The organism is Thiohalophilus sp., from assembly GCF_034521165.1.
In the GTDB taxonomy this organism is placed as follows: domain Bacteria; phylum Pseudomonadota; class Gammaproteobacteria; order UBA6429; family Thiohalophilaceae; genus Thiohalophilus.
Map to the genome: position 1 here is coordinate 56,149 of NZ_JAXHMV010000016.1, position 56,125 is coordinate 112,273.

Below are 56,125 nucleotides of genomic sequence, written 5' to 3' on the forward strand. Positions count from 1 at the left end.
ATGTTGACGTCCTCGTGCCGATGTCGCCACAACAGATACAGACAAAGGCTGTTGGCCAGCAGGGCAAGCAGACTGAAGGCGCCCATCAACTCGAATACCGGCACGCCGGGCTCAATCAACCGGTAAATAATCTGGCCCGCTACCGCGCAGGCCGCCAGCAGGATCAGAACCCCCTTGAATAGGGCCACCCGGGCCTTGGCCGTGGCACCACGCGATACGGCATACAGACTCAGCGCGTAAGTCAGCGCATCGCCGAGATTATCCAGACTGTCCGCCAGCAAGGCACTGGAGCGGGCATACAGGGCCGCTATCACAATGACCGCGAACATCACCGCATTGATCGCCAGTACCGCCCACAGGGTAGTACGCTGGCGCTGCTGCACCGGTTGTACCGCGCAATCGCTGTCACAACATCCGCTCATGAATACTCCGTTCCTTTAAGATCGTTCTCATCGAGCCACTGCGGTAAAACCCCGAACTTTCAATCACATTGAACTGCCTGAATTTTACCGGCCGAATTCGCGGCTGTCGCGATGTGACAACCCCGGTTTTATGTAGTAAATTTAATACCACATACACACCACGGCGAAGTAGTGTCATGCACCTGAAACGGTTTACCGATTTTGCCCTGCGCGTATTGATTTATCTGGCCCTGCACCCTGGCCGGACCATTTCCATCAACGAGATCGCCCGCGCTTTTGACATGTCGCGCAATCACCTGTTGAAAGTGATCAATGAACTGGTCGCCAGTGAAATGATTATCACCTACCGGGGTAAAACCGGCGGCATCCGGCTGGCGCGCGATCCGGCCGCGATCAATGTTGGTGCGCTGGTCCGACGTCTGGAAGGTCAGGCCCCCCTGATTAATTGTGCCGAACCACTGTGTCCGATTCTGCCAGCCTGTACCCTGAAGCAGGTGCTGAACGAGGCCCAGCACGCGTTTTTTGAGCAGCTCGAACGTTATACCCTGGCGGACCTGATTGGAACCAAGCAGGAGAAGCTGGTCAATCTGCTGACCAATCACGTTGCCGGAGGTAACGCATGAGTAAAACTGCACACCGGGATCTGCGGCGCGAGGACTTTCAACAAGCCCTCAAGGAGTTCGATACCTATATCGACATTACCCTGGAGGACCTGATGCAACTGGATAAAATCGCCGAAAAACATGCCCGCCTGCGTGAATCCGGACAGCTGACCGTCCGCGAGATCATGGCACCGGATATCATTACTGTCGCGCCCGATACAGCCCTTTCTGATGCAGCGCGGATACTGGTGGAAAAACGCATCAGCGGACTGCCGGTCACTGCTGGTGACGGCAAGCTGGTCGGGGTGGTGACCGAGGCGGATTTTCTCTGCGCCATGGGGATCCCCTGTCATCATCCCACGCACAGTGTCTGGCAGACCCTGGAAAACATGTTCCGGCATCCGCCGCGTACCACCGATATGCCTTCAAAGGTGGGGGATATCATGATTGAGCAAGTGGTCAGCATTAATGAGAACAAAACCCTGCAAGACATTATCGAACAGATGAAAAAACATCACATCAAGCGGATTATCGTCACCGACGATCAGGATCGGGTCAGCGGTATTGTTACGCGTTCCAATCTGGTCCAGGTCCTGTTCCAGCAGATCTTGTAGGCTTTTAACCGCTGTTTTGCAAAGCGGGCCTTACTGGCCCGCCTTCAACGCCGCGATGCGCTCGACCAGCGGGGGATGAGACATAAACAGGCGTTTAAAGCCCTGCCCGATCCGGCCGGAGATTTCGAACGCCGCCAGCTGATCCGGCAGATGGGGTCGATCCGCGCTGCGCTGCAGCGCTTCCAGCGCGCGAATCATCTTCTGCCGCCCGGCCAGTTGCGCCCCGCCGGCATCGGCGCGGAACTCGCGCCGGCGACTGAACCACATGACGATCATACTGACCAGAATCCCCAGGATGATCTCGGCCACAATCGCCGTGATCCAGAAGGCCGGACCGTGACCCCGCTTCACCTTGAAGATTACCCGATCGACGAAATGGCCGATGACGCGGGAGAGGAAAATCACACCAGAAACAGCCCAATTCGCTTCACGTTCTTCCCCTCTCGTTAAACAAGCATTATGTCGCCGGATTGGACCCTCGGGCGACAAAAAGGTTTTCGGTATCGGGGATATAATAGTGGCGCCGCAATCGCTTTCAAATCACGGCAAGCGTGTCTGTCAAAGCGGACTCCGGCGTTGTTTTGGCCAAAGTGAAACGAGGGATGTTACTTGTGATGCAGGGAGTCCCAGAACTTGCCGACCCAGGAACGCTTTTCATAACTTTGCTGGACACCCCGGGCAAGAAAATGGGAGGTGTATTGCCGATCCTCTTCCATAATATGTTTGGTCAGCCACATTTTCAGAAAATGCAGCAACTCGAAGTTGACGGATTTCTTGCCCGCCTCCAGCTTCTGGCTCAGCTCCTGCACTTCATTGATCAACAGTTCATGATGATGTTTGTGTTCTTCATAATCGGGATAACCCAGGATTCGCATCAGGCTCTCTTCCACCGCAAAATGAATACGGGTATATTCCAGCAACTCGGCCAGTATTCGGTGCGCCGCTTCCGAGCCGCGATGCTCGACGATGGCACGATGCAATTCGTTTAACAGATCCACCAGGATGCGGTGCTGATTATCGATTTCCTCGATACCGACGCTCAATTCATCGGACCATTGAACGAGGTCCTCTGTTGTATGTGCGGCAAGCTGGGACATAAACGACCTCCGGAAAAATGCCACGCCTCACGGCGTGGCAACAGGCTTGGATAACTTGATTTGGCTAACACGGGCGATCATACCGACACCCCTTGGCCAGATTCTGATCCAGATCAAACCTGTCGCAATCATGCCAATGACATACAGACACAAAAAAAGGGGTCCGAGGACCCCTTTTTTTGCAGGAAGCGTGCCTGGCTTACTTGGCGTTGCGTTCCTTGGCTTCCTTGATCACTTCTTCCGCCACATTGGCCGGGCACGGCATGTAGTGGGAGAACTCCATGGAGAACTGGCCACGACCGGAAGTCATGGTGCGCAGATCGCCGATGTAGCCGAACATTTCGCTCAGCGGGCAATCGGCCTTGACGCGCACGCCGGTCGGACCCGGTTCCTGGGACTTGATCATGCCACGACGGCGGTTGAGATCGCCGATCACATCACCGACGTTATCTTCCGGTGAAAACACGTCAACCTTCATCACCGGTTCCATCAGCTGCGGCCCGGCCTTGGGCATGGACTGACGATAGGCTGCTGCCGCCGCCAGTTCATAGGCCACCGCGGAGGAGTCCACCGGATGGTAGCCACCGTCGACCAGGGTCACCTTGAAGTCCAGGCAGGGGTATCCGGCCAACACACCTTTATCCAGGCTCTTTTGGAAGCCCTTTTGCACGGCGGGCCAGAATTCACGCGGCACGTTACCGCCGGTCACGATGGATTCGAACTCGAACCCGCTGCCCGGTTCGCCCGGCTCGATGGTGTAATCGATCTTGGCGAACTGACCGGAACCGCCGGTCTGTTTCTTGTGCGTGTAGGTATCTTCGATCTTCTTGGTAATGGTTTCGCGATAGGCCACCTGCGGCTTGCCGACCACGACTTCCACGTTATGCGTTCGCTTGAGGATGTCGACCTTGATATCCAGATGCAGCTCGCCCATGCCCTTGAGGATGGTCTCGCCGCTGTCCTCGTCGGTTTCGACGCGGAACGAGGGATCCTCGGCCACCATCTTACCGATGGCGATACCCATCTTCTCGGCGGCCGCCTTGTCCTTGGGCGCGACCGCAAGTGAAATCACCGGATCCGGGAACACCATCGGTTCCAGGGTCGCCGGCTTGTTGGGATCGCACAGGGTATGACCGGTCTGGGTGTGCTTGAGACCGATCAAGGCGACGATGTCGCCGGCCTGGGCGGAATCGCGTTCTTCACGGTCATCGGCACTCATTTCCACGATACGGCCAATACGCTCGGTCTTGCCCGTGGCAGTATTGAGCACGCTATCGCCTTTTTTCAGCTGGCCCGAATAGATACGGGTAAAGGTGAGAGCGCCGTAACGGTCGTCCATGATCTTGAAGGCCAGCGCGCGCAGCGGCTTGTTGGGATCGACAATCGCAGACTCGCCGGTTTCGTGCCCTTCCAGATCGACTTCCGGCTGCGACGGGACCTGGGTCGGATCGGGCAGGTAATCCACGACCGCGTCCAGCACCAGCTGCATGCCTTTGTTCTTGAAGGCCGAACCGCAATAGGTGGGGAAAAAGTCCAGGGCGATGGTGCCCTTGCGGATACAACGCTTGATGTCCTCAACCGACGGCTCCTCGCCATCCAGGTATTTTTCCATCAGCTCGTCGTCCTGCTCGACGGCGGTTTCGATCATCTTTTCACGCCACTCTTCGACCTGATCGACCATGTCGGCCGGCACGTCCTGGATTTCATAATTTTCCGGCAACCCGGTGTCATCCCACACCCAGGCTTTGCGGGTGAGCAGATCCACCACGCCGGAGAACTGATCCTCGATACCGATAGGCAGCACCATCACCAGCGGCGTGGCGGCCAGGATTTTCTCGACCTGGGCGACCACCCGATAGAAATCGGCGCCCACGCGATCCAGCTTGTTGACGAATATCAGTCGCGAGACGGCCGAGTCGTTGGCATAGCGCCAGTTGGTTTCAGACTGGGGTTCGACGCCGCCGGAGCCACAGAACACACCGATACCGCCGTCCAGCACTTTCAGGGAACGGTAGACCTCGATGGTGAAATCCACGTGCCCGGGCGTATCGATGATGTTAAGACGATGATCTTTCCAGGCACAGCTGGTGGCCGCGGACTGGATGGTAATCCCGCGCTCGGATTCCTGGTCCATGAAGTCCATGGTGGATTCGCCGTCATGCACCTCACCCAGCTTGTGGATCTTGCCGCTCAGCTTGAGTATCCGTTCGGTGGTGGTGGTCTTGCCGGCATCCACGTGCGCAAAAATGCCGATGTTTCTGTATTTGCTCAAATCAATCATGTTTCTACCTGCAATTCATTCAATTGCCCGTCACTGAGCCGGGCCGGTTTGTGAGATGGTAATAAGCCTGGACCACCACCAGGAGACTGCCTGTGCGGCGCTGGCGCCAAAATAAGCCGCGCATTATACCCAAAGTGACAAAAAATGTGCATGACAATCGGGTGCCGGAGGGTCGATTTTACGGAAAATCGGTCGGGCGCAGGCCTGTTTGGCGCTGTCGAGCCGATATGGGGCCGGATTTGCCCGCTTCAAGCGGACCAGAGAATATATAAATTGGAATCCTTGCCTGTGCCGGGCGGGCGCGAATCAGCGCAAATAGTGGCGATATTCCCGTACAAGAGGGTGTTCCTCACCCAGCAGATTGAAAATGCGTCGCATGGCCCGGGCGGCGTACCCCTCTTCAAAGTCAGGGGACTGCTCGAAAATAATCCCCAATTCCTGCAGCGCCGGGGCGTAGTCTTCGCTTACTACGTGGTGAGCCACCAGCTGCCGGCGTATTTCCAGCGCGCCCGGCGCCTCGCTCAGCTGCGCTTGCAGGCTGGCACGGTCCTGATCGGGATCGCGCTCGGCAAAAAATGTCAGCTGATCGTGCAGGCGGCGAATTTCGGGGTGTTCGGCGTGATAATCGGGCAGGCTGTCCAGAACCTTCAGTGCCTCCGCGTAGCGTTGCTCATGCTTGAGCAGTTTGCACAGAGTCAACGGCAGGCGCGGGTTGTCGTGATCGGCCGCCACCGCTTCGGCAATCATCTCGTAAGCGGCCTGTTGCTCACCACGGGCATACAGATCGACCGCGTCGGCCAGCGCCAGATCCGACTCCCGGGCCACGTAGTGATCCAGCAGCCGGCGCACGGCCTGCTCCGACTGGTAGCCGTGACGGCTGACCACCACCTCGCCGCGGCGAAACAGTTTCAGGGTCGGCACGCTGATAACGCCGTAACGGCGGGCCAGCGCCGGTTCGGCATCCACATCGATGGTGACCAGCAGGGCACGGCCCTCGTACTGCTGAACCACCTTCTCCAGCACCGGCGACAGATCGGTACAGACGGTTGCGCCGGGCGAGCAGAAGTTGACCAGCACCGGTCCCTGATGGGAGTTTTCCAGCACGCGCGCGGCAAAATTCTCGCCATCGGCGCTCAGGATATAGGGGGAATCAGGCGTCTCGCTCATCGTCTGTGACACCGGCTTTGCAGGAATTGGGCCATCTACTGAAACACATCCCCCTCTGCGGTTCAATTCGGGCGGCGGCGGCGCTGGCCGGAATTAAATTTTTTGTTGTTGTGTGGCGTTGAAACGGGGTATGATGGCCCTACTTCGTGAGAAGTCATGGTTCCGAAAGGCACCGTGTTACTAACTGCATATTATTAAGGTTCTTCAAGAAATACCGGCGCGACCTCAGTTGTACCTTCCCGATTTTTCCTGAATTCTGCCTCAAATGATTTGCACGACCATTATTTACATATAGAAAGATTGAGGTATTTTCCATGACTAACGGTACCGTTAAGTGGTTTAACGAATCCAAGGGTTTCGGCTTTATCACCCCGGAAGACGGTGGCAAAGACGTCTTTGTCCATTTCTCCGCCATTGTCGGTGATGGCTTCCGGACTCTGGCTGAAGGCCAGCAGGTCAGCTTTGAAGTCGAACAGGGCCCCAAAGGTCCGCAGGCAGCCCGCGTTACCGCCGCCTGAGCCGGATTTCTACAATCCGCACATCGAAACGGCAGCCCCAGGGCTGCCGTTTCTTTTTTTAGTCCCGCCAGAATAGTCCGCCCTTGTATCCTCCCGGGGCGAAAATCGCGCCTCGCCAGCGGCGTGCTATCTTTAGCTGACCACCTCACAAACAGGACAGCCCGCCATGCGCCTGATCCACGCCCCCGGTTTCTTTGTCGGACTCGTGCTGATCCTGCTCGGCCAGCTTGCGCTTTCACTGGCGGCACAGGCACAACCGCTTCGGGTCACCCTGGGCACCGCCACGCCCGGCGGCGGCTTTCAGCTGTTCGGCCAGCACCTGATCGAGGTCATCAATACCCACAGCACGACGATTCAACTCGAGGAACAGTCCACCCGGGGAAGCCGCCAGAACCTGACATTACTGGAAAAAGGGACCCTCGATCTCGGCCAGGTGGAGGGCAATGCAGCCCGCGTGGCCCTGGAAGGCCTCGGTCGCGAGAAGGCCAATCTTAAGGTGCTGTCGGTCATGTATCCCAATCCCGGCATGTTCGTGGTGCGGGCCGATTCGCCCTATCAGCGTATCGCGGATCTCGAGGGCCGGCCGATCGCTTTTGGCACCCGGGCCTCGGGGTTGCGGATTCTGGCGGCCGACGTCCTTGACGGCCTCGGCCTCAGCCCCGAACAGGATTTCGAACCCATCATTCTGGACAGGGCCGCTGACGGACCGGTGCTGGTACTGGAACAAAACGCCGCCGCACTGTGGGGCGCGGGAATCGGCTGGCCGGGGTTTGTCAAAGTCGCCGACAGTCCAGTCGGGGCACGCTTCATCGCCCCGGATGCCGAACAGATCGCCCGCATACGCCAGCAACACCCGCATCTCGCACCGATGTCGGTGCCCGCCAACACCTACCGGGGTCAAAACGAGGCGATCGACTCCGTCGGACTCTGGTCGCTGATTCTTATCCGCCCGGATCTCGATGAGGAAACCGTCTATCAACTGGCGCGCGCCCTGCACCAGAGTGAATCGGCCCTGGCCGGGCAACTGGCCCAGGCCCGTTACACCACGACCAAAAACACCGTGGAACAGGTCCCGCCGCAACGCTTGCACACCGGTGCCGCGCGCTATTATCGCGAGATCGGGTTGCTGCCATAACCCGTAACGGAACGGTCCGTGCGGTAATCACTGTGCCCGGACAGTACTCATGTATATCGCGGACACGTTGTCCGGATAAGACATGCTTCTCGAACAACTCGCCACAATGTTACAGACTTGTTGCAATGTTGCCCGACAAACGACATAGCCCGCAAATAACTCACCGAACCGCTTCACGACAAGCGCCTGCCTGATAGAATGAAATCCATTCACGTTTTGAAGGATGCAAACGCCATGTTCCGACGCCTTGTGTGCGGTATATTCAGCCTGACTATTTTACTGGCGACGAGCGCAGCGGCCGCGTCCGAGATCACTATGCAACCGCAACAGGTTGCCGACGGTATCTACGCCGTTATCCCGCCGACCCGGGAGTTACCCAATCCGCAAAATCGTGGCTGGAATTCGAACAGCGCCTTTGTTGTTACCGGCAACGGCGTACTGGTGGTGGATACCGGCAGTTCCACCGAGATCGGTAATGCCTTGAAAACGGCGATTGCCGGGGTAACCGATCAGCCGGTGCGCTGGATTCTCAACACCCACGCCCACGGCGATCACTGGCTGGGCAACGCGGCCTTCGAAGACACGGTCGAGCAAATCTATGCGACCCCATCGGTCATCGATCAGATCAAATCACAGGGAGAAAACTGGGTTGCCAACTTCAAGCGCCTGACCGACGGCGCGACCGGTGATTCCAGAATTGTCCCACCCGACACGCCCATTGACTCACGCCAGGAACGACAACCAGGTAACAAACGAATCGTGCTGTTTCCTTCCGGTGACAGCCACTCGCCGGGCGATCTGCTGCTCTGGCTGCCGGATGACAGGGTGCTGATCAGCGGCGATGTCATCTACGCCGATCGCATGCCCTCGACCAACAATTCAAACCTGCAGCAATGGATCACCCTGCTGCCCGAGCTGGAACAATTGCAGCCCGACGTGGTCATACCGGGACACGGTAGCGTCACGGATGTTCGTGGCATTAAACGGCTGTATGAACTGCTCAGCGCGCTGTGGCAGGCCGTGGAAGAAGGGGTTAATAACGGCCTGGCCGCCTATGAGACCGTACCGCTGGTACGCGAGCGCCTGGCCGACTTTGCCGGAGCCTACCCCGGCATGAACAAGAAACTGCCACGGGATGTGCCACGGGTCTATTTACAGGTTGAGGCCGCCACCTTCTAAATAACTGTTTCTAAAAGCTGCGCAGAGGTGCAGGTCAGATTGCACACCGCGCTATCTGACATTTTAGCGACAAGGCCGGGGCATGAAACCCGAACCACGAAGGCTCGAAGTCACGAAGAGTCGTTGTCACTATGCAGACGGCGTAATTGCGGCTCAAGGCAAAACGCCATACTGCGTTCCTTCGTGTCTTCGTGTCTTCGTGGTGAAACTTAACCCGGGATATCATTGTCGCACGCATGCATGATTCAACCACCGATGTCCCCTATCCAATCGACAGGAGCTCTATAGATTTATGCACCTGGGTAACACGACAAGCGGTTACGGTCCGGTGGCCATTATTCTCCACTGGCTGACGGCACTGGCCGTCATCGGCCTGTTTGCACTGGGGCTGTGGATGGTGGAGCTGACCTACTACGACAGCTGGTATACCACGGCCCCGGCGATCCACAAGTCGGTGGGGTTGCTGTTGTTTGTGCTGGTTCTGCTGCGGCTGGTATGGCGACTGGGCAATCCCCATCCCGAGCCGATCGGCCCACCGCTGGAAAAACGTCTGGCTGTCGTCATGCACTGGCTGCTCTACCTGTTTTTGTTGGCGGGGCTGATCAGCGGTTATCTGATTTCCACCGCCAAGGGCAAGCCGATCGAGGTGTTTGACTGGTTTGCCGTGCCGGCCACCGTGCACGATTTGCCCGACCAGGAAGACATTGCCGGGCTGATTCATCTGTGGCTGGCCTGGGGGCTGATTGTCCTGAGCAGCGGCCATACCCTGGCGGCACTCAAACACCACTTTTTCGACCGCGACGCTACCCTGCGTCGCATGTTACGTTCTATCCATAATGACTAACAAGGAGTTCACTATGTCACGAACACGCCTCACCGCATTCATGCTTGGTATGTTGTTGATGATTTCCGGCCCGCTCATGGCCGCCGAGCAATACAAATTCGATACCAAAGGCCAGCACGCTTTCATCGAGTTTCGTATTCAGCACCTGGGCTACAGCTGGCTGTATGGCCGCTTCAACGATTTTGATGGCAGCTTCACTTATGATAAAGCTAACCCGGGCAAGTCGAAGGTCAACGTCACCATCGACATGAGCAGTATCGACTCCAATCATGCCGAACGGGACAAGCACCTGCGCGAGGAAGATTTCTTCCACGTCAGCAAATACCCCGAGGCCCGTTTTGTCAGCACCTCCTTCGAAGAACATGGTGACGGTACCGCCACCCTCAAGGGGGATCTGACCATCAAGGATGCGACCCGCAATGTAAGCATCGACGTAGAACACATCGGTCACGGTGAAGATCCCTGGGGCGGCTATCGTCGTGGCTTTCAGGGCACCACCACCATCAAGCTGAAGGATTTCAATATCGATTACGATCTGGGCCCGGCCTCGACCTACGCCGAGCTGGAGCTGTCGATCGAAGGCATTCGTCAGTAACATTCCACGCATAACCGTGAAATCGGGTCGGTAACAAACGAGAAGGATTTTCATTAGGGTTTGTCACCGACCCATTCCTGGATGCTGGTAAATACATCGAGAAATGTTATGACCCATAATGAAACGCATAAATCGAATCGTGTGGGCTGGTTACGCGCCGCTGTTTTAGGCGCGAATGACGGAATTGTGTCTACAGCCAGTCTTATCATTGGTGTTGCTGCTGGAAGTGCGACACATGAAAACATTCTTCTTGCGGGTACTGCTGGACTGGTGGCCGGGGCCATGTCAATGGCGGCTGGTGAGTATGTGTCCGTCAGTTCTCAGTCTGACACAGAAAAAGCGGATCTAGCCCTCGAAAAAACTTCATTAGAGAATGATATAGAGTCCGAAAAAGTTGAGCTTGCCAATATATACCAAAACAGGGGTGTTGAGCCTGTTTTAGCAAAACAAGTTGCTGAACAACTAATGGCCAACAATGCTCTGGATGCGCATGCTCGAGATGAAATAGGTATATCTGAGACTGTTAGTGCCCGGCCTGTTCAAGCGGCATTCTCTTCAGCGGGTACATTTACAATCGGTGCCGCACTTCCTTTAATTGTGACATGGGCCACCCCCGGCACCTATCTAATATCTGCTGTTGGAATCTCATCTCTATTATTTTTAGCACTTCTTGGTGGACTGGCTGCGCGAACTGGTGGTGCACCAATTACTATCGGCGCTATCAGAGTGACCTTTTGGGGCGCACTCGCTATGGGTCTAACTTCCGTTGTAGGTCGTATATTTGGCGTGGGTGGCTGATAGGGCATTAATAAGTTGAGTACGCATAACTAATGACAGCTAACAATCACATGCACTCGGACAGCAAAAAAGCGGCGCGGCTTACGCTACGCGCCTGCCACAGCGCTTTTTTACTGCTAGTGATGTGAAGCGTTAACGCTTGATTAATGAGAAGGAAAACGCCCAACGGGGTCAGGTCTTGCCTTTTGCCTTTCAAGAAGCAAAACGCATGACCCGCCCCCAGGAATTGGTCGTTATGCGAAAATGTCGTTGACATACCATAATTGGTATATATACTAAACATAGTATGTGGGCGATATATGAACACAGGCGCGTTTCCAAACAACTCAATTCAATTCCAACCGACGTACTGAAACGGTACGAGAAGTGGAAGGATATCGTGACCCTGTCTGGTCCTCATGGATTGCGTAAAATCAAAGGGTTACGTGATGAATCGTTAAGTGGGGAGTGGAAGGGGCACAGGTCATCCCGCTTAAATCAGCAATATAGAGTTATTTATAAGGTCGAGAAGGATAGAATTCTCATAGAAGTTGTAAGTGTAACGCCTCACGATTATCGGAGGAAATAGTATGAAAGATTATTCCAAAGCCAAACCACGTATTGATGTCTCCGTAGGAGAATCTGTCAGAATCCTGCGTGAGTTGCAGGAACTCAGCCAAAACGAGCTGGCCGAATTAACAGGCATTCCACAGTCAACAATTTCCGCGATAGAAAATGATCGTGTTCAACTCGGAGTCGAAAGAGCAAAAGTATTGGCACGAGCACTGAATTGCCATCCGGCTGTACTGGTATTTCCTGGCTGGGATATTGAGCGCGAATCAGCCGCATAATAATCGGTGCCTCGCGACCGGCTTCCCCGGCGCGTGAACCCGAACGTTAACGCTTAATTAATGAGAAGAAAATGATCACTGTTTCGATCACCCCGGAACTGTCCAGGCAGCCACGGACGCCGTTCAATCACTAAGCTGACGCTCCCGCTGATGCACAAAAGTATAGATCACCGGAATCAATACCAGGGTGATCAGGGTGGAGGCGGTCAGGCCGCCGATGACCGCGCGGGCCATCGGTGCCTGGGCATCCGCGCCCTCGCCGATCCCCAGTGCCAGCGGCAACAGGGCGAGAATGGTGGTCAGGGTCGTCATCAGGATCGGGCGCAGGCGGCGGCGCCCGGCCTCGATCACCGCCGGCTGCAGTTCGAACCCTTCACGGCACAGGCGGGTGGTTTGATCCACCAGCAGAATCGCGTTATTGACCACGATCCCGCCGAGCATGATACAGCCAATATAGGATTGCAGGTTCAACGTGGTGCCAGTGACAAACAACATCACGATCACCCCGATGGCGGCAAGCGGGACCGATATCATCACGATCAGCGGATCGCGGAACGATTCATACTGTGACGCCAGCACCATGTAAACCAGTAAGACCGCCAGCAGTAAGGAGATCAGCAATTGCTGAAATGCTTCCTGCTGCTCCTCGAACTTGCCGACGATCAGCAGCTCATAGCCACGCGGCCGCGGGATCTGATCCAGCCGGGTCTGGATAGCCGCCGCCACCGAGCCCAGATCCCGGCCGGCGATATTGCCGGTGACGGTGATCAGTCGTTCCTGATCCTTGCGTTCGATGATCACCGGCCCCTGACTAAAATCGATCGTCACCAGATTGCGCAAAGTGACCTGCTCGTCGCGCGGAGTACTCAGTGCCAGATTCAGCACTTCCTCGATATCGCGCTGCTCGACGTCCTCGATCTGGACCAGAATGCGATAGGAATCCCCTTCAGTACGGTATTCACCGGCCTGCGATCCGGCCACGGCCGTCTCGAAGACCTCGGCCACGTCGCGCGGGCTCAGGCCCAGATCCGCTGCCTTGTTACGATCGATGTCGATCGCCAGTTGCGGAATGCCGGCACGACGGCTGATTTCCACATCGGTAATGCCCTCGACTTCGGCCATCGTCACGGCTACCCGTTTCGATAGCTGGTCGATCGTATCGAAATCGAAACCGCGAACTTCCACACTGATGCCCTCTCCCCCGGCCAGCAAACGCTCCAGCAGAAACTGTCCCTGTGGCGCGCGGGTGCGGATTTGCATGCCCGCGATCTTGCCCTCCAGCCGCTGGCGCAAATCCTGTGCGATCTCGGTATTGGAACGCTCACGTTCGGTGGCGGGGACCAGTGACAGGCGGATCTCGCCGCGCGAGGCACCGCCAGCCCGCCGGCTGGCGGTCACCACGCTGGCGACCGAGGAGACCATCTCGGGCACCGCCGCATACACAATGGATTCCATCTTGCGGGTCTGGCGATCCACCAGATCCAGCCGGGTCCCGACTTCCATTTCCCCGCTGATCCGAACTTCGCCTTCGTCACTGGGCGGCAGAAACTCGGTGCCGATAAACGGCAATAACAACAGGCTGCCCAGCAACAGACCGACCGCGCTCAGAATACTGCGGCGCCGATAACGCAGAGCCAGAGACAATATCTGCTGATAGCGGCTCGCCAGTTTATCCAGTCCCTTGCCGCTGGCGTCAATCAGCCGGTTCAAACCGGCATAGCGGCTACGATACGTCCAGGAAGCGGACTGCCCCGCAAGCAACCGCCCCGCCATCATCGGCACCAGGCTCAGGGAAACCAGCAGGGCACACAACAGGGAAAATACCACCACCAGGCCCAGATCCTGAAACAGAATACCGGTCACCCCTTCGACGAAGACCAGCGGCAAAAAGATCACCAGCGTGGTGATAGTACTGGCAATGATGGCCGTGCCGACTTCGCGTGTGCCTTCCACGGCGGCCACCGGCGTAGGCTCGTTGAGTTCCTGGCGACGTCGAAAGACGTTTTCCATCACCACCACCGAGCTGTCGACCATCATGCCGACCCCCAGCGCCAGTCCCGCCAGGGTCATGAGATTGATGGTCAGCCCGGCGAAATACAACAGGGCAAAGGTGGCAATCACCGAAATGGGAATCGCCACCGAGATAACTGCAGTACTGCGGATGTTACGCAGGAAAAACAGCAGCACCAGAATCGCCAGCGCCCCGCCATAGAGCACCGAGCGGGACACATTGGTAATCGAGCGTTCGATAAAGTTACCCTGGTTAATCACGGGCACGATCTTCAATTGCGGGTAAGCGCGATTGACCGATTCGATCTCCTGCAAGATCCGGCGCGAGACCTCCACGGTATTGGCGCCCGACTGTTTACGCACCGCCAGGCGCACGCCCTGTTTGCCGTTGATCCGGATGATCCGATCCTGTTTCTCGTAGGTATCCACCACCCGTGCAATCTGGCCGATAGTGACAAAACCGTCCTCGCGTCGAACAATGACCGTATCGCGGATCTGATCCAGGCTGGCAAACTCGGCCGGGGCCCGCAATGTCATCTGGTAACGACCCTGATCCAGATTGCCGGCCGGCAGATCGAGGTTGGCATCGCGCAGGGCGTCCAGGATCTGGTTCATCGGCAGTTGCAGGGCATTGATACGATCAGGATCCAGCTCGACGCGAACTTCACGATTGAAGCCGCCCCAGGGATCCACCTGCGCCACCCCGGGGATCCGGGTAAAGCGATGGCGGATATGGTCTTCGATGATCTGGGTCAGCTCGACCGGGTCGATATCGCTCGACACCCCCATCAAGACGACCGGGAAGCTGTCGATGTCGTACTTGCGCACCCGCAGCCCGGTCACCTCGTCCGGCAATTCACTGCGCTCGTCATCGAGCCGGGCGCGCATGTCGGATGCCGCCACATCGATGTCCGTATCCCAGGAAAAACTGACCCGCACGTTGGCCGTGCCTTCGGACGATTGAGAAACGATTTCCTCGACGCCGGGCACCGTGGCCACGATCTCCTCGAGGATCTGGGTAACCATCCGCTCCATGACCTCGGGGCTGGCGTTTTCATACTGGGCGCGGACATTCAGGGTGGGCAGTTCGACACTGGGCAGCAGATCGATCTGCAGCCGGGTCATCGATACCAGGCCGATAATGATGATCGCCAGCGCCACCATGCTGGTGAACACCGGTCGTCTGACGCTGGCGTCGGCAAGAATCATTCGTGCCTACTCAACGACCCTGACAGCGGCACCGTCATCGAGAAACTGCTGGCCCAGGGTAACGACCCGACCACGCAGATCCGCCGGTTCGAGAATGCGCCGCCAGTCGTCCTGACGAAAGTCCGCGGTCACCGGCTGCCAGCGCACCTGCTGTGCCTGCTCGTTGAGCACGAAGACGCCCTGCTCACCCTCGCGCACGGTCAGCGCCAGTTCGGGGACACTGATGGCCTGATTAAATTCCTGCAGGGCAATAGTGGTGCGAATAAACATGCCCGGCTTGAGTTTGTGATCCGGGTTTTCCACGCGCAGCTCCACCCGGGCCTGGCGCGTGGCTTCACTGAACACCGGGGCGATGCGTTCGATACGCGCCGCGAACGATTCGCCCGGGTAGGCGGCGGTGGTCAGGGTGGCCGGTTGCCCGGCTTGCAGATGGGCATAGCCGCCCTCGGTGACCTGAATCACCGCCAGCAACGGCGCCGGCTCGACCACGCGCAACAAGGCCGCATTGGCCGAGACGGTATCGCCCTCATCAACATAGCGTTCGCCCACCACCCGCAGCTCCTGACCCTCGCTCCATTCCGCCCTGACCCGGGTATAACCCAGCTGGATACGACTGGTTTCCAGCACCGATTCGGCCTTGCGCAGATTGGCACGGGCTACCTCCACTTCCGCCTGCTTGGCCAGCTGATTGGCCTTGGCGACATCGTACTGGGTGTCGGTGGTCAGCCCCTGCTTGCGCAGTTGATCCACCCGGGCCAGTTCCCGCCGGGCGATTTCCAGCGCGCTTTTGGCGGCTTCGAGATTGGCACGGGCGACCTCGAGCTCCGCTTCAGCCCGGGCCACGGCCTGCTGGTACTCTTCATCGTCCAGTTCCGCCACCACCTGGCCGCGGGTGATCGAATCGGCCAGGTCCACATAGAGTTTCTTGACCCGGCCGCTGATCTTGGGCGCCACCACAAACTGGGCGCGGGCCTGCAGTGTCCCGCTGAAGGTCCGCTGCATCTGCATGGGGCCCCGGCGCACTTCGGCAACTTCAACAGGCAGGGCCCGGTCGGACTCCCTGCCCTGCTGCCGGGGTGCTTCATTAATGTTGGTGTACAGCAACCAGCCGGCCGCAATCAGCACTGGCAGCAATAACAGCAGCCAGGTTTTTCGCTTACGCCAGATCATAGCCATTCAATTCACTCGGTTACGGGAAACGGGGCATCCCGGGATGACGCCAGTATCACGGCCAGGCTGTATGGCCGGATGGCAAGATTCTGATCATAGAGTTTGAGTTCCGGCTGGCGTCGGGGTTCCATTCTATCACTGTCAATACACCGCAGCGCCTGTCGGGCCGATCGGGCAGGCAGGGCAACAGGCCGATGAATCGCGTCATCGGCACCAGTATTTCCGGGGGGCATTTCCGTGGGGTCAGAGAAACTTTGTCCGGGCAGCCAGCGCCTCCTGGCTCAGTGTCACATCACGCAGTCCCGAGCCGTCTTCTTCGGCGCCCATCACCACGCCGTTGCCGGAGACGGGAATCAGGCTGTCGATCTGAAAGCGTCCTTCGCTGCCGCGCAGGAAACACTCTTCATCAAAAAATAGCCGATCACCGCTGGCGTCGACCTCGTCGATGGCGATGGTCTCATAACCGATGAGTTTAACGATGTCCTCGAAACGGCCGATCTCGATGGGCTCAATCGATCGGGATTGTGGGCGAATCAACAAAGCTTTCATTGGTCTGCTCCTTTTATATATAAAGACAGGACGTCAGTTGACACCCAGCTCCAGCACCGACGGCAAGACCAGTGTAATAAAGCCGGTAATCAGAACGGCACCGATGAGATTCAATAACACACCGACCCGTGCCATCTGTGGAATCGTCACCTGACGACTGGCGAACACAATCGCATTGGGCGGGGTGGCAACCGGCAGCATAAATGCAAAGGAGGCGGCCAGGGCCGCGGAGGCCATCAACGCCAGCGGGGCAATTTCCGCCGCCAGGGCAAAGCCGGACATCACCGGTAATAACAGTGAGGCGGTCGCGGTGTTGGAGGTAACTTCCGTCATGAAGATCACCAGCAAGACCACCGCGCCCACCAGGACAACCATGTTCGCACCCTGTAACAGGGTCAATTGCTGCCCCAGCCACTCGGTGAGGCCGCTGGCGGCAAAGCCGCTGGCCAGGGCAAAACCGCCACCGAACAGGATGATGATATCCCACGGAATGCGCACGGCGGTTTTCCAGTCGAGCAGAAACTGCCCTTTTTTAATATCCGCCGGGATCACAAACAACAACAGCGCGCCGAGGATCGCCACACTGGAGTCGGTGATCTCACTCAGCGCCGGGATTTCGTTTATCAGGCCCCGAAACAACCAGACCAGCGCCACGAAACCAAACACGATCAACACCCGCTTTTCCTGCTTGCTCATCGGCCCGAGTTCATCCAGTTGCTGGCGGATAACACGACGTCCCCCACTTAATCCCTCGGCCATGGTCTGGCGAAACGCCACCCGGGTCAGGAACCACCAGGTAATAAACAGCATTACCACCGACAAGGGCGCGGCGAACAGCATCCACTCGGCAAAACCGATGCTGTAGCCGTACTGTTTTTCCACCACGCCGGCGAGAATCGCATTGGGCGGTGTCCCGATCAGGGTGGCGATCCCGCCGATGGAGGCGGCATAGGCAATGCCCAGCATCAGGGAAATGCCAAACCAGGTCGGTGTCAGGGCTTCATCCTCCGCCGGCTGTTCCGGCGATAACTGGCGCAATACCGCCATGCCGATGGTCACCATCAACATGGCGGTGGCGGTATTGCTGATCCAGCAGGACAAAAAGGCCGTCGCGAGCATAAAGCCCAGCAATACCCGGCTGGGCGTGGTGCCAACCAGGCAAATAGTCTGCAAGGCAATACGTTTGTGCAGTCCCCAGCGCTCGATCGCCATGGCGATCAGAAAACCGCCCATGAACAGATAAATCAGATGGTTGGCATAGGAGGCCGTGACCTTCGCCGTGGGCATCACGCCCAGCAACGGAAATAATGCGATCGGGATCAGGGCCGTCGCCGGAATCGGGATGGCTTCGGTAATCCACAGGGTCGCCATCAGCAGGGTGACCGCCGCGGCCTTCTGGCCTTCCGGCGACATGCCTTCCGGCGTCGGGATCAAGAGCATAAGGACAAACAACAGCGGGCCAAGTGCCAGGCCGATCAATTGCCGTCGGCTAAAGCCGACTTCCTTCAGTTGCATGTTATCCCCCTGTTTCGACCGGTACCAGCCCGGCTAAGCCATTACGACTACCATACTTAAACGCCCCCGGGCCGGCAATCATCCCGTCTGCGCGGACAAAAAAACCCGCATCCAGGCACGGATGCGGGTGGGTTACCACCAATGGCAGAGGAGTTATTGGAGGAGTTTAAAAGTCGTGCTTGAGGCCGAGCATGAAGGTGCGCGGCTTGCCGGGACGCAACCCGGCCGGACGCCGGGCCACCGCATAGGTCTCATCCAGCAGGTTCTCGACGGTCAGATACACCTTGCTGTTCTCGGCGAAGCGATAATCACCGCCAAGATCGACCACCAGGTGGGAGTCGACCTTCTCATCCGCCGGGATGCCGCCCTGACCGGCTACGGTCCGCATTTCATCCTTATACTTGGCGGCCAGATCCACACGCCAGTTGCTGTATTCCACACCGATTCCGGCCGATAACTGATGCTGCGGCAGATAGGGCAGTTCATCGCCCGGTTCCACGGTGCCCCACTCGCCGAAGCTGCTGGAGAAGCCGTTGTCGAAGGTGGCATCGGTATAGGTATAGCTCAGGCGTACCGGCAAACCATAAGCCTTGCCACTGTCGGCGGCCAGATCCCAGCTGAGAGAAGCTTCCAGTCCCTGCACGGTCACTTCACCGGCCTGGAACTGATCGCCGATGGTGCAACCGCCGCCGCTGGATGCGGTGCAGGTGCCCAGCAGGTTGCTGTAGTCGTTGTAGAAGGCAATGGCCTCACCCTGCATGCTTCCATCGTTATAACGCAGACCGGCTTCGAGGTTGACGCTCTTCTCCTCGTCCGCATCGGAGCCTGGTGACGGCGGCGTAAAGCCGCGATGAATGCCGGCCAGCAAGCGAACCCGATCATTGAGCTGATAGGTTGCACCGAAACCGGGGATCCAGACATCAATCGAGTGCTCGGTGACAGTCAGACTGCTACCGGTGCGGCCGGGATCGCTGGTGCCGTAATCCTTGCGTTCGGTGTCGATGGACTCATAACGCAGACCTGGCTGCAGGGTCCATTTGTCAAATTGAATGGTATCCTGCACAAAGGCGGCCAGAGCCGTTGCGCTGGAGACCCGGTTACTTTCGGAGCCCGGTGCACCGGCGGTGGTCAGCACCATGGTACCATTATCCATCTTGTATTGATCGACATGCTGGAAACGGTCGATCTCGTCCTCGTGATAACGCAGGCCGTACTCGATATCGTGCCGTGCGCCGCCCTTGTCGAATGACATGGCCAGCACCGACTGGACACCCTGTGAATAGTATCCACGGTTATTGGCCTTGACCGACAGATAATCATCCGCGCTGTCCCCACCCTTGATGACCGCCATTTCTGCCGAGAAGGTCGAGGGATCATCCAGGATGGAACTGATACCGTTACCGTTGACCTTGTCCAGCTTGTACCAGTTACGCGCGAAATCCTGGCGATACAGGGTCGTTGTCACATCCGCCTTCGGAGACAACTCGGCAAAGTGACGCAGGCTATACTGTTGCTGATCCGCATTCATTTGATCGCGCTGCGAGGCGGCGTAACGCCGAAGAGGTGTCGCATTGAAGTCGTCCTGAGTCAAACCCAGATAGGTTTCGTTGGAGACCTCGTCATAGGCGCCCAGCTTGAGTTCGAGCTCCTGGTAGGTCTTCGCATCCGCGCCGGTAACAACACGGAACTTGGTCAGGTAATCCTCGGTATCGAAACCGGTATTACCGCCATTGTCCAGGTCCTTGAAACCGTCGGAGCTGTACTGGAAGGTTTCCGCCATCCAGCCAAACTGCTCACCACTGTCACCCACATGAACATGGGTGCGACGGGTGGTATCGCTGCCCTGACTGACATCGACCTGGCCACCAAACTGATTGGGAATGGAACGGCTGATCAGGTTCAGCGCGCCACCGGTGGTATTGGGGCCGTATTTAATGGAACTGGACCCCTTGCGCACTTCCACCGACTCCATGCGTCCGGCGCTGGGGAAATAATAGGCCGCCGGTGCCGAATAGGGCGCCGGCGCGGCCAGTACACCGTCTTCCATCAGCGTGATACGCGCACTGCGATCCACGCCCGTGCCCCGCATGCCGATGTTGGGCCGCAGGCCATAACCATCTTCTTCCTGCAGATTCACGCCCGGTACTTCACGCAGAATACGATTGATATCGCTGTACTCGTGTTTTTCCAGCTCTTCCTCGCTGATGAAATGCGCGGAACCGGCGATCGCCTGGGCACCTTGCTGACTGCCGACCACGGTAACCCGCTCCAGTACCCGGGATTTCGAGGTTTTGCCTTCGTCGGCATACAGCACCGGCGAGGTCAGCGCAAAAGCGACCGCAGCAGCCAAAGGCGCCAGGCGACATGATGTAGTAGTGGTCTTACAGGTTTTTTGTTTGCTGTGCATGACAGTCTCCCATTGATTGAACGACATTTCTGGGCTGGCTGACCGGCATCAATGGATGCACAGCTGGCTGGCAGTAAATTAATGTTGAATGTTGAGTTTTGAATTTTGAATTCGTTACTTGGTTAATATCAGTTTGCCGCTGCGGGTTCGCCGCAGCATGTAAATCTCGCCCCGGTGTTCGATATGCAAGGGCCGGCCGTCCGGCAGCAAGGCCTCGCTACTGATCAGGTGCATACCGGATTCGGATGTATTGCGATTCCGGGGTTCCGGATTTGACGATCGTTTTTCACTCATCGCGCTACTGTTTCTCCGGTTCGGTGACAAAACCGATACGTTCTATGCCATGGCGCCGGGCGGCCGCCATCACTTTGGCAATCGACTCGTAGTTCGCGGCCCGATCCGCTTCCAGATGCAGCTCCTGTTCCGGTTTGTTGACGCTCTGCAGGCGTGAGGTGAATTGCTCCCACGACAGAGCATCGCCGTCCCACAACAATCCCCCGTCGGCCTCGATACCGATCACGATGGTCTGTTCATCCTGTTCGCTGGGACTGGATGAAGCCGCCGGCAGATCCACCTTGACCGCATGGGTGATCACCGGCGCGGTAATAATGAACACCACCAGCAATACCAGCATTACATCCACCAGCGGAATCATGTTGATCTCCGCCATCGGTTGTTCCGCCGACTGTCCGAAACCGCCGAAGGCCATTACGCCCCCTCCGCCGCCACGCGCAGCGACGGTTTCACCGCATCGGATTGACGGGAGAGCCCGGCGCCGGTCATCAAAAAGGCGTGCAGATCGTGGGCGAAAGCATCCTGCTCATCCATCAGCACCCGGTTGGCCCGCACCCTCGCGTTGTAGGCGAGGACCGCCGGAATCGCCGCGGCCAGGCCGGCGGCGGTCGCGATCAATGCCTCGCCCAGCGGACCGGCCACCACTTCCATGCTGGCATTGCCCTGGGCGGCGATATCCAGCAGGGCGTGATAGATCCCCCAGACAGTGCCGAACAGGCCGACGAACGGGGCGGTACTGCCCACCGAGGCCAGCACGGTCAATCCGGACTGCAGGCGAGTGCTCTCGCTGTTCATTGCGTTGCGAATAGTACGCACCAGAAACTCGTCGGTACTGCAGGCATCCCCCAGTCGGGTATGTTGCCTATCCCGGTAATGGCGCAGACCGTTGATACCGGCCAGGGCAATGCGTCCCAGCGGACTGCCTGACTGTTGTACCACCTGCTCGGCTTCATCCAGATCATGGGCGTTCCAGAAACCGTCGAGAAAACGGCGGTTGGCTTTACGTTGCCCACGCACCAGCACGATGCCGGCCAGGATCAGGTACCAGGTGGCGACGGACATCAGCACCAGCGTGACAAATACGGCAATCAGCACTCCGTCGCCCTGCGCGAAAACGTAATCCAGTGACATAACGCTCAACTCTCCAGTTTGAATGTAATCGGCACGACCACCCAGGCTGCGATAGCCGAACCACCACGGCGCGCCGGCTCAAAACGCCAGCGCTTGACCGCCTGCAATGCAGCCCGATCCAGTCGCGTCGAGCCGCTGGAGCTGGCCAGTTCCACCTCCTGCGGATTGCCATCGGCGCCGACCCGTACCCGCAGTTGCACATCCCCTTCTTCGCCCAGGCGCAGTGATGCGCGGGGATAATCAGGTGGCCGGTTATTCAGGTACTCGTCCTCGAACAACGGCTGACTGGTGACCGGCTCCGGATCCCCCGTCTCCGTTGTCTCCGTCTCCTCGGGCGCCTGTTCCGCTTCGCGCGTCGGTTCCGGCTCGGGTTCCGGCTCCGGTTCTGGCTCCGGCTCGGGTTTTGGCTCCGGTTTTGGCTCCGGCTTTGGCTCCGGCTTTGGCTCCGGTTTTGGTTCGGGCTCCGCCTTGCGCTCCACCATGCTCACCTGGATGGTGCGCTGGGCGCTGACTCTGGGTGCCTGCGGGTCACTGACGCTGGCCATCCAGACCAGCGCTCCGCCGTGAGCGGCCAGACTGACCAGCAGCAGTGCCACTTTCAATGAGGGACACAGCAACTTGTCGCGACAGGCGCCTAACCAGCGACCGTTGCCTGCTGTCCCCATCGTCTCTGGCCTCCAGTAAAATCAGTCAGTTAGCACAGGGCCTCCACCGGATCCCTACAGAGCAGAAATAGTAATGGTAATGAGAATCGTTGTTAATTAGATTAATAAAATTTATCCCCGCAGGCCCCGACCCCGGGAAAAGATTTCGTTTTCCGGCCGATTAGAGGTAAAACAGGGAATCTGCCAGGAAACTGGACATGGACTACCGGGAGGAGCTCATATGAACAAGCTCGGCAAACTGCTGCTCGCCTGCCTGCTCTGTCTTGGCCTTGTTGTCGGCCTGGTCTGGCTGGTTCAGCCACTGACCCAGGCTGCAATGACGCGCCCTGAATACCGCGTACTGGAATCGACCAGGCCGACAACAAGGCCACAGTTATCTCCGCCGGAGCGCGCTGCAGGTTACGGCCAGGATAATAACCGGCAACAGGCATTATTAACTGCTATGTTTTTACAAAAGGCCGTTTTCTGAGGCTTGACGTCAATTGTCGCCCCGCCTTACGGGAAATCGCCTCGCATCGCGCTCTGCAGACACTGATGACAATCGCAGGCACACCGACACCATGCAGAAAGCCCATGCCGATAAAAAAAATTTCGTCTGACCAGCTTGAGATAGGCATGTATGTCTCCAATCTCGATCGCCCCTGGACTGAAACACCCTTTATGTTTCAGGGCTTCGAGTTGCATGATCAAAAGGAGATCGCTGAGCTGCAACGCCACACGCGTCATGTCTATGTCATCGTTCCGGATGAGGAGATCGAGCTAACCGCGCGAGCTTCCGATAAACCCTTCATGTCAACGAATAGCGAACTTCTGAATCAAACCAGCTACAGGAAGACGGTTCATATTGATAAAGAAATCCACAGGGCCAGACAAAATCACACCGCTTTCATTAAACTTTTCAATGAGCTCGAATCATATATTCGTACAAAAGGTACTATCCCGTTCGAAATTGTCCAACAACCTGCCAGAAAGCTGGTCAGTAGTGTCACCAGTAACCCCGATGCCTATGTCTGGCTTACCCGGCTACGAAAATTCGACTCCTTTTTATACAAAGATGCACTGACATCCGCCGTCTGGGCAACCGCCCTTGGACGCAAGCTGGGCATTGTCGAAGAACAGTTACAACATCTCGCTGTTGGTTGTCTGTTGATGGATATAGGCAAACTTTGCCTGCCAACGGAACTGCTATATAAAGACCAGCGTCTTGACGACACTGAATGGGAGAAAATGAAATCCCACGTTGAGCTTGGCATCAACCTGTTGCAGAAGAGCGCGGATTATCCGGACAGTGTGTTCGAGATCATTCGCACGCATCACGAACGTCTCAACGGTGGCGGCTATCCCTCTGGGCTACAGGGAAGTCAGATCCCCCTGTTTGGACAGATAGCCGGCCTTGTGGATCAGTATGTCGCCGTCACCAGTCCACGTCCTTATGCCGAGACGCTATCCCCCTCCAGGGCGGAAGAGATGTTGTACAAACAACGAGGCAGGCAGTTCGATGAAATGTTGGTGGAATACTTTATCCAGACGCTCAGCACCTATCCAACTGGGTCTCTGGTTGAACTAAGCTCAGGCGAGGTGGGTATCGTCAAGGCCCAGAAGAGCGGTCATAACCTGCGACCGGATGTCATCCTCCTGCTTGATCCGGACAAGCAACCTTACGGTTCTTACACTCTGGTCAGTCTGGATAATTACAGCAAAGACCGGCACCCGGTCAGCATCCGACGGACTTTGGCCGACGGGGAATATGGCATAGAGATACAAAAACTGTCCTTTTAAACAATCCGGAGCAAAGGAACCATCAACCGCAACGATATACGCCGGATAATTATCTTATAACATGTCGATATGAGGCAGTGTACTGAGACCACCCATTGCCTGCAGCACAGTCAGACTTATCATGCCCTTGACAACCTTCTCCAGGCCGTCATCGATAAGGAAACGGTGTCGTCGGTCGTTGAACTGGCGATAGAGAGTACGGCGATCGGCCATTTGATCCGGCTCTCCTCCGGGCTAAAGCGGCGTTTAATATTGAGCCGGGCCATCGCCTTGAACTGATTGATCATGAGTTGACCTGTTGTCTCACTCAACAATGTAGCATCGAGGATTCGGCCATCGATCCGCAGGCGTACCAGAATACCGTCCGAATTTGAATCCAGATGAATATCCGTTGCCCGTTCGCGCATCGCATCCACAAGCAGGGCCTTGGCTTCCGGGGGCAGATCCTCGGGGTGATCTTCGCGCTTTTCATCGGTCTGTGAGATAACCTGCAACAACTCCCGGGTCAGCCGCTGGTGAAGTGGCCGTAACCAGTCTTCCCTCTCCTAAATCTGCTCATTCGGGTCGTTGTCGGATTGCCGATTCATTTTCAAATCTCCACTTTCCTGCTCGTTCTATCGACAAAGACAGTCTTTTCGGTCTGTACTCACCGAATTACGGTAACTAATTTTGCAGGGCCTTTTCAGCGATTTACAAGCCGGGCAGGGGATTCAGGCAATCAGATTCTTCTCCTGCAAGGCCGAGTTTATTACTCAGGATTTTGGTTCCACACGTCAGCCGACCCGTTTCTGCCCTCAGGCATACCCGTTATGGCCTAGGTACTTACCCTGATTTTCTTTTAGTGGAAAAAGCGGATAATAGGGAATTGAAACGGCGTTTCATCACTTCGCATGGAAGCCGGGCGCAATCCGATTTCCGACTTTTCGATTAGAAACGACCTAACAGGGATGCACCGGAACAGGATTTAGACCTATGACCAGAATCTCGGTATTACGTGACAGCCAGCAGATCACGGTGTGCGAACTCGCCGCCGGCACGCTCACCATTGGCCGTGCCGAGGACAACAGTCTGCACCTGGATGATAAAACGATCAGCAAGCATCATGCCCGCATTGTGACCTACTTCAATGCCACGCACGTCGAGGATCTGGGCAGTACCAACGGCACCTATGTCAATGGCAAGAAGGTCAACAAAAAAGTTCTGCAACCGGGGGATGTACTGAAAATCGGCGCGCATCAACTGCGGCTGGATCCCGAATCTGATCAGGTGAAAACCCTCGTCTGACAGAAAACCCGCTATCAGCCGACGGACATAAAAAAGCCGGGCGATGGCGTCAACATCGCCCGGCGAGGCCCTGAGACACATTATCGGATCATTTCAGGTCCCTTCAGGCAGCCTCCTGCTGCTCCATCTCATCCTTGTATTCGCCTTTGCTGGCCAGCGCATTGAGTCTGGCCCGATGCAATAACGCCTTGCGAGCCGCATCCACCTGGCCCGTATCGCCCTTCCAGGTGCTCAATGCCTGATGCTGCAGGGCGCGGGCATAGGAGAAGGTCAGTTGCCAGGGCAATGAGAGAGTCCCGGCCAGCCGGTTCATGGTGTTCAGGTGCTGCGTGGCCTGCTCATCGCTCTGCCCGCCGGAGAGGAAAGCGATCCCCGGCACCGCCGCGGGAACAGTCTGCTGCAGGCATTCGAGCGTGCGCTCGGCCACTTCCTGGATGCCGGCCTGTCTGGCGTTCTCCTTGCCACTGACCACCATGCTGGGTTTGAGTACCATCCCCTCGAAGAAAATATTCTGCCGATAAAGCTGTTCGAAGACCGTATGCTGGGTTTCGCGGGTGATGGCAAAACTGTCCTCGATGGAATGGCCGCCGTCCAGCAGCACTTCAGGCTCAACGATGGGCACCAGCCCGGCTTCCTGACACAACGCGGCATAACGGGCCAGCGCATGGGCATTGGCCTCGATACAGGCGCGGCTCGGCAAGCCTTTGTCCATGTCGATGGTAATCACGGCGCGCCACTTGCAAAACCGGGCGCCGAAGCCGCGATATTCTTCCAGCCGTTCACGCAGACCATCCAGCCCTTCGGTTACCTTCTCGCCCGGATGCAGCGCCAGATCCTTGGCCCCGGTATCGACCTTGATGCCGGGAATAATAGTCTGCTGTTGCATCAGTTCGATAAACGCCTGTCCCTCGGGATTTTTCTGGCGGATGGTCTCATCGTACAAAATCGCGCCGCTGATGTACTCACCCAGTCCCGGCGTACCGAGTAGCAAATCCCGGTAGGCAATCCGGTTGGACTCGGTGTTCTCCACACCGACAGACTGCAGGCGCTTGCCGCAGGTCGGATTGCTTTCATCCATCGCCAGAATACCCTGTCCGGGCGCCACCATGGCCCGGGCGGTCTCTTTCAGTGCAGCGTAATCCATTGTACGACCTCCTGTAATTAGTTGACTTCGCTCTCCGACCCGCTACCGAGAGCATCCGGTGCTGTCGACGGTCGGGCCGGTAACGCGCTGAATTTTCCTGGCCCTAAAGCTAGCGTACAAATTCGCTGACGGCTAAAAAATATTGTTTATGGCCTGCAATGCAACGGATAACATTATTCACAGTGCAACATAATAAAGGCACAAACATGGCGCCAGACGGGCGTTCACAAGCCGGCAAAAAGTACCGGGGAATAAGTTGTTACAGAAAGTGCAGGATTATGGCTGTTTGATAACTTCAGTTTATTGATTAAAAAAGCCAACCAGCAACCGCCTTCACCACGAGGGTATCAGGATAAAAAACGGATCTGTCACGGGATGACAGATCCGTCTGTGGCGTGCAGTTAGAAAATCGGCCTCAGAATTTGTAGACCGCGCCAATAGACATGGAGGAAGGACTGCCACTGGCGGCGATGGTCAGCTCATCGCCACGGCCCCGTCGATCCCCTTGTAGCTTGCATTGACGTCATTGTCGGTCAGAGTATAGCCAGTAATATTGTCAGAAGAAGGATCGGCGGAATACATGGCACACAATTCCAGTGCATCGAACTGATTCCGGTACATGACAGCATTGTCGGCCCTATCATCAAGGACATTGTTAAAAAGATATATCCGTGACAAATAAATTGCATTTTCTCATTAAAGACTCCTGTCATAAAAATGGATGACAAGTATGATAATTTGACTATGCTTTCATTATAACATTGCCCGAGGCCCGCATGTTCATGCGTACTGTCTCGACATTCAGCGACAACACAGGTGACACAATGACCGACATTACTGCGTTACTCGGCAACGAGGCCGACGATCTGCTCAGCCACCGTTGTACCACCCTGCCCGATACGAACCTACACCTGCCCGGCCCCGATTACCTGGAACGGGTGGTGGCGCGCAAGAACCGCAAACCGGCGGTCTTGCGCAACCTCAATGCCATTTTCCAGCATGGCCGGCTGGCCAACACCGGTTATGTCTCGATTCTGCCGGTGGATCAGGGTGTGGAGCATACCGCCGGTGCGTCTTTTGCCCCGAATCCCGCCTATTTTGATCCGGCCAATCTGTTTGAACTGGCGATACAGGGTGGCTGTAATGCCATCGCCTCCACCCTTGGTGTGCTGCAGTCGGTCGCCCGGGACTATGCCCATAAAATTCCGATGATCCTCAAGATTAATCACAACGAGGTGCTGAGCTATCCCACGCACTATGATCAAACCCTGTTTGCCAGCGTCGACCAGGCCTTTGACATGGGCGCCGTAGCCGTCGGCGCAACGGTCTATTATGGCTCGCCCGAATCACGGCGCCAGATCATGGAAATCAGCGAGGCTTTCGAATATGCCCATTCACTGGGGCTGGTTACGGTTCTGTGGGCTTATCTGCGCAACAGCGACTTCAAACAACAGGACAATGACTATCACACGGCGGCGGATCTGACCGGCCAGGCCAACCATCTGGCAGCGACGATCGATGCCGACATCATCAAACAGAAACAGGCGACACTCAACGGCGGATTTACCGCCATTGGTTTTGGCAAAACGCACCCCGACATGTATGACAAACTGGCCTCCGAGCATCCGATTGATCTGGTCCGCTACCAGGTCGCCAATTGCTATATGGGTCGGGTCGGTATGATCAATTCCGGCGGCGCCTCCGGTGAAAACGATTTGCAGCAGGCCGTTCGTACCGCGGTCATCAACAAACGGGCCGGCGGCATGGGCCTGATCAGTGGCCGCAAGGCATTTCAAAAGCCCATGCAAGAAGGCGTCGCCTTGCTCAACGCCATTCAGGACGTCTATCTGGACTCGAAAGTAACTATCGCCTGATCGGACCATTCTTCGCAGGCTATACTCAAAACTCCCAGTTACGACTGACGCCCGGGTTGATGGACTCCAGTTGCTGAACGATTTTCTCGCGATTGGCCAACAAGGGCGCGTCACCCATGCGCTTGAGAACCTCTTCCTCGTGGGCATTGTGTTCGAGCATCGCCTGATAGAGCGGTTCCAGGGAAGTCTCGAAATGATCAAAATTACGATTTTTGATCACCGTGGCCAGATCGTTGAGTAGCCGCTCGAGATTGTCGTGCTCATACATCAGGTCGCCGATATCATCGTCCGGGTCCGCGACTTCCTGTTTGAAAAACGGGTAGATCACCTCGTCTTCCATTTGTATATGCAGTTTCAGATCATCAATCACGCTGTTGAACAGCTGCACCGCCGTTTTCCAGTCCTCGGCACCGGCAGCAAGCTCACATTGTTTGACGGTCTCCTCGAAACGGCGATGATCGTGTACCAGCCAGTTATCGGTGCTCTTTTCCGACATCGCTCCTCCTTATATGGATAGATCCGCCTACTTTTTCAGTCGGACGATCCCCATCATCTTCAACGCCATTTTTTCAAACATCGGCTCGGAAACGCCCCGTTTAATCTTGTACAGGAAGTATTTCTCAAAGCCTATTTTGGCCCAGTGGACCCATTTACCTTTTTTGAACCAGGTGACATTACGCGGTGGAATCTGCGGGATGGCCACAAACGCGGCACCGGTATCGCCCAGGTCCGCGAGGCAAAAGGCATTCCAGCTGCCCGTGGATTCGACCGGTTTGTCTTCCAGTTCGGCCTGGATATTGTTCACGATCGCGGTCACCATGGATTCGATCATATACCCCGTCTTCGGTGCCCCGGTCGGTACCGGGGTGGGCTCTACCGGTGGTATAGCGATACAGACGCCGGCCGAGAAGATATTGGAGTATTTCTTGCTGCGCTGATGTTCGTCCACCATGACGAAGCCACGCGGGTTACACAGTTCCGGCACATTGGCGACCGCATCGACCCCCTTGAAGGCGGGTAACATCATGGCATGTTTGAACTCCAGCTCATGCTGCTTTTTGACTTCGCCGTCTTCATTCAGCTCGTCGACATACATCTTGCCGTCTTCGACCCGGGTCGTTTTGGCGTTGGTGATCCAATTGATATGCCGATTCCGGAACTCATGCTCCAGCATGCCTTTGGAATCCCCGACACCGCCGAGGCCCAGGTGGCCGATATAGGGCTCGCTGGTGACAAAGGTAATCGGCACCTTGTCGCGAATTTTGTGTTTCTTCAGGGCCTGGTGCAGAATCGCCGCATATTCATAAGCCGGTCCAAAGCAACTGGCGAACGGGGCAGCGCCTACAATGACAGGGCCGGGATCTTCCAGCAGCTTCTGGAAATCGGCATAGGATTTTTCCGCATGATCGACGGTACAGATCGACTGGGTATAGCCGCCATCGGGACCGGTTCCCTCCACTTCGTCGAAAGCCAGCTTCGCCCCGGTGGTAATCACCAGGTAGTCATAATTCACCGTTTCGCCACCCTCGAGGTTGAGGGTGCTGTTGTCCGCGTCAATGGCATCGACGCGTTTGGCAATAAAGTTGATATTACGCTTCTCGAGATAGCGGCCGATCGACACGGTGATTTTCGGCCGGGTTCGCCAGCCGACCGCCAGCCAGGGGTTGGAGGGAACAAACTGAAAATAATCCGTCGCGTTGACGACGGTAATCTCATGCGCCTTGCCCAGCGCCTCGCGCATCTCGTAAGCGGCAGGAACGCCACCAATGCCAGCACCCAGAATTACAATATGTGCCACAGCAAACCCCCTTTCATAATTGATGCAAGTTATTAAAATATTTTGGCACAAAAAGCCGGAAAAGAAATTGACGAAAATCAGTAAAACCCCGATTTTTTTACGAATTTATCCCGCTGCGCCCCGATAGACATACAAATAGAAGCAGAATTCCTGGATTTTTCCCGCCGGGGTTCTGTGCCCCTCCTCACGGGAGCCCAGCAGCTCGAATTCCTCGCCGAGGGTCTGGTTAAGCAAACCGGCACTGTAGCGACGTACCGGAAGTCCGCTGCACATCGGCGGTCCATCGTGCGTAAAGGCGCCAATCACCAGGTGACCTCCCACCTGTAGCCCTTCGCGTAATGCCGCAATATAGGCCTGTCGGTCGGCTTCCCCGGTCAAAAAGTGGAATACGGCCCGATCGTGCCAGAGCCGATACGTACGCTGCGGCGCATACTCGGTAATGTCAGCCTGGATCCACGCCACTTTTGCCGCCTGCCGGCCAAGACGCTGCTGCGCCGCGAGCAGTGCCGATTCAGCAATATCCAGCACGCTCAGATCCGTATAACCACTCTCAAGCAGGCAGTCGACCAGCGTGGCCGCGCCGCCACCGATATCGATCAACGGCGCGTCATGCGGGCAACCGACAATGCGAATCAGCTCCAGCGAGACCTCGGGACGGGGCTGATACCAGCTGACCTCCCGGGCATCCTTATCCCGGTAAACCTGTTCCCAGTGCTGGCGACGCGAAATGGACATGCGGTGTCGAGATCCCGGTTTGACAAGGTACCTGCGCAGGCGATTACCCACGATAACCCTCTTTGTCGGTCATACGGGAGCATGGTGCCTTGATCGGGATCAAATCAGCTCAGGGAGGGGTGCAGGCTGTTGAGAAACAACCGGTTATTCGGTTCGGCCGGCATCCGGATTGGCGCGCTCGCTGGCCAGCGCTGTGTGCAGGGCCCGGATTTCTTCGCGCAGAGCCCGGATTTCCTGTTCAATCGCCCCGCTTTCCTGGTGGATAGTATTTTCAATCTCGCCTCGGTCCCGGGCATGATCGACCTCATGCATGCTCTGCATAGTATCCACAATGATGCCGATAAACAGATTCAGCATGGTGAAGGTCGCGATCAGGATAAACGGCACGAAGAACAGCCAGGCATAGGGATACTCCTCCATCACCGGCCGAACGATACCCATGGACCAGCTCTCCAGCGTCATGATCTGGAACAGGGTATACATCGAGGCGCCAATGGAACCGAACCATTCAGGAAAGGCGTCGCCGTAAAGGCCGGTCGCCATCACCGCGAAAACATAGAACAGCAACAGCATCAGACCGGCGATCGAGGCAATCCCCGGTACCGCATGCAACAGCGCTTCGACGATAAAGCGCAGCTTGGGCACCATGGAGATCAGGCGCAGCACCCGCAACACGCGCAGTGCACGCAACACCGCCAGCGGTCCACTGGCCGGGATCAGCGCAATCGCGACCACCACAAAGTCGAACACATTCCAGGCCACGCTGAAAAACCGCAAGCGATAGGCAAACAGCTTGATCCCAATCTCCAGTACAAATACAGCCAGGATAATACGGTCAGCCCCAATCAAAAACGGCCCAACCTGCGCCATCACCGCACTGGAGGTCTCCAGCCCGAGAATCACCGCATTGATAATGATCAGAACAACAATCGCATGCTGGATACGCCGCGATTCAATCCAGCGCCCGGCCCGGGCACGCAATGAAGCGGGATCCAGATCCCGGAGAATGACATCGACCATGGTATTTGCAGACTAGACGAAGTTTGACTGACACACCAGCCTGCCAACAGTAACAGACTGCCCTCCCCGAACCCGTGGCCCGGAGCGGTTAGAGTTTACCAGTTTTTTCCGCCCTCCCGGTAACCCGCCCTGCCATACCCGGTAAACCATGTTCCTGTGTAGAATTAGGCACCTTTGTTCCAGGGTGATAAAATACCCGCCCATGTTCCCCTCACTCCCACTCGAACTGCTGCTGGTAACCTGCGCCATCCTGCTGGCCGCCTATGTCTTTCGCGGCATCACCGGCTTTGGTTCCGGTTTGATCGCCATTCCGCTGCTGGCACTGTTCCTGCCGTTGACCTTTGTCGTACCCTATATCAGCGTCGTGGATGTCACCGCCTCCCTCGTGCATGGCTGGCGTCACCGCCGGCACACCGCGTGGCGGGATGTATTGACGGTCTTGCCGTTCACCGTGCTCGGGGTGGTACTGGCCCTCTATCTGCTGAAGCGCCTGGACACCTCGATGCTGGTTAACGCCCTGGGGGTGTTTGTGCTGTTATTTGCCGTCTATAGCCTCGTCGGTCCCGTGCTGAAACGCCAGATCAGTGCCCGCTGGTCGGTTGCCGCGGGATCGCTGGGCGGGATTGTGGGCACGTTGTTCGGTACCGGTGGACCACTGTATGTTATTTATTATCAGTTACGCGGTCTACCAAAGAGCGTATTTCGCTCCACCATTGCGACGGTGTTTTTAATCGAGGGCGGTATCCGCCTGTCCGGTTACGCCATAGCCGGGTTGTACAACCGCGAGGTCCTGCTCTGGATAGCCGGCTCGTTGCCGTTAATGGCGATTGGCCTGTATATCGGCGGCCATATTCATACCACCATTACCCAGCGTCAGTTTCAACGTGCTATCGGAGTCTTGCTTATCATCAGTGGCATGGCTCTACTGGTAAAATAGGGCTGTGTTCCGGAGTATTGCTGGCAAGACAATATCGACAAAACCGTGTGATATCGGGCTACTCATTTATCCAGCTAACGACCCGATCACGACCGGTCCTTTTGGCCTCGTAGAGCGCAGTATCGACGCGGCCAAGAACCTGTTCGGCAGTATCGCCAGAATTTATCATATAAACTCCGATAGACACACTCACCGGCGGGAGCAGACTGCCGTCATAATTTTTGACTTTATGCTCACGGATAAACTGCCGCAGTCTTTGCGCAATCGCTACAGCATTATGTTCGTTGGTATCCGGAAGAACGAGAATCACTTCCTCGCCGCCGTAACGAATCGCGGCATCATTATCCCGCAGGTTGTCGCGGACAATATTTGCAACAGATTGCAGAACACGATCCCCGGCCAGATGCCCATACTGATCATTGAATTGCTTGAAGTGGTCGATATCCAGCATCAGTAAACTGCAGGAGGGGTAACCGGCTTCCTGTTGCCGAAGTAACTCGGGCAGTTTCTCATTGAGCCAGTGACGATTTCGCAAACCGGTGAGCGAGTCCGTCTGCGCTTTTTCTGAGAATATCTTCTGTTTTTGCATGCCCTCGGTAATCAGTCTGTTATCTTCACGTAAGCGCGATGACAGCGCATGCAGGAAATTACGTGCCGCGACATGGGAGCGTTCGATCAATTCCCACCAGATAGTTTCGTGAACCGCCAGTAACCGGACCGGCGTCTCCGTCACGACGGTTGCGGAAGGCCGCTTGTGGTCGATCACTGACATCTCGCCCAGCCACCCTCCCGGATCAACATGGGCCTGCAGTCCGCCCCGCTGCGAATCAAACTGAACAACCAGTTGGCCGCTCAAAACAATATAAATCGTGTGATTATCCTTCTCGGGAGTGAGAAGAACCTGTTCTTCTTCCAGGGAAATAACTTCGCACTGGTGTATCAACCAGCTCAGGTCGGCCTGGCTAATACCCTTTAACAGGGATAATTCGGCCAGTTCGGCAGTGGAAACACTCCAGTTCATCACGCACCAATTAGCTATACCGTGTTAATTTTTTTCGTTTCCCTCCTTTGAGTACTTTTCCGTGATGTTACACGAATAATTTTTGCACAGACATAATTAAAAGTATCTAGGTATTTACCCTGATTTAACCCATGCGGTTTCTGGTACTGTGAACCAAGGCTCAACATTGCGGGATAGCTACCACCTCGTGATTCACGGTCAACTCATCTTTACGACGGTGCTCGACAACAGTGTTCCCCCCTGTCGATACGGAGAATGTCAGGTAGCGCTACGCGCAACCTGACCTGCGCCTCTGTCTGAAAACAAACAAGTCCCGGCTCAGAAGTGACTTCGCCAGGTAACATCCGTGTGGAGAATCTCAGGCGACAAGCGAACGATAGGCATGCCAGGTTGCATGCCCCAGTACCGGCATGATGATCAACAGGCCAAGATATAACGTTGCCAGGCCAATCGACAGCAAACCAACAATCAATACGGCCCACAGCACCATGACCAGCTTGTTGCGATTGACTACCTGGATGCTGGTCGCAACCGCATTGATGACCCCGCTTTTACGATCCAGCAACATGGGCCATGACACCACGCTGGTGATAAATACCAGCACCGCCAGTGCCGCACCGGTCAGGACAAACAGGGCAAACATGCCAAGGCCTTCCGGCGTACTGAACAACTTCTCGATCAAAACCGACACACTGAAACGGGTGCCACTCAAATACAGCGCACTCAACAGGGTGGTGAGACGGATCCAGGCAACCATGACGACCACATGGAAAGTCACAAGCAGGGCCACGTCGAATTTTCTCTCGCGAAACGCCAGCAAAGACCGGGCTAAACTCACCGCGCCACCTTGTTCGCGCTGGCGGCTGAGGTGATAAAGTCCCAGGGCAAGAAAAGGCGTGACCAGAAAAAAGCCTGTCACGAAAGTCATCACCAGTATCGGCGATTGCCAGGTAGCCGCTGTCAGAGCATAGCCCAACAGAATAAAAATCAGGCCATAAAAGCCGCTGAATAACGGCATACGGCGAAAATCCTGCCAGCCGGCTTCCAGCCAGCGCAGCGGCTCACTGATGTCAACCTGACGTATTTCCGGTAAATCCAGTGTGTGGTCATCATCAGAGATGGATGATTGCATACCTTCTCTCCCAGTGCGTGTTTAAAAACAGACCCTGTCTGTTCACAATCATGATAAAAGCACATCGGCTTTACCGGGTAAAGCCCGCCAAAGCCGAAATCCCTGCTGCGTGTGCCCAGGTGCTCACCTGCGCCGCCCTGCCATGTAGGTTTCGAACATGGCTGCCGTGACAACAATTACCCCGCCCGCCACGGTGGTCAGCACAGGCCATTCACCCAGCACCCAGGCGGCAAACAGTGTGGCATAGACCACCTGCAGGCAGGCCACCAGACTGGCGGTTTTAGCCTTGAAATGGCGCAAGCTGAAGGCAAACAATGTATGTGGCAAGGCGGTAAATACCACCCCCAGTAACAACAGCTGCCCCCACTGCACGGAACTGACCTGGGGGATCACCGCCGAACCAAACGGTAATAGCACCACAATCGTGATCAATATCTGGTACATCAGGGCCTGTTTGGCCGGATAGCGATTGAAATACCGGCCCTGAATAATATTGCGTAATGAAAACAGTAACGCTGACAGGATACCCCACAATACGCCCCGGGTCGTTGTATCATCCAGATGAAATTCAGGTACCAGCAGATAAATTCCGAATACCACTCCCGCGCCGCTGATCACATCGATCCAGTGTGGCCGCTCGCCATGAAACAGCGGCTCCAGAAACACCGTGATAACCGGGAAGGTGTAAAGGGCAATCACGCCCACCGCGATGGATGAAACCTGCATGGCATGAAAATAGGTGACCCAGTGACCGGCCAGCAGGACACCCAGCAATAATACAATGGCGTAATCCTGACGGGCTTGCAGGCCCAGCGGTTCCCCCTGCCAACGCATTACTCCCCATAAGGCCAGTACGGCGAACAGGCTTCGCAGCAGAGTAATCTCCAGCGCCGGCAGGGCGATGAGCTTGGAAAACAACGCCGTTAACCCGAACAGAAAAACGGCGGAGTGAACGGCCCACAGGCCTTTATGGCTCGCATGCATACTGGTGTACCCGGTTATGTTAACCCTGTTTAAGCTAACATAATTCCAGGCACGATCTGACTATGAAAAGGCCATCAAGCCGCGTCCAATGAGCGGACCAACTATGCAGGTGCTGTCTGGTGGATCTCGTCGTAATATGGATAGTCAGTATAACCTTTCTCATCCCCCCCGTAGAAGGTTGATGAATCCGGTTCATTGAGCGGCAAATCTTCTCTGAGGCGACGCACCAGATCCGGGTTGGCCAGAAACGGTACGCCGAACGCAACCAGGTCCGCATCCCCTTGTTCTATTGCGGTCTGTGCCCGCACTTTGTCGTAACCGTTGTTGCCCATGTACGGGCCGTGGAACTGATCGCGCAGTGCCCGGTAATCTAGTGTGCGGCTCTGGTTTATCATGTCACCTTCCAGCAGATGCAGATAGGCCAGTTCGCGTGAGTTCAACTGATTGATGAAATAGCTGAAATGCCCCTGCGGATCCGAGTCGAGCATGTCATTGAAGCTGTTCTCCGGTGTCAGGCGTACCCCGACCCGGTTTGCCGGCCACACCGTACCCACGGCATCGAGTACTTCGTTTAACAGGCGCATGCGATTCTCGACACTGCCGCCATACTGATCCTCGCGCTGGTTGGTGCCATCCCGCAGGAATTGATCGATCAGATAACCGTTGGCGCCGTGCACCTCGATCCCATCGAAACCGGCCTGTTTGGCCATGTTCGCGGCATGTTCATATTGCGCGACAATCCCCGGAATCTCATCGGTCTCCAGGGCACGCGGTTGAATAAACGGTTTGGGACCTTCGTAGGTGAATGCCTCTCCCTCGGGGCGTATCGCGGAAGGAGCCACCGGTGTGGCATTGCCCGGCAACAGATCCGGGTGGGAGATGCGTCCGCAATACCATAACTGAATGAATATCCGGCTACCGGCTTCATGCACGGCATCGACGATGCGACGCCAGCCCTCGACCTGTGCCTCGCTGTGAACCCCCGGCGTGGCCGGATAACCAACACCCTCGGGGGAGACTTGCGAGGCTTCGGTGATGATCAGCCCCGCCCCGGCCCGTTGCTGATAATAGGTCACCGCCAGGGGATTGGGCACATTGTCCTCAATGGCGCGGTTGCGTGTCATTGGCGCCATCACAACGCGGTTAGCCAGGGTCAGGTCACCGATTTTTACCGGTTCAAACAAAGTGGCAGGCATTCAGTTACTCCTTGTCAGTTCAGCGGATTCAGCGTGATTAGCCGTTATCATCGAATTTACTTGTCGGGATATTCCCGGGCAAAAAATATCTGACTCATTCAATCCGCAGCGATTGACCGCCAACAGGGCGAGCTGCTGCTTCTGTGCTGTCAGAGGGGCGCATGCTGGCCCCCGGCTGATTTTAAGTCACGATTCAATATTGACCCAGCATAGCTATACTTGAACGATTATTCAAATATTGCTATCATGCTTTATATAGTATGACTAAACTTACCATCCTTTCCTCCGGGCGAGTTTGAAGCAAGCCAGTATTTGATTTTGCGCTTGATGATGTTTACGCCGATACTGACGGCACCCGGCAAAGCACCAACAGTGAGACAGGATAATGCCACGTCCCATAGAATTCGATCGCGATGAAGCCCTGCGCCGCGCCATGAGCGTCTTCTGGCGTCAGGGTTATCACGCCACCTCGGTCAAGGATCTGACTGCCGCAACGCATTTGCAACCGGGCAGTCTGTACGGCACGTTTCAGAACAAACGTAGCCTGTTTATTGCCGCCCTGGACGCCTACTTCAGCGGCATCCGCGAGCGGATCCAGTCCTGCCTGCATAATGACGACCCACCGTTGCAACGACTGCGCGCTTTTTTCGATATGTTGATCGAAGAGATGGTTTGCGACCCGGAGAATAAAGGTTGTTTGCTGGTCAACACGCTGCTTGAAACGCCGGCCGAGGATACGGAGATCAACCGGCGTGTGAGCGACATGTTCGCCGAGGTGGAAACTGAATTTGCACACATATTGCAGGAAGCTCAATCCCGTGGCGAGCTGGATACCAGCCGGGATCCGCAAGCGCTGGCGCGCCTGCTGATTGCCGGTATCTACGGACTGCGCGTGTATCACAAGACCCGTCCCGAGGCACCAATGCTGCATGAGATCATCGACAATCTGTTTTACGCCCTTGGTGGCCCCACCCGGCATTGAACCGTGGGCCGGCGCTCGCTAGAGCCGCTTCAGGGCCTCGACAATGGCCGCCGGTTCCATGCGTTCCTTGTAATCCACATCGGCGGCTCCCGCCCGGATGATTCCCTCGCGGTCGATAATATAGGTAGCCGGCACCGGTAACACATAGCGACCATCACCGTTATAGTCGGCCAGATCGAGTCCGAAATTACGCCGGTAGACATCCACCAGTTCGATCGGAACCTCAAAATAGAGGTTGTAGGCTTTCATTGCCGAGCTATCCAGATCGCTCAGGATCTCGAATGGATAATCATCTTTTTTCACCTGTTCCAGCGATTTGTCCGGCTTCTGCGGCGTCACGGTGATCAACTGCGCGCCCTCGCCTTCGATTGCCGGCAGGCTTTCGCGCAGGGTATGCAGCTGAAGATTACAATAAGGACACCAGGCGCCGCGATAAAAGACCAGCACAACCGGCCCGTTTTCCAGCTGTTTGTACAGGCTGACTGACTTGCCAAAGGCATTGGGCAGAGCAAAGTCCGGCGCTTTCTTGCCCACTTCGAGCCCTGGATCCGGCATGCTGGCGGCCAGATCCTCGCCGGCCTGTTGCATGATCTGCCGATCTTCAGGGCTCAGCTTCGGTCCGTTCGATGTTTGCCTGCGTTCGGCTTCAAATTGTTCCCGCGCCTGTTCATAGCTGGGAACGGATTCGGCCGCCATCGCCGCCGGCGGCATCGTCAGGACGGCGAACAGAAAGGCAGGCAGTACCACTTGATACATCATGTGCATATTGCATCCTTTTTCACGTCAATGCGTATAGACTGCCCCTCAATCGCAGGGCAGTGCTTTTTACAAAAGCCGATATCAGGTAAACAGGCAGATATCGGACTCGCCGGCAAACTCGAAAAACATTGCCGCACCGCCATACTCAATGCCGTCGATAAAGCTGCTCTGTTCCATGTCAAACAGATCAACGGTCATCTGACAGGCGATCATTTTCACATCCGACTCAAGACACATCTCGCGCAAATCGCCCACGCTGGCCACGCCCTTGCTCTTGAGTTTGCTTTTCATCATCGAGGTCATAATCGACTGCATGCCGGGAATCGCGGTACCCAGTACCGGAAACCATTTGTCCATTCCCAGCGGCATGGGCATGCCGGGATTGCCCAGGGGCGAGACCTTCAGATCCAGATTCCGGCGCAGCAGTTGCAGGCCATAGAAGGTAAAAAATATCTGTACCTGATAGCCCAGCGCCGCGGCAGTGGAGGCCAGAATAAACGGCGGATACGCCCAGTCCAGCGTCCCCTTGGTGGCGATAATCGCCAGTTTCTTTTCATCACTCATGGTTAATCTCCCGCTCTCAGGCCTTTTGAATCAAAAAGTGAAATGTCCCGTTTTCCTCACGCGACTCCTGAAGTGCATTCCCGGTTTGTTTGGCAAAGGCCTCAAAATCCTTGACCGACCCCGGATCGGTGGCCTCGATATGCAACACCTGACCGGAGGCCATTTGCGCAATCGACTTTTTGGCACGCAGAATCGGCAACGGACAATTGAGCCCTTTGGCGTCCAGTTCCTGATCAAAAGTGGCCATAAGCTCCTCCTTACATTGGGTTATCGCCAGTGCGAACGTTATTTGTGAACGATCGCTCAATAATTGGCTTAACTCTAGCTTTAGTTGAGCGATCATTCAAGTACCGGATGACATTTCTTTTGCCAATGGCGCCTGTCAGCCCGTGGAGGCGGAAATAAACTAATGAGAAAACAGTGACTTGCGGTCCAACTGTCGGCCCCGGATACCCCGCCGACATGTCCCGCCGGCGAAATCCGGAAGCCGTACCTTACTGGTGAAATCGACTCTGCCGACGCACCGCCCCCGGCCCGAGCTCGAACTGCCTTTTGAAGGCCTTGGCGAAAGCGGCCTCATTCTGATAGCCGCACTGTTCGGCCACCCGGCGGGTACTGTAGTCGGTGGTGGCAAGCAAATCATAGGCGCGGTGCATGCGCCACTGCGTTATATAGTGCAACGGTGTCTGGCCGATAATCTGCTGAAAACGGGCGGCAAAGGCCGAACGGGACATACCGGCCTGCCGGGCGAGCGTGGCCACCGACCAGTTTGCCGCCGGTTGCTGATGAAAGGCATTCAGTCCCCGTGCCAGGCGCGTGTCCGCCAGGGCGGCCACCAGTCCTCGCGCAGGCCTGACCTGGGCCACATAGCTGCGCACCACCTGAATGAACAGAGTATCCGACAGGCGATTGATCACCGCATCGGCACCTTGCTGCCCGGTTTCCGCCTCGGCGATCATAAAATCGATCAGGCTCGACATATGCCCGGTGCCGCCCATCTGCTCGTTACGGATCACCAGGTAATCCGGCATGCTCTCAAGCAACGCGTTCCAACGCTGTTCACCAAACTCAAAATAACCACAGATCAGGCTCGTGGAAGATCCCTCGGACCCCGCTGGCGCCGGCTGGTTGCGAGGCACCGCAGGTCCGGGCGGCGTATCGCTGTTGGAGATGACATGCGCCGCGTCGTGCGGAAACACCACCAGATCCCCACCGCGCAACGGCTCCGGGTGCGTCCGATCCGGCCTGTGCAGCCAGGCATTGCCGCGCGCCACCACATGAAACGTTGCCTGCCGGGTTCCCGAGGTATCGACCGCCCACTGACCACAGAATCGGGAATGTAAAAACACCCGGGCATTGAGCCGGGTCGCATGGAGAATTTCACTCAGCGCATCCATTAGTCCATTCTAGCCGTGACTTCTGGATGAATAAACATAATTTTCGGACTTTCAGGCATAGTTAATCCAATTATCCAGGACTAATATTCCTCCTGTCAATTCAACAAGGAGACTTTTATGAAATCGCTATTCACTACCCTGGCCCTTCTGGCCGTTATGGGATTCACCACGCCGGCACTGGCGGCCACACCGACTACGACCGATGGCGTCACGACGATCCATCTGGATGAGTACAACGGCTATTTTGCCGCCCAGGAAACCCTGGCCAGTCTCAAACCCGGCAAATACAAATTTGTCGTGAGCAACAAGGCCGGCAAGGTCGTCGGATTTCAGCTGCAGGACAATGTGACCCATGAAACCATCGGCATGTTCCCCCTGGACCCGGGTCAAACCAAAAGCACCGTGATCGAGATCAGTGAGAACGGTTTTCGTTATCGCTGCCCGATCAACCCGACACCCTGGTATGAAGTCAATAATGTGAAAACGGACAAATAACCCCGCATCACCTGTAAAAAAGGTGAGATGCAACAATCCTGTTATCGCGCCGGACAGGGAGGGTCCGGCCGATAATCCGGTTTTACAGGGTTACGGGGCTCTCCTGGTTCATAGCACGGTTTTCCTCTCTCACCTGCTCGTCCTGATCGAAACTCTCACTCAGACTAATAACACTTCGATCGCTTCGTCGCCGGTGATAACGTAACGGTAGTATCACGAGCGCGATTCCTTCTATACTGTCACTGTCACATTAGTCAACGGCAAGACATTCAATCCCGTCCAACCCGATCGAGGCTCCTGAATGTGGATGCGAACAACCTGCAATCTTGAATTCCAACTGGCCTATCCCACGCCGCTGATTCTCATGCTACGCGCCCGCAGCGGGCTGCGGCAGTGGATTGCGCGGGAAAGTTATACCTTCGCCCCCGTGGTACCGGTCCAGGAGTACACAGACATTTTTGGTAATCTCTGCCAGCGCCTGATTGCGCCGGCGGGGGAGTTTTACGTACGCACCTCCGCTGATGTCATTACCCGTGACAACCTGGAAGAAGCCCCGGGCGGGGGATTCGTCGAAATTCCGGATCTGCCCGACAGCGTACTCATGTACCTGCTGCCAAGCCGTTATTGTGAATCGGACAAATTCGGCACCATGGCGCGGGAAATCGTCGAGGGACTGCCGCTGGGCTACGATCAGGTCGCGCGGATTAATCAATGGTTACGCAAGTCGATTCGCTATGCACCCGGGACCAGCGCTTTTCCCCTCTCGGCGGTCGAGATCAATCTGCAAGGCGAGGGGGTTTGCCGCGATCTCTCGCACCTGGGCATTGCCCTGTGCCGCGCACTCAGTATCCCCGCACGCCTGGTGGTGGGTTATCTGCATGCCCTGGAACCCATGGACATGCATGCCTGGTTCGAGGCCTATGTGGACAATCACTGGTACACTTTTGATCCGACCGAAAGTACGTTGCGCGGCGGCCGGCTTGCCGTGGCCTACGGACGCGACGCGGCGGATGTGGCGATCTACACCCAGTTCGGCCCGCCGGCTACCTTCAGTGACATGCAGGTTCAGGTTGCACTTCTCGATGTCCCCCCTGGCTGACACACCAGCCTCCACCTCACGGGTTAAATCAGGGCGCTGAAAAGACGCTCGCTGGCAGATTCAGCCTCAATTCAGCTCGGGTTGATACGCTAATCCTCCATTCAGTGAGGATACCGTTATGTTTTATACCATCGAAGTCGAACTGGATTACGACACCCATCCCTATGAGGAAACACAGAATATATGGGACTGTTTGCATCGCGAGTTACTGGCCGCCGGCTTTCGTGCCGATTGTAATCGCTTTACGATTCATCTGCCGCAGCAAAAGGCCCGACAACTTGCCCGTCGCAGCATGGAGCAACTGGAGCATCAGCTGCGCCAGGAAGGCCGGAGCCTGTATCATTATCTGCGCGAGTTTTATGGTTATCCCACAAACTGTGCCGACAATCTTCTGCTACCACCAACCAGCACGATAGAAGTCAGACACCGTTTTGAGTAACACTAGCGCAACAAGTTCTTGAGTTTATCTTCCGCTTTCTGTTTTTCTTCCTCGATTTTGCTGTCCGCCTCATCCTTCAGCCGGGTTTTCTCTTCCTCCACCCGCGCTTTTGCGCCGGCCTTGAGCTTGTCCAGTTCGGCATCGATACCTTTCTTTTTCACCTCGTTCCGGGCGGCGTCCATCAGTCGCTGCAATATTTCTTTTGCCAATTCGCTCGCTGTTGCCCCCTGACTACCGCCCAGGCCGGTCATATTGATATTGGGAAGGTTGAGTTCGTAATCTTTATCGAGCGGCGTCACTTTCGCATCAATCCGGCCCTGCTCGAAGGTGATCCGCCGGATGATCAATCTCGGTTCTGCGGACGTTTTGTCTGCAGGTTTGTCCTGTTTCGCGGACGGCTGACCGGCTGTGAGATTCTTTTTCAATTCATTCAAATTGGTCTTTTTATTCGCGTTGACCTCAAAGAAAACTCTCGGATCACGTACCGTAATATGGTTAATTACATACGGTTCTTCCCTGATCGACTTGAGATCGATCCCGATCCCCGTCTCGCCCAGCGAGATGGCATGACGTAGTTCAAAGCCTTTTGGATTGGCGACGGTGAGACCGAAGATAGCCCCATCGCCTTCGCCAAGCTTGATCCGCACCCTGTCGACCTGAACAGCGGTTTGCGTTGCCTGCGAACCGTATTTTTCGATCGCCGCCTTGACAATCGAATCAAGGTTGGTCAGCACATAAAAAATACCGGCAATGATCGCAATCACTACCAGGGCGACAAGGCTGAGTATCACTTTTTTCATCTTAAACCACCCGAATGAGTGCTGTTTAGTTTACATACACAACTATCAACATAGTTGACCGATAGAACTTGATCAACACATCATGCCCCAGAACCATTTTTTGAGGATTTTATTATTACTGGCAGTGCTGATATTTTAGTGAACCGAATTGTTCGTAACAGCTTCCACATTTAACTGACGAATATCGTCCCAGTCGCTATCTTGCGCGGTAACAATGCCCTCAAATTCAATGCCCGCAAGCAACTGTCGGCCTTCCTCTGATTGCGACATCTTGACCATTGCCTCTTGTAATCGATAGAGAAAATCGGGTTCCAGATCCGGATGTGCGGCGATGGCGTGTGGCGTATATTCGTTGGACTTCCACAAAACCCGTAACTGTTGACGAATGGAGGGACTGACCTGGTCCAGGGTGCGCATAATACCGCCACCGGCCGGATAATGGCCATAGGCGACACTGCGGTATACCTTGTCATGGGAACTCAAATAATTCGCCACGAACGGGATTTTGGCCTTTTTGAGATGGGAGCGGGTCAAAATACTGGCGGCAAATGCGTGCGGAGAGGGAAAGGCCAGTGTCCGGTTAGCAAGCTCAACAAGGTTGTTGAATGGCGCATCCCGATGCACCACCATAATACCCTGAATGCGCTCGTTTTTCTGTCGCGCAAATGCCTGGTAGCCAACCTGCTCACGGGCCACCACATAATGATAGGGATTCATATAGGCAATGTCATAGCGACCATTGAACAGGCGCTCTTCAAATGCCGGAATGCTGGGCGCGGGCCTGAATACCAGCCAGTAACCGGTTTCCTCGCTCAGATAACGCAGAATCGGGTTCCATTGCCGGGACAGCACGGTGGAAGAATGCTGGGGCACGATACCGATAATCACGACTCTGGGCGCGCCGGCAATAAAGAGTATCAGGCCAATGGCTAGCAGTCCCAAAAGGACGAGGTAACGTGCATAATGACGCATCAGGACTTCCAGCTTTAAGGATTGGGGGGTGGCTGAATGCTAACAAATCACCCTCACCGGGAAAAGGGATTGCGGTCTGGCTCCCTGCATGGGCATTCGGAACCAGTGGATCCGTTAAGAAGAATGCCGCCGGCTCGAGCACACTGCAGAAAAACGTCGTACAGCCCATCATGTCCACCAATTCCAGAAAATTTGCCAGGGAAATGTGCGAAGACGATCCCCGGATTATTGAGTCAGTCGTCGGGGATGTGATGAACCAATTGGGCTACGAGCGGCTTCATGTCAAACCCGGTGAGGAAATCCAGTTCGATGAGGCCACGCTCAAGCAATTTCGTCAGAAAAATGACAAACTTCTCCAGGAAGCGACCAGCCGGCAGCAACAAGCCAGTGTCATCGAAGAAATTCGATCCATGGCCAGCTAATCAAACATACCCTGCTGACAACAACAATTACATCTCTCGATGCTTGAACCCGTCTATGCCGGGTTATTTTTTGTCTGATTCCAATACAGGATAACCTGTACTGATCACGCCCCGGGGACCCATGCATTATTACACGGGTCTCCGGGACACGATCTCAGAATCGGTAACCGATATTGAATCCAAAGGATTGTTCGGCAAGACTGATCTTCGCTCCGCTGGTGGGATCGGTCAGCGTTTTCTCCGGAACTTCCATGTAGTGCCAGGCCAGCTCCCAGTGGTTATTCAGCAATACGTTCATACCGACTGTATAGTGCGTTTCGACGATCGCCGGCAGCAACAGATTATTCCCCGCCTGGCTATCGCCAATCGGCGACTCGGCATAGTTATACCCGGCACGCAGGGTCACCCGCTCAGTGATTCCGTAGGAGACACCCAGGGCATAGACCGTCTGATCGTCCCAGCCCGGGTCCATCGGAAATTCACCGCCCGGGCCGGTAACCGACAGCTTGTCCATGGTATCCGACCAGTTAATCCACTTGAGATCCGCCGAAACAGTCAGATTCTCATTGGCGCGATACGCCAGACCGACGGCTGCCTGCTGCGGAAAGTCGAGATCCAGCTTGTACGTTCCGGCTGCAAAGTCACTGCCCCCGCTACTGATGTCACCTTCGGCCAGCTGATATTCCATCGGACTGAAATGCTGCTTGGATTTATAATTAAAGCCCACAGTCAGCTGGTCGTTCACATCGTACAGCAGCCCGAGTCCGAAACCGAGACCAAAGCCGCTGGCGCCGCGTGCCAGATCAAAGTTGATATTCCGGAATGAGTCTCGCTGCTTGAATGCTATCGATTGATAATCCAGGTTCAGAGTCACGCCCACGCTGTAGCGCTCGTTCACGTTCCAGGCAAAGCCGGGGGCCATCTGCCAGAAGGAAACATTGCTGTAACCGTCCCAGTCCTGACCTGGCATGGTGGTGGTCGGCGCATAATCCACGCCCATCCCGGAGGTGCCGTACATCCCGCCACCGAAATAGACCTCGCTGCCCTCGGAGGTCGGGGCCGTCCAGCCGATGGCCGGCACACCATAGATATCGACGGCACTGTCGGCCACGTTCCCGCCCGAGGCGGTGAAGTCGACCGGACGATCCGGCATGAACGCTTCCATGGAGAAGTCAGCCCGGGCACCGACGCGGGCCATGCCGGCCGGGTTGGAAACGGCGGTCATCGCGCTGCCGGGATTGGCGGTCACGGCGCCGCCGAGACTCTTCTGATAACTACCGATGCCGATCAGCTGATAACCATTGGTGGCATGGGCGGACAAGGAGACAAAGACAAAAGCGGTCGCCAGTGCGGCGATGCGCAGGGAGTTGCGGGTAGGTTTCATAACAGACTCACTATTTTCTTATTAACAACAACAAGTTACCTCCCTGGTAACTCACAACCGCCCGGCTCGGGCAGCGCGCATGTTACCGCAAGATGAATAGAAATTGAAAATATTCTAATAAACTTACTTATTGAGGGGGTGGTTCGCAAGCTCCTGCAATAGCCGGACAGGCCGGCCTCATGCCCTCACTCAATATCAGCCCAGCGGGCCAATCAACCGGACCCGGGAGCCTGTCGCCCTGTGCGTGACCAGCGCAGGGCCAGTGGCAAAAACAGGAGCGCACAGAAGACTTCCAGACCGCCGATCACCAGAAACGCCATGGGATAGGCCGGCAATGACGTCTGGCTGAACCACGCCAGCAGCGCCCCGCCGCAAAGCGGTCCCAGCACGAACCCGAGCGACCCGGCGAAGTTAAAACCGCTCATCGCCAGTGCCCGGTGTTGTGGCCGGGAAAGTTCAGCCACCAGCACCAGCGACGGTGCGTACATCACGGAGGCGGTAATCCCCCCGGCGAACATCAGCCAGGGAATCGCGTTACCGGGGGCAAAACCGATCGCCGTGAGCATGACGCCGTAGGCCGTGCTGCCCCCCAGCATCATCAGCATGGGATTCCAGCGCTGCGACAGCAATCCGGCCGGGTAAGTCAGCAGGGAAAAGGGAACCAGAAACAGCGCCATAACGAGGCCGATCATCGCCGCGCCCAGCCCGATAACACTGCTCAGATAGAGCGACAGGGTGGAGACGATAAAGCCCACGGTGAGTCGATCCACAAAAGTGAAAATATAGGATAAAAAGAGGCGACGATTTTGCGGCAAGGCTCGCAGCAGCTTCCCCAGCCGGCTATGTCCGTGTGATGGCGGCTGTTCCTGTAACAACAGCAAGGCAAAAAGAGTCAATCCGCCCAGCAACCAGAACCTGTTCGGCGCCCCACTGTTCACCAACCAACCTGGCAGACAGATTACATGCGCATCAGTCAGGGCTGCGAGGCTAACACATCATAGTGTTTACCGACATCCAGATTATTAAGGGTCAACTCGGCACCAGTATCCAGAGGTTCATTGGTAATCTTGCGAACAACATACCCGTATTTATGAAAAAGCTCCAGCAAGTTTATCCGGTATTGCTCGTCTGTTTTTTTGTAAATTTCGGCCTTGATAACCGGCCTAAACTCGCCAAGAATGCTTTCGATTGCCTTGAGGACATACAGATCATAGCCTTCGGTATCAACCTTGATAAATTTAAGGCGCGGCAAATAGTCAGCATAATCCTCTCGCAATTCTTTCTCGAGATTCACACAAAACACTTCCTGCTTGAACGGGTGGCCATGTTTTAATACAGATATTCCTTCATGACGACCGCCGTTACAGAACCCCGAATCGGAATACTCAAATTCAATAAATGTATCTTCACCAGAGGCTGCCGCCATGATGGTATCGATTTTACCTACGTGAGTGTTTGCACGCGCATTTTTTTCCAGCACATGATAAACAAAAGGATTGGGCTCCAGCGCCAGAACACAACCCGATTTCCCTGCGGCAATAGCCATAGGCAAAGCCGTATCGCCGGAATGAGCGCCTATATCAATACAAAAATCACCTTCGCCAACATATTCTTTATAGGAATCAACCAGCTCGGTATTGATTTTCTTGGTAGATTCCCCGGGGTGCAGCCATTGTGCATAGTGGATTATGTCATTCCCGACGGTGTAATCGGTCACTTTGTAGCGGTAATGCCTGGGCTTGCCTTTGAAACCGAGTATCTGTATCAAGTTCTTCAATTTCATTAATGTCTCTCCTTCGAGCGTCCCGGCGCCCTTCGACTTGCCGGCCTGTCGCCTGATACCGGGGATCTAAATCGGCCAATTCCACTACTATACATGAGGTTGTACGGCGTTTTCCAACGGTTGCATACCGACAGCGGGCATTCTATAGCTATCTGAGCGGAACTACGGTCAAAGTTATAGAACGCCAGGGTACCCGGCTCGCGCCGGTAAACCATCAATGGTTCATGCCAGCAGGCCAATAAGCTCGTTAACTTCACCTTTGGCTTGCCTGACAACTTGCAATGGGTCGATTTTATCCAATCCCAGACGCTCAAATGCGGGAAGTTGATTAAGCGGTGGAGAATCGAGTTTAACGCCTCCTAACAAGGCGCAATGTAACTGGGCGACCTGAATCACATCACAATAGTCAGGAGAAGCCGGTACCCGATTCCAGTTTTCACATTCGCTTGCAACCATGATCAATTCGGAATCAAATCCCCAGCGATCCAGCAGGCGTTTTCCCACGGACGGGGCCAGCTCTTGAAGCATAGTTTCCAGCAAGCTTTGATTGGTTTCGAATGCTTCGCGTTTATCAGCCTGAATCAAAAGCGGTAAAACACCTATGTCATGTAACAGGCCTGCGAGAAAGGCATAATCTGAATCAAAACCATCCAACTTATCACACAAGGCATGCGCTATGGCACCGACACGAATGCTGTGGAAATAAAACCGTCTCATCCGTTTTCTGATACTATCGCTACTCGGCACATAAAGATCGCGCAACACGACACTCATAACAATAGTATATATACTATTAAAACCGATTAGGTTAACGGCACCACGGATATTTTTTATGTTAGCGGCCCCATAGAGTGAACTATTGGCAACCTGTACAACACGTGCCGCAATCACAGGATCTCCCTGTAAAAGCTCGACTACCGTATCCACAGAGAGGTCGTCTTCATCCAGCCCTTTGTAAATTCGCCGGGCTATTTCCGGCAAACTGGGCAGATCCACTTCTTTGTGACTGAACGCTTTATCAACTTCGCGTATAAGACTCGAATCCTCATCATCCTGGATATATTCTTCAACCTGGATGCCATTATCACGTTTCTCGTTTTTTTGAGCCACGTAATTTTTATAGGTACTCTCGTCCAGCGATAACAGTATCGAATCACGGATAGATAAGGCATAGAGACCATGAGTGTGGACCCGGAACAGAGATAATTTCGCCCGCTTCGTTCCTTCACTTACCTGCCCCATCAGCTTGTTTTCTGACAATAGTTTGACTTCACCCTCGATCAGATAAACATGTCGATCCAGGTGTTCATCAGCCGACAGTTTTTCGCCTTTATACAGATGTTCGATCCTGGCGCTGCGTGCAATGTCAAGCAGCCCCACATCCCCGACACCATCAAGATCATCCAGGGAAAGCAAAAGCCTGACAACGGTTTTTTCATCCGCCATGTATGACACACCATAAGAAACAGGACAGGGGAGACTCTGCAAACTATGATTACAGAATTTATCTGGTTAATTATAAAGGAATCCACTTACAGGAACCAACCCATCCCGCGCAGATAATCCGGACCTGGTTGCCCGATCAATGGAAATTATAACATCAAAAAAAGGATGAGATTTTTAAATCGTACCTGGCCTTGTGATTTATAAACAGCTTGCATGTTGCATTTTTTACATATCACTTAAGTATGACTTGGCTTCTTCACCGGGATTGGGCAACCCTGATATGCGCCAGGCATTAAGACAACTTTGAAACAGTTCGTGAATCCAGAATTTATCCTTGCCAAGACGATGACATACAGTATTCATCGCCGGAGCTGCTCCGAACTTTATGAAATAATCCCGCAGGCTGTAAATCACCAGCCAGTGATCTTCGGTTAGCGGGGTAACATTCAGCTCTTGGGCGATTACCCTGGCGGTCTCTTCCGTCCACTGCAGTGGATCGACAATCAGGCCGTCTTCATCCAGCTCCGGCATCATGGGGGTGTTTATCGCAGCTGTCATCAGGTCCTCCTTGCGGAATTCACCGCCGATCAGCGCGGGATATTAATTATTGGTCTGTTCTACAATAAGTATAGACGAGAACAACATTTATGCAGCCTGTTTATCTCACGATTTCAATGTCACATTTTTGGTGAAACTTCTCATACATAAAGCCGATGTACTGATTTAGCAGGATATTTCTTATTCAAGCACCTTTGTGACTTTATGAAGTGCATAACATACCGGATTGTTTCATTATCACGACGACAAGGAGTCGATTCATACCAGGATATAAAATGGTTATTGCCGCCCCAGCAGCCCGCTTTTAAGGCTGCTATCAATTGGTGAGTCCCCCAGCCAGATAGATAACAGTGCACGCTGAAAACCGGGGCTTTCGATTATGACCTTTTGCGAACAGTTAATTTTGACCCGGGTCGTACTGTCGGGCAAAAAATCGATCACCACGACATCATCTTTCACTGTATCGCCAAAAGCCGAATTAAATTTATCAATTTCCTCTTCAATCTCCGCGTATTCCACATCATCCAAATTATCCTCGAACCCTTCTCGCCATGCAGAATGCATTTTATTCTCACTTATTTCGTTATACAAAAAATGCATCATCACACGCTTTGGTGAAGAATCCGACATGATTTGTATCGCGTCGTCAGAAGGTTTCACCAGATACAAGGCTCCCACATAGATATCAAAAATGAACTTGCCACGCACCCCCGTGCCATTCAGCACCAGTTCCTGCTGTGAACCGTCCTGTGTAACCACCTCCGGAATTTCCACACCCTTGGCATTCAGCGCATAAATCGAAGCGCTAAACAGATATAATATTGACATCAACATGCTTATGGTTACTTTTCTCATCACACTTCCCTAACTCAATGTCAGCAATGCAGGTTACCCGTTTATGTTGCCTGTCTTGTCAGATTACAAACTGGTTCGTGGCCATAAGTCGATCTCGGAGAATATCCAGCAGCAACGGATGCGTGCTTATAAGAGGCGTAATGGTGTAATTCAGCCGGGGATAATCTTTCACCACACTGTCGCAGATTTCTTGTACATCTCCTCGTGGCCCGGCGTGACGGCCGGGGAGAAAGAACAACATTGCTATAATGACACGGGTAAGACCTTGTTCGGCCTTATCCCGCAGCCAATTTGCTAACAGATCACCATTAAAATCATATTCCTTCCCCTCGCGTCGTTCCATTACTGCCTGCTCCACACCCAGGGCATGCTGCTGCTCTAACATCCGGGCAATATTACGGCGAACTTCGGTAATCTTCGGGGTTGGTGAACCGTGATCTACCAGCACAACCTGAGCATCCGGTCCACTTATTTCCCTGGCCTGTTGAATATGCTCGAAGACAATCTGTGCCAGACGCGGTTCACCTTCAGGCAAAGGCCAGGTAACCGGCGCCACCTTGACATTTAAATCCGGATATTCCGATTTCAGCCTGGCCACCTCGTCGGGAATGAACGAAGTAATCGCACGACTCACCCCAAAAAACAGTGGCAGCACCACAAACTCCCGCTCATCCTGTTCCAATTGTCTACGCAGAAAACCTTGGAGTACATCAGCTGGCGTTCCAGCCAGCTCCGCAGCAGGGATCGCATCAGCATGCTGCAAAGATACAGGATGGATCAACTCACCGGTATGCTCGCTCAGCTGGGCAGCCAGGCAGCGCAAATATAATGTGGCATCGGGTTGTTTGGACCCATTATCGACAAGCAAGTACACCGGCATCATCATCTCAAATGTTGTTTATCAAGATATTGTCATATTACCAGTTCCAACTGGCGTGCAAAGTCCTGCCCGGCATAATTGACCGGATTGAAACAGTCAACACACCACCCGGGGAAACCCTGATTTTTTCCAGGTCTTGCATGTTAAACTCGCATTTCGTGTGGTTTAAAAACAGGCTAAAAACTCGTAATCTGCCATGCTTAATAGAAGTACTGGAGACTGCCCCGGCTATGACACTTGAATCGGCAATCGCCACCTACGGCTACCTGGCCATTATGGTCGGCATTTTTGTCGAGGGCGAGGCCATCGTCCTGACCGCGGGATTTCTCGCCCACCAGGGTTTACTGAAATTACCCTGGGTCATGACCGCCTCGGTATTCGGGTCGATTCTGACTTACCAGTTCTTTTTCCTGCTTGGCCGGCTAAAGGGTCGTCAGGTACTGAACAACCGACCGGGCTGGCAATCGCGAGTACAACGCATACGTAAACTGCTTGAGCGTCACGATACGCTCATTATTCTGGGATACCGGGGTCTGTTCGGTTTGCGCGCAATCACCCCCTTCGCGCTTGGCATGACCAATATCAGCTATCTGCGTTTTACCTTGCTGGATCTGATACCTGCAACGATCTGGGGGATAGCTGTGTCCTGGGCCGGCTATGTACTGGGCAAGGGGGCGGAAAAACTACTGGATAATGTGGAGGACTATCAGCTCTGGCTGGCTGGTGCCATGATTGTGGTTGGTCTGCTGGTCGTCGGCCTCTATGCACGCCACCGTATGCGTTCCCCATAACACCTATAAGGTGTCAATTATCATATTGGACCAGGTCACTGCCTCGATATTGGCAATGAGAATATCCTCGGTTGACAGTCGGGAAAATTGAACGTTCGCCCAGTCCGCCACTTCGTAGGCCATGACACAACTGAGCGCCTCACCCAGTTGCCCCTTGTGGTAAAGCAGGGCGCTGGTAATTTCATCGCTAAGTGGCAAAGGCTCCAGTAATTTTGGCAATGGTCTCTGCATCAGCAGGTCCAGGGCGGAGAACATTCCCACTGTAAAAAAACTGTCCGCAGGTTTGATACCGGCAGCATCGGCAAGCAGCTCGCACATCTTGGCCCGGGTCATGGCAGTGCGCAGTATCTCTGTCGGACGATCGTCGAGCTGGCTGAGTGCCAGCATCGATGCCCAGCCCGAGAGCTTGCGGCGACCAAGCAGCATAGCACCCTGCTGGACTGACTCGATTTTACGTGGCAAATTAAAAGCCGCCGAATTGATCATTTTCAGCAGCTTGTAGCTGGTGGTCACATCTGTGTTTATCGCCTCCGCCAGATCCTCGTTTTCCGAATCGGGATCATGCAATACTGCAAGCAGATTCATGATCGTCAACCGGTTGGTCGGCAGGCTCTCGGAAGAAATGATCTGGGGGCGGCTCAGAAAGTAACCCTGGAAATACTCGAAGCCGAGATTCGAGCAGAATAAAAATTCCTTGGGGGTTTCAATTTTCTCGGCCAGCAGACTGACCTTATACTGTTTCAGAACATTTACATGTTTCTGAATCTCATCGCGCGAGAGCGCCTGAACATCGATCTTGATAATATCCGCCAGGTGCAGAAGCGGGGCATGTGATGGCTTGTACAGATAATCATCCAGAGCAATGGTATAGCCTGATTCCGACAGCCGGGTAACTGCAGCAACCAGTTTCGGGGTCACCTCGACATCTTCCAGAATCTCGAGAATAACACTTCCCGGCTGAAAGGGAATACGACTCTCATCAAGCAGAAATTTTTCCGTTAAATTAATAGCGGCCAGTTTATTCAGCACCAGCCTGTCAAGCCCGATTTCCATAAACGTATTGATAATCGTGGTAGTTGTCGCTTGCTCACTATCCAGCTTGTCGCCGGCATTGTTTATCTGTCCCTGAGGCCGATACAGGAGCTCATAAGCATAGACATTAAGTTTTCGATCGAAAATTGGCTGGCGACCGACATAGACATTTTGTGGTGTCGCCGCAGCGGAGTCTTCTGAATTATCGCCTGGCATGCTCTGGTTAACCTGTCACATTTTTTGTTTATATATCGACACGCCCTGTCACAGCTTGAGCATCCTGATTAATATGCTAGCATAAATCGGTCAGACGAGGTCCACATGCATTACCCGGTTTATGATAGTCTTCAAATACGACAAGTACTGACTCATCATCAGCGGTGAGGAGTTATACCAGCCTGATCTAATGCCACGCAGGTCTCCAGGCAGTTAAAAAAAATAATAAATTTCCCCAGTAACTACTGGCCATCCTGGAGTAAGGTAGGGGTTTTCACTTATATTATACACAGGACCGTCATAATCATCCGACAAAACCTGACAGAGATACTAAGGTAAAGCAGTGATTAGCGCACAGGCAGTATTGGCACGCGTAAGCCGACAGCTCTCCCCGGGACTGTTTTTGCTGCTTTGTATCGGCTGTGTCAGCGAACTATCTGCGCAGACAAATCAAATCAGCCGTTTTATAGACAAACCTCTTGAAGAGCCTATTGTCCTTCCCGACTGGTTCAAGCTGAGCTTTCTGGACCTTTATGATGACATTGATGAAGCCGTGGCCAGTGGCAAGGACGGATTAATCGTTTATTTTGGCCAGAAACATTGCCCCTATTGCAAGGCACACCTCGAGATAAACTGGGGCGACCCGGATATTGTAAAATATACCCGGGAAAGATTTGATGTAATAGCCATCGACGTAAAAGGCTCTCGAAATATCACCACAGTCGATGGTCACGTCTACGAGGAAAAGGAATTTTCAGTAAAACATAAAACCAACTTCACACCATCTTTGCTTTTCTATAACAACCAAAAAGAAATCGTTCTTAAGCTGCAAGGCTATCATCCTCCGTACAAATTTCGCGCAGCACTGGAGTATGTCAGCGACAGACATTATGAAAAAGAATCATTTAGCGAGTATCTCTCCCGCGCAGAAATGGCGGACAATTATGGAAAGGAACATCTCAACCAGCATGAATCGTTCATGCCAGAACCTTACATTCTGAACAGAAGCATCATCCCTGCAAACAGACCACTGGCAGTCTTTTTCGAGCAACCCCGCTGCCATGCCTGCGATGTGCTGCATGCAGGCCCATTAAGCAATGAAGTCATAACGAATAATCTAAATAAGATGGATGCGGTTCAGCTAAATACGCAGTCTAAAACCAGGCTCGTGACGCCGGACGGACTAAAAACAACCTCCCGACAATGGGCCGACGAACTGGAGCTGTATTATTTCCCAACCATTATATTCTTCGATGAAGAGGGTAAGGAGATCATCCGTATCAATTCCGTGGTCTGGCTTTATCGTTTGAAAAAC

The 56,125-nt window shown here is 54.9% G+C and carries 60 protein-coding genes and 1 pseudogene (2 of these 61 running past the window's edge); 22 read left to right on the forward strand and 39 right to left on the reverse strand.

Annotated features, from left to right (window positions below; all coding sequences use genetic code 11):
• On the reverse strand, positions 1–422 hold the 5' portion of the coding sequence (locus U5K34_RS14810) for a cation transporter (RefSeq protein WP_322569177.1). 196 nt of this gene lie to the left of the window's left edge; only the first 422 of its 618 coding nucleotides appear in the window; it begins with the start codon at positions 420–422; its stop codon lies beyond the left edge, outside the window.
• 176 nt (positions 423–598) lie between these two features.
• On the opposite strand from U5K34_RS14810, the gene U5K34_RS14815 reads away from it, so the two are divergent.
• Positions 599–1,045, forward strand: a complete 447-nt coding sequence (locus U5K34_RS14815) for an Rrf2 family transcriptional regulator (protein ID WP_322569178.1) — start codon at positions 599–601, stop codon at positions 1,043–1,045.
• Positions 1,042–1,638, forward strand: coding sequence for a CBS domain-containing protein (locus U5K34_RS14820; RefSeq protein ID WP_322569179.1), 597 nt, complete (start codon positions 1,042–1,044; stop codon positions 1,636–1,638). Before U5K34_RS14815 ends, U5K34_RS14820 begins: the two co-directional genes overlap by 4 nt.
• 30 nt (positions 1,639–1,668) lie before the next feature.
• Here the strand turns inward: U5K34_RS14820 and U5K34_RS14825 are convergent.
• The 4 genes and pseudogenes from U5K34_RS14825 to U5K34_RS14840 form a co-directional block, all read right to left on the reverse strand.
• Positions 1,669–2,043 (reverse strand): annotated as a pseudogene (locus U5K34_RS14825) (M48 family metalloprotease); the annotation flags it as partial.
• 200 nt (positions 2,044–2,243) lie between these two features.
• A complete protein-coding gene (locus U5K34_RS14830; RefSeq protein WP_322569181.1) occupies positions 2,244–2,735 on the reverse strand; it encodes a bacteriohemerythrin in 492 nt (163 codons plus the stop codon).
• Positions 2,736–2,934: 199 nt separating this feature from the next.
• Positions 2,935–5,016: an elongation factor G gene (fusA, locus tag U5K34_RS14835; protein ID WP_322569182.1), complete on the reverse strand. Its 2,082-nt coding sequence runs from the start codon at positions 5,014–5,016 to the stop codon at positions 2,935–2,937.
• A gap of 306 nt (positions 5,017–5,322) precedes the next feature.
• Complete coding sequence (locus tag U5K34_RS14840; protein ID WP_322569183.1) at positions 5,323–6,183, reverse strand: tetratricopeptide repeat protein; 861 nt, start codon at positions 6,181–6,183, stop codon at positions 5,323–5,325.
• Positions 6,184–6,497: 314 nt separating this feature from the next.
• Here U5K34_RS14840 and U5K34_RS14845 point away from each other — a divergent pair, with 314 nt between their 5' ends.
• From U5K34_RS14845 to U5K34_RS14875, 8 genes are all read left to right on the forward strand, one after another.
• Entirely contained in the window at positions 6,498–6,701 is a 204-nt protein-coding gene (locus tag U5K34_RS14845; RefSeq protein WP_322563992.1) for a cold-shock protein, read from the forward strand.
• 166 nt (positions 6,702–6,867) lie between these two features.
• Entirely contained in the window at positions 6,868–7,836 is a 969-nt protein-coding gene (locus U5K34_RS14850) for a TAXI family TRAP transporter solute-binding subunit (RefSeq protein ID WP_322569184.1), read from the forward strand.
• 234 nt (positions 7,837–8,070) lie between these two features.
• Positions 8,071–9,015 (forward strand): MBL fold metallo-hydrolase, encoded by a 945-nt coding sequence (locus U5K34_RS14855; RefSeq protein ID WP_322569185.1) that lies wholly within the window; start codon positions 8,071–8,073, stop codon positions 9,013–9,015.
• A gap of 292 nt (positions 9,016–9,307) precedes the next feature.
• Entirely contained in the window at positions 9,308–9,859 is a 552-nt protein-coding gene (locus U5K34_RS14860) for a cytochrome b (RefSeq protein WP_322569186.1), read from the forward strand.
• Positions 9,860–9,872: 13 nt separating this feature from the next.
• The gene (locus U5K34_RS14865; protein ID WP_322569187.1) at positions 9,873–10,454 is read left to right on the forward strand and encodes a YceI family protein; all 582 of its coding nucleotides are present in this window, start codon (positions 9,873–9,875) and stop codon (positions 10,452–10,454) included.
• A 108-nt stretch (positions 10,455–10,562) separates the two neighbouring features.
• A complete protein-coding gene (locus tag U5K34_RS14870; protein WP_322569188.1) occupies positions 10,563–11,252 on the forward strand; it encodes a VIT family protein in 690 nt (229 codons plus the stop codon).
• Positions 11,253–11,538: 286 nt separating this feature from the next.
• Positions 11,539–11,820 (forward strand): type II toxin-antitoxin system mRNA interferase toxin, RelE/StbE family, encoded by a 282-nt coding sequence (locus tag U5K34_RS16240; protein WP_416224113.1) that lies wholly within the window; start codon positions 11,539–11,541, stop codon positions 11,818–11,820.
• A gap of 1 nt (position 11,821) precedes the next feature.
• Positions 11,822–12,082, forward strand: a complete 261-nt coding sequence (locus U5K34_RS14875) for a helix-turn-helix transcriptional regulator (RefSeq protein WP_322563987.1) — start codon at positions 11,822–11,824, stop codon at positions 12,080–12,082.
• Between the two features lie 123 nt (positions 12,083–12,205).
• Here the strand turns inward: U5K34_RS14875 and U5K34_RS14880 are convergent, their stop codons facing one another.
• From U5K34_RS14880 to U5K34_RS14920, 9 genes are all read right to left on the reverse strand, one after another.
• A complete protein-coding gene (locus U5K34_RS14880) occupies positions 12,206–15,301 on the reverse strand; it encodes an efflux RND transporter permease subunit (RefSeq protein ID WP_322569189.1) in 3,096 nt (1,031 codons plus the stop codon).
• Between the two features lie 6 nt (positions 15,302–15,307).
• Positions 15,308–16,477, reverse strand: coding sequence for an efflux RND transporter periplasmic adaptor subunit (locus tag U5K34_RS14885; RefSeq protein WP_322569190.1), 1,170 nt, complete (start codon positions 16,475–16,477; stop codon positions 15,308–15,310).
• A 237-nt stretch (positions 16,478–16,714) separates the two neighbouring features.
• Complete coding sequence (locus tag U5K34_RS14890) at positions 16,715–17,020, reverse strand: hypothetical protein (RefSeq protein ID WP_322569191.1); 306 nt, start codon at positions 17,018–17,020, stop codon at positions 16,715–16,717.
• A 33-nt stretch (positions 17,021–17,053) separates the two neighbouring features.
• Positions 17,054–18,535 carry a DASS family sodium-coupled anion symporter gene (locus tag U5K34_RS14895; RefSeq protein ID WP_322569192.1) on the reverse strand — a complete coding sequence of 494 codons (1,482 nt, stop codon included), beginning with the start codon at positions 18,533–18,535 and terminating at the stop codon, positions 17,054–17,056.
• A gap of 166 nt (positions 18,536–18,701) precedes the next feature.
• Positions 18,702–20,942 (reverse strand): TonB-dependent receptor family protein, encoded by a 2,241-nt coding sequence (locus U5K34_RS14900; RefSeq protein ID WP_322569193.1) that lies wholly within the window; start codon positions 20,940–20,942, stop codon positions 18,702–18,704.
• Between the two features lie 114 nt (positions 20,943–21,056).
• Positions 21,057–21,176 carry a hemin uptake protein HemP gene (gene hemP / locus U5K34_RS14905; protein WP_322569194.1) on the reverse strand — a complete coding sequence of 40 codons (120 nt, stop codon included), beginning with the start codon at positions 21,174–21,176 and terminating at the stop codon, positions 21,057–21,059.
• Positions 21,177–21,240: 64 nt separating this feature from the next.
• Entirely contained in the window at positions 21,241–21,651 is a 411-nt protein-coding gene (locus U5K34_RS14910) for a biopolymer transporter ExbD (protein ID WP_322569195.1), read from the reverse strand.
• The gene (locus tag U5K34_RS14915; protein WP_322569196.1) at positions 21,651–22,367 is read right to left on the reverse strand and encodes a MotA/TolQ/ExbB proton channel family protein; all 717 of its coding nucleotides are present in this window, start codon (positions 22,365–22,367) and stop codon (positions 21,651–21,653) included. The genes U5K34_RS14910 and U5K34_RS14915 overlap by 1 nt, the downstream gene beginning before the upstream one ends.
• A 5-nt stretch (positions 22,368–22,372) precedes the next feature.
• On the reverse strand, positions 22,373–23,032 hold the full coding sequence (locus tag U5K34_RS14920; RefSeq protein WP_322569197.1) for an energy transducer TonB: 660 nt from the start codon (positions 23,030–23,032) through the stop codon (positions 22,373–22,375).
• A 220-nt stretch (positions 23,033–23,252) separates the two neighbouring features.
• Between U5K34_RS14920 and U5K34_RS14925 the strand changes: the two genes are divergently transcribed.
• Entirely contained in the window at positions 23,253–23,501 is a 249-nt protein-coding gene (locus U5K34_RS14925; RefSeq protein ID WP_322569198.1) for a hypothetical protein, read from the forward strand.
• 104 nt (positions 23,502–23,605) lie between these two features.
• A complete protein-coding gene (locus tag U5K34_RS14930) occupies positions 23,606–24,811 on the forward strand; it encodes an HD-GYP domain-containing protein (RefSeq protein WP_322569199.1) in 1,206 nt (401 codons plus the stop codon).
• 119 nt (positions 24,812–24,930) lie between these two features.
• On the opposite strand, the gene U5K34_RS14935 is transcribed toward U5K34_RS14930, so the two are convergent.
• Complete coding sequence (locus U5K34_RS14935) at positions 24,931–25,305, reverse strand: ATPase, T2SS/T4P/T4SS family (RefSeq protein ID WP_322569200.1); 375 nt, start codon at positions 25,303–25,305, stop codon at positions 24,931–24,933.
• A 478-nt stretch (positions 25,306–25,783) separates the two neighbouring features.
• Here U5K34_RS14935 and U5K34_RS14940 point away from each other — a divergent pair, with 478 nt between their 5' ends.
• Complete coding sequence (locus U5K34_RS14940) at positions 25,784–26,095, forward strand: FHA domain-containing protein (RefSeq protein ID WP_322569201.1); 312 nt, start codon at positions 25,784–25,786, stop codon at positions 26,093–26,095.
• 103 nt (positions 26,096–26,198) lie between these two features.
• On the opposite strand, the gene U5K34_RS14945 is transcribed toward U5K34_RS14940, so the two are convergent.
• Together U5K34_RS14945 and U5K34_RS14950 are read right to left on the reverse strand one after the other, a co-directional pair.
• Complete coding sequence (locus U5K34_RS14945) at positions 26,199–27,239, reverse strand: class I fructose-bisphosphate aldolase (protein WP_322569202.1); 1,041 nt, start codon at positions 27,237–27,239, stop codon at positions 26,199–26,201.
• 474 nt (positions 27,240–27,713) lie between these two features.
• Complete coding sequence (locus U5K34_RS14950; protein ID WP_322569203.1) at positions 27,714–27,860, reverse strand: hypothetical protein; 147 nt, start codon at positions 27,858–27,860, stop codon at positions 27,714–27,716.
• A gap of 203 nt (positions 27,861–28,063) precedes the next feature.
• Here U5K34_RS14950 and U5K34_RS14955 point away from each other — a divergent pair, with 203 nt between their 5' ends.
• The gene (locus tag U5K34_RS14955) at positions 28,064–29,113 is read left to right on the forward strand and encodes a class I fructose-bisphosphate aldolase (RefSeq protein WP_322569204.1); all 1,050 of its coding nucleotides are present in this window, start codon (positions 28,064–28,066) and stop codon (positions 29,111–29,113) included.
• Between the two features lie 25 nt (positions 29,114–29,138).
• Here the strand turns inward: U5K34_RS14955 and U5K34_RS14960 are convergent, their stop codons facing one another.
• The 4 genes from U5K34_RS14960 to U5K34_RS14975 form a co-directional block, all read right to left on the reverse strand.
• Positions 29,139–29,609, reverse strand: coding sequence for a hemerythrin domain-containing protein (locus tag U5K34_RS14960; protein WP_322569205.1), 471 nt, complete (start codon positions 29,607–29,609; stop codon positions 29,139–29,141).
• A gap of 27 nt (positions 29,610–29,636) precedes the next feature.
• Positions 29,637–30,911 (reverse strand): NAD(P)/FAD-dependent oxidoreductase, encoded by a 1,275-nt coding sequence (locus U5K34_RS14965; RefSeq protein WP_322569206.1) that lies wholly within the window; start codon positions 30,909–30,911, stop codon positions 29,637–29,639.
• Positions 30,912–31,016: 105 nt separating this feature from the next.
• Positions 31,017–31,646: a class I SAM-dependent methyltransferase gene (locus U5K34_RS14970; protein WP_322569207.1), complete on the reverse strand. Its 630-nt coding sequence runs from the start codon at positions 31,644–31,646 to the stop codon at positions 31,017–31,019.
• Between the two features lie 144 nt (positions 31,647–31,790).
• Positions 31,791–32,666, reverse strand: a complete 876-nt coding sequence (locus tag U5K34_RS14975; RefSeq protein WP_322569208.1) for an ion transporter — start codon at positions 32,664–32,666, stop codon at positions 31,791–31,793.
• Positions 32,667–32,868: 202 nt separating this feature from the next.
• Here U5K34_RS14975 and U5K34_RS14980 point away from each other — a divergent pair, with 202 nt between their 5' ends.
• The gene (locus tag U5K34_RS14980; RefSeq protein WP_322569209.1) at positions 32,869–33,603 is read left to right on the forward strand and encodes a sulfite exporter TauE/SafE family protein; all 735 of its coding nucleotides are present in this window, start codon (positions 32,869–32,871) and stop codon (positions 33,601–33,603) included.
• A 58-nt stretch (positions 33,604–33,661) separates the two neighbouring features.
• On the opposite strand, the gene U5K34_RS14985 is transcribed toward U5K34_RS14980, so the two are convergent.
• From U5K34_RS14985 to U5K34_RS15000, 4 genes are all read right to left on the reverse strand, one after another.
• Positions 33,662–34,624 (reverse strand): GGDEF domain-containing protein, encoded by a 963-nt coding sequence (locus tag U5K34_RS14985; RefSeq protein WP_322569210.1) that lies wholly within the window; start codon positions 34,622–34,624, stop codon positions 33,662–33,664.
• Positions 34,625–34,982: 358 nt separating this feature from the next.
• Complete coding sequence (locus tag U5K34_RS14990; RefSeq protein ID WP_322569211.1) at positions 34,983–35,756, reverse strand: DUF2189 domain-containing protein; 774 nt, start codon at positions 35,754–35,756, stop codon at positions 34,983–34,985.
• Between the two features lie 123 nt (positions 35,757–35,879).
• Positions 35,880–36,740 (reverse strand): DMT family transporter, encoded by an 861-nt coding sequence (locus U5K34_RS14995; RefSeq protein WP_322569212.1) that lies wholly within the window; start codon positions 36,738–36,740, stop codon positions 35,880–35,882.
• 101 nt (positions 36,741–36,841) lie between these two features.
• Entirely contained in the window at positions 36,842–37,936 is a 1,095-nt protein-coding gene (locus U5K34_RS15000) for an alkene reductase (protein WP_322569213.1), read from the reverse strand.
• Between the two features lie 385 nt (positions 37,937–38,321).
• Here U5K34_RS15000 and U5K34_RS15005 point away from each other — a divergent pair, with 385 nt between their 5' ends.
• A complete protein-coding gene (locus tag U5K34_RS15005) occupies positions 38,322–38,918 on the forward strand; it encodes a TetR/AcrR family transcriptional regulator (RefSeq protein ID WP_322569214.1) in 597 nt (198 codons plus the stop codon).
• Between the two features lie 18 nt (positions 38,919–38,936).
• Here the strand turns inward: U5K34_RS15005 and U5K34_RS15010 are convergent, their stop codons facing one another.
• The 4 genes from U5K34_RS15010 to U5K34_RS15025 form a co-directional block, all read right to left on the reverse strand.
• Positions 38,937–39,683: a peroxiredoxin-like family protein gene (locus U5K34_RS15010; protein ID WP_322569215.1), complete on the reverse strand. Its 747-nt coding sequence runs from the start codon at positions 39,681–39,683 to the stop codon at positions 38,937–38,939.
• A gap of 75 nt (positions 39,684–39,758) precedes the next feature.
• Entirely contained in the window at positions 39,759–40,241 is a 483-nt protein-coding gene (gene dsrE2, locus U5K34_RS15015) for a sulfur carrier protein DsrE2 (RefSeq protein ID WP_322569216.1), read from the reverse strand.
• Positions 40,242–40,257: 16 nt separating this feature from the next.
• Entirely contained in the window at positions 40,258–40,488 is a 231-nt protein-coding gene (locus tag U5K34_RS15020; RefSeq protein WP_322569217.1) for a sulfurtransferase TusA family protein, read from the reverse strand.
• Positions 40,489–40,735: 247 nt separating this feature from the next.
• A complete protein-coding gene (locus tag U5K34_RS15025; protein WP_322569218.1) occupies positions 40,736–41,638 on the reverse strand; it encodes an AraC family transcriptional regulator in 903 nt (300 codons plus the stop codon).
• Positions 41,639–41,794: 156 nt separating this feature from the next.
• Between U5K34_RS15025 and U5K34_RS15030 the strand changes: the two genes are divergently transcribed.
• The 3 genes from U5K34_RS15030 to U5K34_RS15040 all read left to right on the forward strand — a co-directional run bounded on the left by U5K34_RS15030 (position 41,795) and on the right by U5K34_RS15040 (position 43,671).
• Positions 41,795–42,133, forward strand: a complete 339-nt coding sequence (locus U5K34_RS15030; protein ID WP_416224118.1) for a hypothetical protein — start codon at positions 41,795–41,797, stop codon at positions 42,131–42,133.
• A 301-nt stretch (positions 42,134–42,434) separates the two neighbouring features.
• Entirely contained in the window at positions 42,435–43,232 is a 798-nt protein-coding gene (locus tag U5K34_RS15035) for a transglutaminase family protein (RefSeq protein ID WP_322569220.1), read from the forward strand.
• A 118-nt stretch (positions 43,233–43,350) separates the two neighbouring features.
• Positions 43,351–43,671 carry a hypothetical protein gene (locus tag U5K34_RS15040; protein WP_322569221.1) on the forward strand — a complete coding sequence of 107 codons (321 nt, stop codon included), beginning with the start codon at positions 43,351–43,353 and terminating at the stop codon, positions 43,669–43,671.
• Between the two features lie 2 nt (positions 43,672–43,673).
• Here the strand turns inward: U5K34_RS15040 and U5K34_RS15045 are convergent, their stop codons facing one another.
• Complete coding sequence (locus tag U5K34_RS15045; protein WP_322569222.1) at positions 43,674–44,471, reverse strand: hypothetical protein; 798 nt, start codon at positions 44,469–44,471, stop codon at positions 43,674–43,676.
• A gap of 135 nt (positions 44,472–44,606) precedes the next feature.
• Positions 44,607–45,443: a phosphate/phosphite/phosphonate ABC transporter substrate-binding protein gene (locus U5K34_RS15050; protein ID WP_322569223.1), complete on the reverse strand. Its 837-nt coding sequence runs from the start codon at positions 45,441–45,443 to the stop codon at positions 44,607–44,609.
• On the opposite strand from U5K34_RS15050, the gene U5K34_RS15055 reads away from it, so the two are divergent.
• Complete coding sequence (locus tag U5K34_RS15055) at positions 45,428–45,865, forward strand: hypothetical protein (protein WP_322569224.1); 438 nt, start codon at positions 45,428–45,430, stop codon at positions 45,863–45,865. The two genes, U5K34_RS15050 and U5K34_RS15055, sit on opposite strands and share 16 nt — an antisense overlap.
• 154 nt (positions 45,866–46,019) lie before the next feature.
• Here U5K34_RS15055 and U5K34_RS15060 read toward each other — a convergent pair whose 3' ends face one another.
• The 7 genes from U5K34_RS15060 to U5K34_RS15090 form a co-directional block, all read right to left on the reverse strand.
• Entirely contained in the window at positions 46,020–47,249 is a 1,230-nt protein-coding gene (locus tag U5K34_RS15060) for an OmpP1/FadL family transporter (RefSeq protein WP_322569225.1), read from the reverse strand.
• Between the two features lie 212 nt (positions 47,250–47,461).
• Positions 47,462–48,187: an MFS transporter gene (locus U5K34_RS15065; protein ID WP_322569226.1), complete on the reverse strand. Its 726-nt coding sequence runs from the start codon at positions 48,185–48,187 to the stop codon at positions 47,462–47,464.
• Between the two features lie 35 nt (positions 48,188–48,222).
• Positions 48,223–49,032, reverse strand: a complete 810-nt coding sequence (locus U5K34_RS15070; RefSeq protein ID WP_322569227.1) for an FkbM family methyltransferase — start codon at positions 49,030–49,032, stop codon at positions 48,223–48,225.
• Positions 49,033–49,254: 222 nt separating this feature from the next.
• On the reverse strand, positions 49,255–50,478 hold the full coding sequence (locus U5K34_RS15075) for an HDOD domain-containing protein (RefSeq protein ID WP_322569228.1): 1,224 nt from the start codon (positions 50,476–50,478) through the stop codon (positions 49,255–49,257).
• Positions 50,479–50,703: 225 nt separating this feature from the next.
• Positions 50,704–51,036, reverse strand: a complete 333-nt coding sequence (locus tag U5K34_RS15080) for a TusE/DsrC/DsvC family sulfur relay protein (protein ID WP_322569229.1) — start codon at positions 51,034–51,036, stop codon at positions 50,704–50,706.
• 279 nt (positions 51,037–51,315) lie between these two features.
• A complete protein-coding gene (locus U5K34_RS15085) occupies positions 51,316–51,891 on the reverse strand; it encodes a chalcone isomerase family protein (RefSeq protein ID WP_322569230.1) in 576 nt (191 codons plus the stop codon).
• A 58-nt stretch (positions 51,892–51,949) separates the two neighbouring features.
• On the reverse strand, positions 51,950–52,777 hold the full coding sequence (locus tag U5K34_RS15090; RefSeq protein ID WP_322569231.1) for a sirohydrochlorin chelatase: 828 nt from the start codon (positions 52,775–52,777) through the stop codon (positions 51,950–51,952).
• Between the two features lie 224 nt (positions 52,778–53,001).
• Between U5K34_RS15090 and U5K34_RS15095 the strand changes: the two genes are divergently transcribed.
• Complete coding sequence (locus U5K34_RS15095; protein ID WP_322569232.1) at positions 53,002–53,562, forward strand: DedA family protein; 561 nt, start codon at positions 53,002–53,004, stop codon at positions 53,560–53,562.
• A 3-nt stretch (positions 53,563–53,565) separates the two neighbouring features.
• Here U5K34_RS15095 and U5K34_RS15100 read toward each other — a convergent pair whose 3' ends face one another.
• A complete protein-coding gene (locus tag U5K34_RS15100) occupies positions 53,566–54,810 on the reverse strand; it encodes an EAL and HDOD domain-containing protein (protein ID WP_322569233.1) in 1,245 nt (414 codons plus the stop codon).
• A gap of 343 nt (positions 54,811–55,153) precedes the next feature.
• Between U5K34_RS15100 and U5K34_RS15105 the strand changes: the two genes are divergently transcribed.
• A protein-coding gene (locus U5K34_RS15105; RefSeq protein WP_322569234.1) for a thioredoxin family protein crosses the window boundary here: on the forward strand, positions 55,154–56,125 show its 5' portion. It continues 96 nt past the right edge of the window; the window shows 972 of its 1,068 coding nt (coding positions 1–972); the start codon lies at positions 55,154–55,156; its stop codon lies beyond the right edge, outside the window.

Excerpts from the sequence above, each read along its gene's own strand:
- U5K34_RS14815 (WP_322569178.1), top strand. The coding sequence starts at position 599 with ATGCACCTGAAACGGTTTACCGATTTTGCCCTGCGCGTATTGATTTAT.
- U5K34_RS14990 (WP_322569211.1), bottom strand. The coding sequence starts at position 35,756 with ATGCAATCATCCATCTCTGATGATGACCACACACTGGATTTACCGGAA.
- U5K34_RS14860 (WP_322569186.1), top strand. The coding sequence starts at position 9,308 with ATGCACCTGGGTAACACGACAAGCGGTTACGGTCCGGTGGCCATTATT.
- U5K34_RS15080 (WP_322569229.1), bottom strand. The coding sequence starts at position 51,036 with ATGACAGCTGCGATAAACACCCCCATGATGCCGGAGCTGGATGAAGAC.
- U5K34_RS14970 (WP_322569207.1), bottom strand. The coding sequence starts at position 31,646 with ATGTCCATTTCGCGTCGCCAGCACTGGGAACAGGTTTACCGGGATAAG.
- U5K34_RS14925 (WP_322569198.1), top strand. The coding sequence starts at position 23,253 with ATGAACAAGCTCGGCAAACTGCTGCTCGCCTGCCTGCTCTGTCTTGGC.
- U5K34_RS14960 (WP_322569205.1), bottom strand. The coding sequence starts at position 29,609 with ATGTCGGAAAAGAGCACCGATAACTGGCTGGTACACGATCATCGCCGT.
- U5K34_RS14910 (WP_322569195.1), bottom strand. The coding sequence starts at position 21,651 with ATGGCCTTCGGCGGTTTCGGACAGTCGGCGGAACAACCGATGGCGGAG.
- U5K34_RS14975 (WP_322569208.1), bottom strand. The coding sequence starts at position 32,666 with ATGGTCGATGTCATTCTCCGGGATCTGGATCCCGCTTCATTGCGTGCC.
- U5K34_RS14845 (WP_322563992.1), top strand. The coding sequence starts at position 6,498 with ATGACTAACGGTACCGTTAAGTGGTTTAACGAATCCAAGGGTTTCGGC.
- U5K34_RS15075 (WP_322569228.1), bottom strand. The coding sequence starts at position 50,478 with ATGGCGGATGAAAAAACCGTTGTCAGGCTTTTGCTTTCCCTGGATGAT.
- U5K34_RS15040 (WP_322569221.1), top strand. The coding sequence starts at position 43,351 with ATGTTTTATACCATCGAAGTCGAACTGGATTACGACACCCATCCCTAT.
- fusA (WP_322569182.1), bottom strand. The coding sequence starts at position 5,016 with ATGATTGATTTGAGCAAATACAGAAACATCGGCATTTTTGCGCACGTG.
- U5K34_RS14955 (WP_322569204.1), top strand. The coding sequence starts at position 28,064 with ATGACCGACATTACTGCGTTACTCGGCAACGAGGCCGACGATCTGCTC.
- U5K34_RS14945 (WP_322569202.1), bottom strand. The coding sequence starts at position 27,239 with ATGGATTACGCTGCACTGAAAGAGACCGCCCGGGCCATGGTGGCGCCC.
- U5K34_RS14885 (WP_322569190.1), bottom strand. The coding sequence starts at position 16,477 with ATGGCTATGATCTGGCGTAAGCGAAAAACCTGGCTGCTGTTATTGCTG.
- U5K34_RS15000 (WP_322569213.1), bottom strand. The coding sequence starts at position 37,936 with ATGCCTGCCACTTTGTTTGAACCGGTAAAAATCGGTGACCTGACCCTG.
- U5K34_RS15050 (WP_322569223.1), bottom strand. The coding sequence starts at position 45,443 with ATGCGTCATTATGCACGTTACCTCGTCCTTTTGGGACTGCTAGCCATT.
- hemP (WP_322569194.1), bottom strand. The coding sequence starts at position 21,176 with ATGCACCTGATCAGTAGCGAGGCCTTGCTGCCGGACGGCCGGCCCTTG.
- U5K34_RS15060 (WP_322569225.1), bottom strand. The coding sequence starts at position 47,249 with ATGAAACCTACCCGCAACTCCCTGCGCATCGCCGCACTGGCGACCGCT.
- U5K34_RS14940 (WP_322569201.1), top strand. The coding sequence starts at position 25,784 with ATGACCAGAATCTCGGTATTACGTGACAGCCAGCAGATCACGGTGTGC.
- U5K34_RS14920 (WP_322569197.1), bottom strand. The coding sequence starts at position 23,032 with ATGGGGACAGCAGGCAACGGTCGCTGGTTAGGCGCCTGTCGCGACAAG.
- U5K34_RS14980 (WP_322569209.1), top strand. The coding sequence starts at position 32,869 with ATGTTCCCCTCACTCCCACTCGAACTGCTGCTGGTAACCTGCGCCATC.
- U5K34_RS15035 (WP_322569220.1), top strand. The coding sequence starts at position 42,435 with ATGTGGATGCGAACAACCTGCAATCTTGAATTCCAACTGGCCTATCCC.
- U5K34_RS15045 (WP_322569222.1), bottom strand. The coding sequence starts at position 44,471 with ATGAAAAAAGTGATACTCAGCCTTGTCGCCCTGGTAGTGATTGCGATC.
- U5K34_RS14900 (WP_322569193.1), bottom strand. The coding sequence starts at position 20,942 with ATGCACAGCAAACAAAAAACCTGTAAGACCACTACTACATCATGTCGC.
- U5K34_RS15020 (WP_322569217.1), bottom strand. The coding sequence starts at position 40,488 with ATGGCCACTTTTGATCAGGAACTGGACGCCAAAGGGCTCAATTGTCCG.
- U5K34_RS15005 (WP_322569214.1), top strand. The coding sequence starts at position 38,322 with ATGCCACGTCCCATAGAATTCGATCGCGATGAAGCCCTGCGCCGCGCC.
- U5K34_RS14930 (WP_322569199.1), top strand. The coding sequence starts at position 23,606 with ATGCCGATAAAAAAAATTTCGTCTGACCAGCTTGAGATAGGCATGTAT.
- U5K34_RS14880 (WP_322569189.1), bottom strand. The coding sequence starts at position 15,301 with ATGATTCTTGCCGACGCCAGCGTCAGACGACCGGTGTTCACCAGCATG.
- U5K34_RS14995 (WP_322569212.1), bottom strand. The coding sequence starts at position 36,740 with ATGCATGCGAGCCATAAAGGCCTGTGGGCCGTTCACTCCGCCGTTTTT.
- U5K34_RS14985 (WP_322569210.1), bottom strand. The coding sequence starts at position 34,624 with ATGAACTGGAGTGTTTCCACTGCCGAACTGGCCGAATTATCCCTGTTA.
- U5K34_RS15095 (WP_322569232.1), top strand. The coding sequence starts at position 53,002 with ATGACACTTGAATCGGCAATCGCCACCTACGGCTACCTGGCCATTATG.
- U5K34_RS15010 (WP_322569215.1), bottom strand. The coding sequence starts at position 39,683 with ATGCACATGATGTATCAAGTGGTACTGCCTGCCTTTCTGTTCGCCGTC.
- U5K34_RS15090 (WP_322569231.1), bottom strand. The coding sequence starts at position 52,777 with ATGATGATGCCGGTGTACTTGCTTGTCGATAATGGGTCCAAACAACCC.
- U5K34_RS14895 (WP_322569192.1), bottom strand. The coding sequence starts at position 18,535 with ATGCAACTGAAGGAAGTCGGCTTTAGCCGACGGCAATTGATCGGCCTG.
- U5K34_RS15070 (WP_322569227.1), bottom strand. The coding sequence starts at position 49,032 with ATGAAATTGAAGAACTTGATACAGATACTCGGTTTCAAAGGCAAGCCC.
- U5K34_RS15085 (WP_322569230.1), bottom strand. The coding sequence starts at position 51,891 with ATGAGAAAAGTAACCATAAGCATGTTGATGTCAATATTATATCTGTTT.
- U5K34_RS14950 (WP_322569203.1), bottom strand. The coding sequence starts at position 27,860 with ATGTACCGGAATCAGTTCGATGCACTGGAATTGTGTGCCATGTATTCC.
- U5K34_RS15030 (WP_416224118.1), top strand. The coding sequence starts at position 41,795 with ATGGGATTCACCACGCCGGCACTGGCGGCCACACCGACTACGACCGAT.
- U5K34_RS14840 (WP_322569183.1), bottom strand. The coding sequence starts at position 6,183 with ATGAGCGAGACGCCTGATTCCCCCTATATCCTGAGCGCCGATGGCGAG.
- U5K34_RS14865 (WP_322569187.1), top strand. The coding sequence starts at position 9,873 with ATGTCACGAACACGCCTCACCGCATTCATGCTTGGTATGTTGTTGATG.
- U5K34_RS15025 (WP_322569218.1), bottom strand. The coding sequence starts at position 41,638 with ATGGATGCGCTGAGTGAAATTCTCCATGCGACCCGGCTCAATGCCCGG.
- U5K34_RS14855 (WP_322569185.1), top strand. The coding sequence starts at position 8,071 with ATGTTCCGACGCCTTGTGTGCGGTATATTCAGCCTGACTATTTTACTG.
- U5K34_RS14890 (WP_322569191.1), bottom strand. The coding sequence starts at position 17,020 with ATGAAAGCTTTGTTGATTCGCCCACAATCCCGATCGATTGAGCCCATC.
- U5K34_RS14820 (WP_322569179.1), top strand. The coding sequence starts at position 1,042 with ATGAGTAAAACTGCACACCGGGATCTGCGGCGCGAGGACTTTCAACAA.
- U5K34_RS14870 (WP_322569188.1), top strand. The coding sequence starts at position 10,563 with ATGACCCATAATGAAACGCATAAATCGAATCGTGTGGGCTGGTTACGC.
- U5K34_RS14875 (WP_322563987.1), top strand. The coding sequence starts at position 11,822 with ATGAAAGATTATTCCAAAGCCAAACCACGTATTGATGTCTCCGTAGGA.
- U5K34_RS14915 (WP_322569196.1), bottom strand. The coding sequence starts at position 22,367 with ATGTCACTGGATTACGTTTTCGCGCAGGGCGACGGAGTGCTGATTGCC.
- U5K34_RS14850 (WP_322569184.1), top strand. The coding sequence starts at position 6,868 with ATGCGCCTGATCCACGCCCCCGGTTTCTTTGTCGGACTCGTGCTGATC.
- U5K34_RS14830 (WP_322569181.1), bottom strand. The coding sequence starts at position 2,735 with ATGTCCCAGCTTGCCGCACATACAACAGAGGACCTCGTTCAATGGTCC.
- dsrE2 (WP_322569216.1), bottom strand. The coding sequence starts at position 40,241 with ATGAGTGATGAAAAGAAACTGGCGATTATCGCCACCAAGGGGACGCTG.
- U5K34_RS15100 (WP_322569233.1), bottom strand. The coding sequence starts at position 54,810 with ATGCCAGGCGATAATTCAGAAGACTCCGCTGCGGCGACACCACAAAAT.
- U5K34_RS16240 (WP_416224113.1), top strand. The coding sequence starts at position 11,539 with ATGTGGGCGATATATGAACACAGGCGCGTTTCCAAACAACTCAATTCA.